The 56,695-nt window shown below is 57.9% G+C and carries 53 protein-coding genes, 2 tRNA genes and 2 other RNA genes (2 of these 57 cut by a window edge); 24 read left to right on the forward strand and 33 right to left on the reverse strand.

The features are described from left to right. The 4 genes from JS46_RS00285 to manX all read right to left on the reverse strand — a co-directional run. Positions 1–304, reverse strand: partial view of a DUF986 family protein gene (locus tag JS46_RS00285; protein ID WP_033746597.1) — the 5' portion only. 155 nt of this gene lie to the left of the window's left edge; the window shows 304 of its 459 coding nt (coding positions 1–304); the start codon lies at positions 302–304; the stop codon falls past the left edge of the window. A 69-nt stretch (positions 305–373) separates the two neighbouring features. Continuing rightward, positions 374–1,219: a PTS mannose transporter subunit IID gene (locus tag JS46_RS00290; protein ID WP_033746599.1), complete on the reverse strand. Its 846-nt coding sequence runs from the start codon at positions 1,217–1,219 to the stop codon at positions 374–376. A gap of 15 nt (positions 1,220–1,234) precedes the next feature. Beyond that, complete coding sequence (locus JS46_RS00295) at positions 1,235–2,035, reverse strand: PTS mannose/fructose/sorbose transporter subunit IIC (RefSeq protein WP_033747932.1); 801 nt, start codon at positions 2,033–2,035, stop codon at positions 1,235–1,237. A gap of 60 nt (positions 2,036–2,095) precedes the next feature. Next, positions 2,096–3,064 carry a PTS mannose transporter subunit IIAB gene (manX, locus tag JS46_RS00300; RefSeq protein WP_033746601.1) on the reverse strand — a complete coding sequence of 323 codons (969 nt, stop codon included), beginning with the start codon at positions 3,062–3,064 and terminating at the stop codon, positions 2,096–2,098. A 506-nt stretch (positions 3,065–3,570) separates the two neighbouring features. Here manX and JS46_RS00305 point away from each other — a divergent pair. Continuing rightward, the gene (locus tag JS46_RS00305) at positions 3,571–5,139 is read left to right on the forward strand and encodes a TerC family protein (RefSeq protein WP_033746603.1); all 1,569 of its coding nucleotides are present in this window, start codon (positions 3,571–3,573) and stop codon (positions 5,137–5,139) included. Positions 5,140–5,309: 170 nt separating this feature from the next. Here the strand turns inward: JS46_RS00305 and JS46_RS00310 are convergent, their stop codons facing one another. The 4 genes from JS46_RS00310 to pabB form a co-directional block, all read right to left on the reverse strand. Continuing rightward, positions 5,310–6,872, reverse strand: a complete 1,563-nt coding sequence (locus JS46_RS00310; protein WP_033746606.1) for an EAL domain-containing protein — start codon at positions 6,870–6,872, stop codon at positions 5,310–5,312. 223 nt (positions 6,873–7,095) lie between these two features. Further along, positions 7,096–8,460: an L-serine ammonia-lyase gene (locus JS46_RS00315; RefSeq protein WP_033746608.1), complete on the reverse strand. Its 1,365-nt coding sequence runs from the start codon at positions 8,458–8,460 to the stop codon at positions 7,096–7,098. A gap of 189 nt (positions 8,461–8,649) precedes the next feature. Continuing rightward, complete coding sequence (locus tag JS46_RS00320) at positions 8,650–9,216, reverse strand: CoA pyrophosphatase (RefSeq protein ID WP_033746610.1); 567 nt, start codon at positions 9,214–9,216, stop codon at positions 8,650–8,652. Beyond that, a complete protein-coding gene (pabB, locus tag JS46_RS00325; RefSeq protein ID WP_235212952.1) occupies positions 9,213–10,592 on the reverse strand; it encodes an aminodeoxychorismate synthase component 1 in 1,380 nt (459 codons plus the stop codon). The genes JS46_RS00320 and pabB overlap by 4 nt, the downstream gene beginning before the upstream one ends. Positions 10,593–10,683: 91 nt before the next feature. Between pabB and JS46_RS00330 the strand changes: the two genes are divergently transcribed. Beyond that, positions 10,684–10,869, forward strand: coding sequence for a YoaH family protein (locus JS46_RS00330; RefSeq protein WP_033746616.1), 186 nt, complete (start codon positions 10,684–10,686; stop codon positions 10,867–10,869). A 16-nt stretch (positions 10,870–10,885) separates the two neighbouring features. On the opposite strand, the gene JS46_RS00335 is transcribed toward JS46_RS00330, so the two are convergent. Further along, positions 10,886–11,230 carry a RidA family protein gene (locus JS46_RS00335; protein WP_033746617.1) on the reverse strand — a complete coding sequence of 115 codons (345 nt, stop codon included), beginning with the start codon at positions 11,228–11,230 and terminating at the stop codon, positions 10,886–10,888. A gap of 123 nt (positions 11,231–11,353) precedes the next feature. Here JS46_RS00335 and JS46_RS00340 point away from each other — a divergent pair, with 123 nt between their 5' ends. The 5 genes from JS46_RS00340 to rnd all read left to right on the forward strand — a co-directional run bounded on the left by JS46_RS00340 (position 11,354) and on the right by rnd (position 17,770). Then, positions 11,354–13,261, forward strand: coding sequence for an ATP-dependent DNA helicase (locus tag JS46_RS00340; protein ID WP_033746619.1), 1,908 nt, complete (start codon positions 11,354–11,356; stop codon positions 13,259–13,261). Between the two features lie 53 nt (positions 13,262–13,314). Further along, complete coding sequence (gene tsaB / locus JS46_RS00345; RefSeq protein WP_033746622.1) at positions 13,315–14,013, forward strand: tRNA (adenosine(37)-N6)-threonylcarbamoyltransferase complex dimerization subunit type 1 TsaB; 699 nt, start codon at positions 13,315–13,317, stop codon at positions 14,011–14,013. 63 nt (positions 14,014–14,076) lie between these two features. After that, positions 14,077–14,667 carry a Slp family lipoprotein gene (locus JS46_RS00350; RefSeq protein WP_033746625.1) on the forward strand — a complete coding sequence of 197 codons (591 nt, stop codon included), beginning with the start codon at positions 14,077–14,079 and terminating at the stop codon, positions 14,665–14,667. A gap of 205 nt (positions 14,668–14,872) precedes the next feature. Continuing rightward, positions 14,873–16,549, forward strand: coding sequence for a long-chain-fatty-acid--CoA ligase FadD (fadD, locus tag JS46_RS00355; RefSeq protein ID WP_127908382.1), 1,677 nt, complete (start codon positions 14,873–14,875; stop codon positions 16,547–16,549). Between the two features lie 99 nt (positions 16,550–16,648). Beyond that, positions 16,649–17,770, forward strand: a complete 1,122-nt coding sequence (gene rnd, locus JS46_RS00360; RefSeq protein WP_033746629.1) for a ribonuclease D — start codon at positions 16,649–16,651, stop codon at positions 17,768–17,770. Positions 17,771–17,822: 52 nt separating this feature from the next. Here the strand turns inward: rnd and minE are convergent, their stop codons facing one another. The 3 genes from minE to minC are packed head-to-tail and all read right to left on the reverse strand — an operon-like array spanning position 17,823 to position 19,646. After that, entirely contained in the window at positions 17,823–18,092 is a 270-nt protein-coding gene (gene minE, locus JS46_RS00365) for a cell division topological specificity factor MinE (RefSeq protein ID WP_033746630.1), read from the reverse strand. 3 nt (positions 18,093–18,095) lie between these two features. Further along, positions 18,096–18,908: a septum site-determining protein MinD gene (gene minD / locus JS46_RS00370; protein ID WP_033746633.1), complete on the reverse strand. Its 813-nt coding sequence runs from the start codon at positions 18,906–18,908 to the stop codon at positions 18,096–18,098. 33 nt (positions 18,909–18,941) lie between these two features. Beyond that, entirely contained in the window at positions 18,942–19,646 is a 705-nt protein-coding gene (minC, locus tag JS46_RS00375) for a septum site-determining protein MinC (RefSeq protein WP_033746636.1), read from the reverse strand. Positions 19,647–19,800: 154 nt separating this feature from the next. Here minC and JS46_RS00380 point away from each other — a divergent pair, with 154 nt between their 5' ends. The 3 genes from JS46_RS00380 to JS46_RS00390 all read left to right on the forward strand — a co-directional run bounded on the left by JS46_RS00380 (position 19,801) and on the right by JS46_RS00390 (position 21,556). Continuing rightward, positions 19,801–20,076 carry a YcgL domain-containing protein gene (locus tag JS46_RS00380; protein ID WP_033746638.1) on the forward strand — a complete coding sequence of 92 codons (276 nt, stop codon included), beginning with the start codon at positions 19,801–19,803 and terminating at the stop codon, positions 20,074–20,076. A gap of 307 nt (positions 20,077–20,383) precedes the next feature. Next, entirely contained in the window at positions 20,384–21,043 is a 660-nt protein-coding gene (locus tag JS46_RS00385) for a fumarylacetoacetate hydrolase family protein (RefSeq protein ID WP_033746640.1), read from the forward strand. Positions 21,044–21,109: 66 nt separating this feature from the next. Then, positions 21,110–21,556 carry a YcgN family cysteine cluster protein gene (locus JS46_RS00390; protein ID WP_033747936.1) on the forward strand — a complete coding sequence of 149 codons (447 nt, stop codon included), beginning with the start codon at positions 21,110–21,112 and terminating at the stop codon, positions 21,554–21,556. A gap of 32 nt (positions 21,557–21,588) precedes the next feature. Here JS46_RS00390 and dsbB read toward each other — a convergent pair whose 3' ends face one another. Continuing rightward, a complete protein-coding gene (gene dsbB, locus JS46_RS00395; protein WP_033747938.1) occupies positions 21,589–22,119 on the reverse strand; it encodes a disulfide bond formation protein DsbB in 531 nt (176 codons plus the stop codon). 117 nt (positions 22,120–22,236) lie between these two features. Then, positions 22,237–23,766: a sodium/proton antiporter NhaB gene (nhaB, locus tag JS46_RS00400; RefSeq protein WP_033746642.1), complete on the reverse strand. Its 1,530-nt coding sequence runs from the start codon at positions 23,764–23,766 to the stop codon at positions 22,237–22,239. Positions 23,767–23,967: 201 nt separating this feature from the next. On the opposite strand from nhaB, the gene fadR reads away from it, so the two are divergent. Next, positions 23,968–24,687, forward strand: a complete 720-nt coding sequence (gene fadR, locus JS46_RS00405) for a fatty acid metabolism transcriptional regulator FadR (RefSeq protein WP_033746644.1) — start codon at positions 23,968–23,970, stop codon at positions 24,685–24,687. Between the two features lie 209 nt (positions 24,688–24,896). Here the strand turns inward: fadR and JS46_RS00410 are convergent, their stop codons facing one another. After that, positions 24,897–26,432: a SpoVR family protein gene (locus JS46_RS00410; RefSeq protein ID WP_033746648.1), complete on the reverse strand. Its 1,536-nt coding sequence runs from the start codon at positions 26,430–26,432 to the stop codon at positions 24,897–24,899. Positions 26,433–26,938: 506 nt separating this feature from the next. On the opposite strand from JS46_RS00410, the gene JS46_RS00415 reads away from it, so the two are divergent. Both JS46_RS00415 and dadX read left to right on the forward strand, forming a co-directional pair. After that, on the forward strand, positions 26,939–28,240 hold the full coding sequence (locus JS46_RS00415; protein WP_033746651.1) for a D-amino acid dehydrogenase: 1,302 nt from the start codon (positions 26,939–26,941) through the stop codon (positions 28,238–28,240). A gap of 18 nt (positions 28,241–28,258) precedes the next feature. Next, positions 28,259–29,329 carry a catabolic alanine racemase DadX gene (dadX, locus tag JS46_RS00420; RefSeq protein WP_033746654.1) on the forward strand — a complete coding sequence of 357 codons (1,071 nt, stop codon included), beginning with the start codon at positions 28,259–28,261 and terminating at the stop codon, positions 29,327–29,329. Here the strand turns inward: dadX and JS46_RS00425 are convergent. The 6 genes from JS46_RS00425 to yeaG all read right to left on the reverse strand — a co-directional run bounded on the left by JS46_RS00425 (position 29,322) and on the right by yeaG (position 38,065). After that, a complete protein-coding gene (locus JS46_RS00425) occupies positions 29,322–30,515 on the reverse strand; it encodes a multidrug effflux MFS transporter (RefSeq protein ID WP_033746658.1) in 1,194 nt (397 codons plus the stop codon). The genes dadX and JS46_RS00425 overlap by 8 nt on opposite strands. Positions 30,516–30,628: 113 nt before the next feature. Next, positions 30,629–32,095 carry an undecaprenyl-phosphate galactose phosphotransferase WbaP gene (gene wbaP, locus JS46_RS00430; protein ID WP_033746661.1) on the reverse strand — a complete coding sequence of 489 codons (1,467 nt, stop codon included), beginning with the start codon at positions 32,093–32,095 and terminating at the stop codon, positions 30,629–30,631. Positions 32,096–32,475: 380 nt separating this feature from the next. Next, entirely contained in the window at positions 32,476–32,709 is a 234-nt protein-coding gene (locus JS46_RS00435; RefSeq protein WP_033746662.1) for a DUF1480 family protein, read from the reverse strand. Positions 32,710–32,784: 75 nt separating this feature from the next. Beyond that, entirely contained in the window at positions 32,785–34,512 is a 1,728-nt protein-coding gene (locus tag JS46_RS00440; protein WP_033746665.1) for a potassium/proton antiporter, read from the reverse strand. A 250-nt stretch (positions 34,513–34,762) separates the two neighbouring features. After that, entirely contained in the window at positions 34,763–36,040 is a 1,278-nt protein-coding gene (locus JS46_RS00445) for a YeaH/YhbH family protein (protein ID WP_033746667.1), read from the reverse strand. Positions 36,041–36,130: 90 nt separating this feature from the next. Then, positions 36,131–38,065: a protein kinase YeaG gene (gene yeaG, locus JS46_RS00450; RefSeq protein WP_033746670.1), complete on the reverse strand. Its 1,935-nt coding sequence runs from the start codon at positions 38,063–38,065 to the stop codon at positions 36,131–36,133. A 420-nt stretch (positions 38,066–38,485) separates the two neighbouring features. Between yeaG and JS46_RS00455 the strand changes: the two genes are divergently transcribed. Next, positions 38,486–39,235, forward strand: coding sequence for a MipA/OmpV family protein (locus tag JS46_RS00455; RefSeq protein WP_033746672.1), 750 nt, complete (start codon positions 38,486–38,488; stop codon positions 39,233–39,235). A gap of 72 nt (positions 39,236–39,307) precedes the next feature. Further along, positions 39,308–40,159, forward strand: a complete 852-nt coding sequence (locus JS46_RS00460) for an aldo/keto reductase (protein ID WP_033746674.1) — start codon at positions 39,308–39,310, stop codon at positions 40,157–40,159. Between the two features lie 146 nt (positions 40,160–40,305). On the opposite strand, the gene JS46_RS00465 is transcribed toward JS46_RS00460, so the two are convergent. Both JS46_RS00465 and gapA read right to left on the reverse strand, forming a co-directional pair. Further along, positions 40,306–41,181 (reverse strand): D-hexose-6-phosphate mutarotase, encoded by an 876-nt coding sequence (locus JS46_RS00465; RefSeq protein ID WP_033746676.1) that lies wholly within the window; start codon positions 41,179–41,181, stop codon positions 40,306–40,308. Positions 41,182–41,256: 75 nt separating this feature from the next. Then, positions 41,257–42,252, reverse strand: a complete 996-nt coding sequence (gene gapA / locus JS46_RS00470; RefSeq protein WP_033746678.1) for a glyceraldehyde-3-phosphate dehydrogenase — start codon at positions 42,250–42,252, stop codon at positions 41,257–41,259. A gap of 341 nt (positions 42,253–42,593) precedes the next feature. Here gapA and msrB point away from each other — a divergent pair, with 341 nt between their 5' ends. Both msrB and JS46_RS00480 read left to right on the forward strand, forming a co-directional pair. Next, on the forward strand, positions 42,594–43,004 hold the full coding sequence (msrB, locus tag JS46_RS00475) for a peptide-methionine (R)-S-oxide reductase MsrB (RefSeq protein WP_033746681.1): 411 nt from the start codon (positions 42,594–42,596) through the stop codon (positions 43,002–43,004). 3 nt (positions 43,005–43,007) lie between these two features. Further along, the gene (locus JS46_RS00480; RefSeq protein ID WP_033746684.1) at positions 43,008–43,289 is read left to right on the forward strand and encodes a YeaC family protein; all 282 of its coding nucleotides are present in this window, start codon (positions 43,008–43,010) and stop codon (positions 43,287–43,289) included. Positions 43,290–43,327: 38 nt separating this feature from the next. Here JS46_RS00480 and pncA read toward each other — a convergent pair whose 3' ends face one another. From pncA to sppA, 3 genes are all read right to left on the reverse strand, one after another. Further along, a complete protein-coding gene (gene pncA / locus JS46_RS00485) occupies positions 43,328–43,936 on the reverse strand; it encodes a bifunctional nicotinamidase/pyrazinamidase (protein WP_033746687.1) in 609 nt (202 codons plus the stop codon). 17 nt (positions 43,937–43,953) lie between these two features. Continuing rightward, the gene (gene ansA / locus JS46_RS00490; RefSeq protein ID WP_033746690.1) at positions 43,954–44,967 is read right to left on the reverse strand and encodes an asparaginase; all 1,014 of its coding nucleotides are present in this window, start codon (positions 44,965–44,967) and stop codon (positions 43,954–43,956) included. Between the two features lie 84 nt (positions 44,968–45,051). After that, a complete protein-coding gene (gene sppA, locus JS46_RS00495; RefSeq protein WP_033746693.1) occupies positions 45,052–46,911 on the reverse strand; it encodes a signal peptide peptidase SppA in 1,860 nt (619 codons plus the stop codon). A gap of 172 nt (positions 46,912–47,083) precedes the next feature. On the opposite strand from sppA, the gene JS46_RS00500 reads away from it, so the two are divergent. The 3 genes from JS46_RS00500 (at position 47,084) to JS46_RS00510 (ending at position 50,036) form a co-directional block, all read left to right on the forward strand. After that, positions 47,084–47,635 carry an NAD(P)H nitroreductase gene (locus tag JS46_RS00500; protein WP_033746695.1) on the forward strand — a complete coding sequence of 184 codons (552 nt, stop codon included), beginning with the start codon at positions 47,084–47,086 and terminating at the stop codon, positions 47,633–47,635. Positions 47,636–47,811: 176 nt separating this feature from the next. Beyond that, positions 47,812–49,731, forward strand: coding sequence for a DNA topoisomerase III (locus tag JS46_RS00505; protein WP_033746697.1), 1,920 nt, complete (start codon positions 47,812–47,814; stop codon positions 49,729–49,731). Next, complete coding sequence (locus tag JS46_RS00510; RefSeq protein ID WP_033746699.1) at positions 49,731–50,036, forward strand: YnjH family protein; 306 nt, start codon at positions 49,731–49,733, stop codon at positions 50,034–50,036. Before JS46_RS00505 ends, JS46_RS00510 begins: the two co-directional genes overlap by 1 nt. Before the next feature lie 29 nt (positions 50,037–50,065). On the opposite strand, the gene xthA is transcribed toward JS46_RS00510, so the two are convergent. The 7 genes from xthA to JS46_RS00535 all read right to left on the reverse strand — a co-directional run bounded on the left by xthA (position 50,066) and on the right by JS46_RS00535 (position 53,061). Continuing rightward, positions 50,066–50,872: an exodeoxyribonuclease III gene (gene xthA, locus JS46_RS00515; protein WP_033746701.1), complete on the reverse strand. Its 807-nt coding sequence runs from the start codon at positions 50,870–50,872 to the stop codon at positions 50,066–50,068. Positions 50,873–51,002: 130 nt separating this feature from the next. After that, positions 51,003–51,130, reverse strand: a non-coding RNA gene (locus tag JS46_RS23140) — RtT sRNA. A gap of 42 nt (positions 51,131–51,172) precedes the next feature. Continuing rightward, positions 51,173–51,300: non-coding RNA, RtT sRNA (locus JS46_RS23145), on the reverse strand. 42 nt (positions 51,301–51,342) lie between these two features. Beyond that, positions 51,343–51,427 (reverse strand) — tRNA-Tyr (locus JS46_RS00520). Positions 51,428–51,472: 45 nt separating this feature from the next. Further along, positions 51,473–51,557, reverse strand: a tRNA-Tyr gene (locus JS46_RS00525). A gap of 145 nt (positions 51,558–51,702) precedes the next feature. Beyond that, positions 51,703–52,551: a formyltetrahydrofolate deformylase gene (gene purU / locus JS46_RS00530; protein WP_033746703.1), complete on the reverse strand. Its 849-nt coding sequence runs from the start codon at positions 52,549–52,551 to the stop codon at positions 51,703–51,705. A gap of 54 nt (positions 52,552–52,605) precedes the next feature. Further along, positions 52,606–53,061 (reverse strand): YchJ family protein, encoded by a 456-nt coding sequence (locus JS46_RS00535; RefSeq protein ID WP_033746705.1) that lies wholly within the window; start codon positions 53,059–53,061, stop codon positions 52,606–52,608. A 93-nt stretch (positions 53,062–53,154) separates the two neighbouring features. Between JS46_RS00535 and rssA the strand changes: the two genes are divergently transcribed. From rssA to JS46_RS00555, 4 genes are all read left to right on the forward strand, one after another. Beyond that, entirely contained in the window at positions 53,155–54,060 is a 906-nt protein-coding gene (rssA, locus tag JS46_RS00540) for a patatin-like phospholipase RssA (RefSeq protein ID WP_033746707.1), read from the forward strand. 99 nt (positions 54,061–54,159) lie between these two features. Next, on the forward strand, positions 54,160–55,176 hold the full coding sequence (rssB, locus tag JS46_RS00545; RefSeq protein ID WP_033746709.1) for a two-component system response regulator RssB: 1,017 nt from the start codon (positions 54,160–54,162) through the stop codon (positions 55,174–55,176). Between the two features lie 193 nt (positions 55,177–55,369). Continuing rightward, positions 55,370–56,278 (forward strand): UTP--glucose-1-phosphate uridylyltransferase GalU, encoded by a 909-nt coding sequence (gene galU, locus JS46_RS00550; protein ID WP_033746712.1) that lies wholly within the window; start codon positions 55,370–55,372, stop codon positions 56,276–56,278. A gap of 22 nt (positions 56,279–56,300) precedes the next feature. Beyond that, positions 56,301–56,695 carry the 5' portion of a UDP-glucose/GDP-mannose dehydrogenase family protein gene (locus JS46_RS00555; protein ID WP_033746713.1) on the forward strand. 946 nt of this gene lie beyond the right edge of the window, so only the first 395 of its 1,341 coding nucleotides appear in the window; the start codon lies at positions 56,301–56,303; its stop codon lies beyond the right edge, outside the window.

Below are 56,695 nucleotides of genomic sequence, written 5' to 3' on the forward strand. Positions count from 1 at the left end.
CGTAAAACAGCCCGTCGCGCTTCATCAGCAGAACTGGGCGGCGCAGCCAGAAGAGCCAGAAGGCGAGAAAGAGGAGCACCATCAGCAGGGTGGTGGTGAGCTGCGGCCCCTGATGCGTCACATTATTCCAGAGTAAAATCGCCAGCAGCCCGATAAATATCAGGCTGTCAATCTTGTGCCTGCGCCGCAGCGCCACGCTTAAACGCGTCGGGCCTTTGCGGCGCGGCAGAATAAAGTCGTTGTAGAGAGAAAAAAGCAGCAGCGCGGCGATGCAGAGCGCGATGAGGCCGTCCGTTAGTGTCATCACATTCTCCTGAGGCGATACGGCGGAAAAGCGGGGAAGAGGCCGGGCGCGGCGCGCCCGGCGAGAGTACTACAGGCCAAGCAGGCCGATCCAGTAGCCGAAAATCCCGATAACGAAAAAGCCGACGATAATCCACAGCGCGTTGACCTTGCGGCGCAGCAGCCACATACAGGCGAAGGTCAGCAGCAGCGGCACGATGCCCGGCATCAGCTGATCGAGGATGGTCTGAACCGTAGTGACGGTAGTCTTCCCGGTCTGGTCGGTAATGCGCGACACCACCAGCGGAATATTAACGTGCGTCCACTTGTTCACCAGCGCGCCCATGACAAACAGGCCGAGAATCGACGCCCCCTCCGTTAGCTTCTGCAGGAAACCGCCGCCCATGTCGCTGACGATATCGATCCCTTTACGGTAACCGTACGCCACGCCGTAATAGCGGGTCAGCAGGCGCGCCAGATTGAACAGCACGAAGAAGAGCAGTGGACCCAGCAGGCTACCGCTCATGGCGATGCCTGCGCCGAGCGCGGCGAAGACCGGACGCACGGTGCCCCAGAAAATCGGGTCGCCCACGCCCGCCAGCGGGCCCATCAGGCCGACTTTAATGCCGTTGATGGCGGCGTCATCGATTGCTGCGCCGTTTGCGCGCTGCTCTTCCATCGCCATGGTCACGCCCAATACCGGCGCGGCTACGTAGGGATGGGTGTTGAAGAACTCCAGATGGCGTTTGATCGCCTGACGGCGCGCCTCGTTATTTTCCGGATAGAGGCGGCGGATCACCGGCACCATCGAGAAACAGAAGCCCAGCGCCTGCATACGCTCGAAGTTCCACGACCCCTGGAACAGGTTCGACCGCAAAAACACGCCGCGGATGTCGCCTGGGGTGAGTTTCTTTTGCGTTGTAGTTGTATCTACCATGTTGTCACCTGTTCCTTAGTCAAGTTCGTTATCGAGATCGTTATTTGCCGGACCCGCTGCAGGCGCGCCCGCCACGCGGTTATATTTCGGCGCCAGCTGGATATAGAGCACTGCCATGACCACGCCGATGACGCCCAGCGCCACCAGGTTAAAGCTGGTGAAGGCCGCGGTGACGAAGCCGAGGTAGAAGAAGGGCATCAGATAGCCTGCGCGCATCATATTGATGACCATCGCGTAACCGACCACCACGATCATGCCGCCGGCGATGTTCAGGCCGTTGGTGACCACTTCTGGGATAGAGCTGAGCAGGGAGTGAACCGCGCTGGTGCCGACGGAAATCGCTACGATCAGCGCCGGAATGGCGATACGCATCGCCTGCAACACCAGCGCCGAGACGTGGATCCACGAAATCGCCGTCAGGTTGCCTTTCTCCGCCGCCTTATCGGCCGCGTGCTGGAAGGCCACGGTGATGGTGCGCACGATAATCGTCAGCACCTGGCCCGCCGCCGCCAGCGGAATCGCCAGCGCAATGCCCGCGCCGACGCTCTGACCGCCGGCGATAACCAGAATGGTGGAGATAATTGAGGCGAGAGCCGCATCGGGCGCCACGGCGGCGCCGATGTTCATCCAGCCCAGCGCGATCATCTCCAGCGTGCCGCCGATGATGATGCCGGTTTTCATATCGCCGAGCACCGCCCCAATCAGGGTACAGGCCACCAGCGGACGGTGAAACTGAAACTCATCCAGAATCGAACCCATACCCGCAATACAGGCCACGATAAATATCAGGATGATTTGTAGCGAGGTTATTTCCATCATATCCCTTCTCCTCAGCAGGATAGCGTTAACTGGCCCGCAGGCGCAGCTGCCGGCGTTTTACGCATTGACCTTCGCAATCAGGTCCATCATTTTCAGTTTTTGATCGCTGGAGACTTTACGGACTTCCAGCTCGATATTGCGTTCATTGAGCTTACGGAACGCGGCGATATCTTTGTCATCGACCGAGACGGCGTTATTGACCTGGGTTTTACCCTGGCGAAACGCCATGCCGCCGATATTGACCGACTTAATGTCGACGCCCTGTTCCACGACGCGCAGCACGTCGGTGGGATTGGTGAACAGCAGCATCACGCGGTCGCGACCATATTTCGGGTTATTCCAGACGCGCACCATCTTGTCGACGTCCACCACGTGCGCGGTCACGCCGGGCGGCGCCACCTGCGTCAGCAAGGTTTTGCGCACGTGATCTTTTGCGACTTCGTCGCTGACCACGATAATGCGCGAGACGTTGGTCTCTTTGGTCCAGCGCGTCGCCACCTGACCGTGGATCAGGCGGTCGTCGATGCGCGCCAGCCCGATTTTCATATGTTCGCCCGGCGCCAGCGGCTGCGCTGGGGCAGGCGGCGCTTTGGCGGCAGGGGCGGCGGCTGGGGCAGGCGGCGCGGCAAGCTCGGTTTTCTGCGCCTTAACGCCTTCGCGACCTGTTTCCACCGCGATGCCAACCAGTTCGGTAAAGCTGGGATCGTCGTCGCGCGCCATCAGCGTTTCTACCAGCATCGGAATATTGACCCCGGCGATGACATCGTAATTTTCTTTATCCAGCACCACGCGGCTGGCCGCGTTGAACGGACTTCCGCCCCAGGTATCGACCAAAAACAGCGCCCCTTTCGAGGTATCCAGCTTTGCCAGCTGCGCCTGATATTTTTCAATAAGCGTTTCTGCATTTTCGCCGGGCACAAAGTCGATCCATCCGACGTTCTCCTGCTCGCCCAACAGCATCTCTGCGGTTTTCAGCAGTTGCTCGGCTGCCCAGCCGTGTGTACCAATCACTATCGCAATGGTCACTTGCTACCTCCGTTCGCTAAAGAAATTCGTCTGGAGTCGACGAATCGTTATGAGTTATCGCTACGGTTATCTGGCGACAAACGTAGTCAAAACATCTGTATTAAAGAATCATTCTCCGGGCGTCTTAAATGAATCGGTGAATCGCGATTTATTTTAGTGCGCGAAAAAATAATTTATGTGACGGTCGTCAGTAATCAGACGGCCGAACTCGCCTTAAACAGGGTTTATTGGCGAATCACCGCCGAATCATTTGTAAATGAAAGAAAATTTTTTGACGTACATTACTGGCCTGTTACATTAACGATCTGTTTATTACTCAGGAGTAACGGGTTTCAGCCCACCTTTATGGATCGTCACCGACGTCGCTTAACCACTTTGATGCGCGCATCCGCGCCTTCCCTCACGCCTGACGGCGTACCTGTAGTTCACCCGATTGTCTTTCTGTCACGTCACCACACGACGCTGGCACGATATCGTTCAGTCTGTCTCTCGTTCAGGAGTCAATGATGGAATTTCTCTTCGACCCCTCAATCTGGGCCGGTTTGCTCACGCTTGTCGTACTGGAAATCGTGCTTGGTATCGATAACCTGGTCTTTATCGCCATTCTTGCCGACAAGCTGCCGCCGAAGCAGCGCGATAAGGCGCGCCTGATCGGCCTGTCGCTGGCGCTGGTGATGCGTCTGGGCCTGCTGTCGCTGATCTCCTGGATGGTCACGCTGACGCGCCCGTTATTTAGCGTAGGCGAGTTTAGCTTTGCAGGGCGTGATTTGATTCTGCTGGTGGGCGGGGTGTTTCTCTTGTTCAAGGCGACGATGGAGCTGCATGAGCGGCTGGAGAACCGTCAGCTCGAGCATCAGGGAAACCGCAGCTACGCCAGCTTCTGGGCGGTGGTGACGCAGATTGTGGTGCTGGACGCGGTCTTCTCGCTGGATGCGGTGATCACGGCGGTCGGCATGGTGAACCATCTGCCGATCATGATGACGGCGGTAGTGATCGCCATGGGCGTTATGCTGCTGGCCTCGAAGCCGCTGACCAACTTCGTCAACGCGCATCCTACCGTGGTGGTGCTCTGCCTGAGCTTCCTGCTGATGATCGGCCTGTCGCTGGTGGCGGAAGGTTTCGGCTTCCATATCCCGAAAGGCTATCTCTACGCGGCGATCGGCTTCTCTATTCTGATCGAACTGTTTAACCAGATTGCGCGCCGCAACTTTATGCGCCATCAGGCGCATCGTCCAATGCGCGAGCGCACCGCCGAGGCGATTTTGCGTCTGATGGGCGGTCGTCAGCGTCCGGCCCAGCCTGCGGTGAACGAAGAGTCGCCTCTGACGCAGGCGATGCCGCAGGAGGCCTTTAAGGATGAAGAGCGCTATATGATTAACGGCGTGCTGACGCTGGCGTCGCGCTCTATCCGCAGCATTATGACGCCGCGCGGCGAAATCTCCTGGGTTGACGCCGAGCGTCCAATGGACGAAATCCGTATTCAGCTGCTCGACACGCCGCACAGCTTGTTCCCGGTGTGCCGCGGCGAGCTGGATGAGATTATCGGCGTGGTGCGCGCCAAAGAGCTGCTGGTGGCGATCGAACATGGCATGGATGTGGCGACCTTTGCCGCCGCGTCACCCGCTATCGTGGTGCCGGAAACGCTGGATCCGATTAATCTGCTGGGGGTGCTGCGCCGCGCCAAAGGCAGTTTCGTTATCGTTACCAACGAGTTCGGCGTAGTGCAGGGGCTGATTACGCCGCTGGACGTGCTGGAAGCGATCGCCGGCGAATTCCCGGACGAGGATGAAACGCCAGACATCATCGCCGACGGCGACGGCTGGATTGTGAAGGGCGGCACCGACCTGCATTCGCTCCAGCAGCTGTTTGACGTCAATGACCTGGTCGACCCCGATGAAGATCACGCCTCGCTGGCGGGTCTGCTGATTGGTCAGAAAGGCCAGCTGCCGCTGCCGGGCGAGGTGATCGATTTGCCGCCGCTGCACTTTACTATCCTTCAGGCGACCGACTATCGCGTCGATCTGGTGCGCGTCACCAAAGATAAGCCGCACGAGGATGAGGAAGAGGAGCAGTAATCAATCTAAATCTGTAGCGGGTTTATCGAACAGACGATGATGCTGTTCAATGCGTGGGTGAGAGGGGCCGAGCGAGCAAGAATGCGTAAAGCGACTTTGCGATCGGGCCCTCTCATCCACGCAGGCATCCGCTCTTACAGGCAAACTAAACGGCGCATATGCGCCGTTTTTTACGGGGTCAGCTGCGTCTGATGCTGCGTCAGCCAGGCGGGAAAATCCTCAATCGGCATCGGCCGCGCGTAGAAATAACCCTGCAGCAGATCCACGCCGCGCTCGCGCAGATAGGCGGCCTGCTCGGCGGTTTCGACTCCCTCGGCCACCAGACTAATGTTTAAACGCTGCGCCAGCGAAATCACCATATCGGTCACCGTGGCGTTAATGGCGTCGGTGCCGATCGCCGCGGTGAAAATCTTGTCGATCTTCAGCACGTCGGGCTGTAAATCCTTCAGATAGGAGAGCGAACTGTGTCCGGTGCCGAAGTCATCGATAGCCAGACGCACGCCGATGCTGTGCAGCTGCGAAATCACCTTCTGATCCACCACCGGCAATGCGTCGCGCTCCGTCAGCTCCACCACCAGCTTCGGCAGCGGATTCGCCGGCCACCACAGCTGTTGCAGATCCTCGACAATGGCGCGATCGCGAAAGTGGCTGGCAGCCACGTTAATGGCGATATGAAACGACGGACAGCGCGGCAGATTCGGTAGCTGCGCCACCGCTTTGTCGATCACAAAGCGCGTCAGCGGCGCGATAAGATTTTGTCGCTCGGCCAGCGGAATAAACACGTCAGGCGGGATCCAGCCCTGGCGCGCGTTATGCCAGCGCAGCAGCAGCTCGATGCCGTCGCACTCGCCGCTCTGGGCGTTAATCAGCGGCTGACAGTAGACCATAAATTCATTGGCGGTAATGCCGTAGCTGATCTGCCAGCTCAGGCTCATGCGATTCGCCGTCGCCAGCCAGACGATATAGCCGATCAGCAGGCTCAGCAGCTGCGCCAGCGGCAGCTGCGACGGCAGCGACGCCATCGCCAGGCGCGCCGGCGGTGGGCCATAGAGCGTAATGGAAAAAGGATAGCGCAGCGAACCCTGGTCGTAGCTGACCTCATCCTCTGACGGCATCGTCGGCTCAATCAGCGGATTGCCGTACTCCAGACTCTCGCCGCCGACGCTGAAAATAGCGCGCTCGACCCAGGGACGCTGCGGCTCCAGCAGATAGGTACTCATCAGCTCGATATTAATCGCCTGCAAAATGCCGGAGCGGTTATCGAGCGACTTAGGCGTCCACAGCAGCAGGATTGGTGAACCTTTCAGCAGGTAATTGTCGGTGGTCAGCATCATGCGCTGATTATTAATCGCCAGCTCGGGATAGGTCTGACTAAAAGGAATGGCGCGCGGTCCGTAAATGCTGGAGCAATAAATGGTGTCGTTTTCCACCAGCAGTATGGCGCGTACGGTTTGCAGCGCGGAAATTTTCTCAATCAGCGGGAAGCGCACATCCTGACAGGGCACGCCGACCAGCCCCAGTGTATTGTTCGCCGAAACGTCGAGCGGCGAAAACATACGGTCGAAGCGCTGAATGGCGTTGTCAGCGAAATTGAGTGACTGCTTTTCGATACGCGATTTCTCTTCAAAAAAGCGCAAAGCCAGCGTCAATATTAAAACCACAGCGGCGATCACCAACGCGATAAAGAGTCGCTTACGGCGAAACTGTCCAACATATTGCTGGGCCAAAAGCATCAGTAACCACCTTCCACACACTAAATTAAAGCAGGATAACGGGGAGATTATCGGCAAGGCGCAAATAAGGTTTAGCCATGCTTGATAAAAAAAGCGGTACTGAAATAACCGCGCGACCTGAGAAGGTCGCGCGAATCATTACTCTATCGTTAATCAGGGCGATGAGGTAGGGCCAGACGCGCAATTCATGATGACTGCGCGAAAAACAACCGACGCCGGGACATTAGTCGCACTGAACTTTTATCGCCAGGCCGCCGCGCGAGGTCTCGCGATATTTGGCGTTCATGTCTTTGCCGGTTTCATACATGGTTTCGATAACCTTATCGAGCGAAACGCGCGGCTCGCTGGTGCGGCGCAGCGCCATGCGGGCGGCGTTGATCGCCTTCACCGAGGCGATGGCGTTGCGCTCGATGCAGGGCACCTGCACCTGACCGGCCACCGGGTCGCAGGTCAGGCCGAGGTTATGCTCCATGCCGATCTCGGCTGCGACGCAGACCTGTTCCGGGCTGCCGCCCAGCAGTTCGGTCAGTCCGGCGGCCGCCATAGAACAGGCCACGCCCACTTCGCCCTGACAGCCCACCTCCGCGCCGGAAATCGAGGCGTTCATTTTATACAGAATACCGATGGCGCCCGACGCGAGGAAATAGCGGGTGAAAATATCGGGCGTCACGGTTTCGATAAAGTGATCGTAATAGGCGAGCACCGCCGGAACGATGCCGCAGGCGCCGTTGGTCGGCGCGGTCACGACGCGGCCGCCGGCGGCGTTCTCTTCGTTGACCGCCAGCGCGAACATATTAATCCAGTCGATAACGTTCATCGGATCGTTGGAGTGTTTGGACGATGAGGTCAGCAGACGGCGCAGCGAGGCGGCGCGGCGCGGCACGAGCAGTGGGCCCGGCAGCACGCCTTCGGTATTCAGCCCGCGATCGATACAGGCCTGCATGGTCTGCCAGACGTCGGTAAAGTAGTCGCGGATCTCGTCGCGCGAGTGCAGCGCCAGTTCATTCTTCATCACCAGACCAGAGAGCGACAGGCCGGTTTCGCGACAGTGCGCCAGCAGCTCTTTCGCCGAGTGGAAAGGCCAGGGCACGCTCACTTCATCCAGCGTCGACTGGCCGAAATGCTCTTCGTCGACGATAAAGCCGCCGCCGACCGAATAGTAGGTTTTGCTTAAAATCAGCAGATCGCCCGCAAAGGCGAGCAGGCGCATGCCGTTTTCATGCAGCGAAAGATTCTCGCTGCGGAACACCATGCCGCCTTCGCGCGGGAAGTCCACCTTATGTGCGCCGTTGGCCAGCAGCAGTCGCTCGCGCTGCTCGACATCTTTAATAAAGGCGGGAATGCTATCGATATCCACCGTGGCCGGGGAGGCGCCCGCCAGCCCCATAATAATGGCGATATCGGTATGGTGGCCCTTGCCGGTTAGCGAGAGCGAGCCGTACACGTCTACGGCGATGCGCGTCACCTCCTGAAGTTTTCCCTGTTCAATCAGCAGGTCGACAAACTCCTTGCCTGCTTTCATCGGGCCCACGGTATGGGAACTCGACGGGCCAATGCCCACTTTGAACATGTCAAAAACGCTAATCACAGGCGACACTCCTCACAAATAATTTTTATCTCTGCCGGGGCAGTTTATGGCGCTAATAGTAATCGTCGACCCGGGTAAACGAACGCCTTTTCGCATGAAATAAACTAATCGTTCAGGCGAGAAATAGTTATCCTGCACAGCAGGGCGCAACAGATTGTTTATAAAAGGTAAATGAGAGCGGAGCGGGGGTCAGAACGCAATTTGCTGGCTCAAAGAGCGGATGATGCCAGCCGTCATGCCCCATACCAGATACTCCTCATAGACCGAAAGCCAGACCGGATGACGCAGGCCGGCATGCTGCACCTCCAGCGACGCGTAGCGGTTAAGCCGCAGCGCCTCTTCCAGCGGCATCTCGAAGGCGCTTTCCACCTCGTCGGGATTGATGTGCAGCGCAATCTGCGGCGAAATGATGCCGACCACCGGCGTCACGCGAAAGCCAGTGCTGCTGGTAACGGGGGCGAGCTGGCCGATAACCTTCACTTCGCCAGGATCGATGCCCACCTCTTCCTGCGCCTCGCGCAGCGCGGTCGCCACCAGCGAGGCGTCGTCGTCGTCCTGCATGCCGCCGGGAAAGGCGACCTGACCGGCGTGCTTGCGTAGCTCGCGCGAACGACGCGTCAGCAGCAGGCCCGGCGCGTCGCGCGCGACGATCGGCACCAGCACCGCAGCCTGGCGACCAGCGGGACGCTGCTGCGGCTTTTCCGGCTGATGAAGCATAAAGCGGGTAATAAAGGCGTCGAGCGTAAGCGGCTTCATTCGTCGTCTCCAGACAGCGCAGGTAAAATGCGGCTGACTTTGTGTAGCGTTTCCTGATATTCGGCATCCAGCTCGCTATCGGCGACCACGCCGCCGCCCGCCGCGCAGAACAGCTGCTGCCGTTCGGCGATCAGCGTGCGGATGGCGATGCTGGTGTCCATGCGTCCGCACAGGCTGAGATAGCCGATGCTGCCGCACCAGGCGTTGCGGCGATGCGGCTCCAGCTCGTCGATAATCTCCATCGCGCGGATTTTAGGCGCGCCGGTTATAGAGCCGCCGGGAAAACAGGCGCGCAGCAGATCGCTGGCGTGCAGCGAGGCGGGCAGGCGCGCCCGAATGGTGCTGACCAGATGGTGCACCGCCGGAAAAGGTTCGACCTCGAACAGCGCCGGCACGCTGACGGATCCCGGCGCGGCGACGCGGCCGATATCGTTGCGCAACAGATCGACGATCATCAGATTTTCGGCGCGATCCTTTTCCGACTGCGCCAGCGCCAGCGCTTCCTGGCGGTCGAGTTCGGGATCGGCCGCGCGCGGCCGCGTGCCTTTAATCGGCCGGGTTTCAATCTCATCGCCCTTTAGCGATAAAAAACGCTCCGGCGACAGGCTGAGAATGGCGCTGTCGGGCAGGCGTAAAAATGCGCTGAAAGGGGCGCGGTTAGCGGCGTTGAGGCGGCAAAACGCCTGCCACTCATCGCCCTGATAGCGCGCCTGAAAGCGCTGCGCCAGATTGACCTGATAACAGTCGCCTGCCTGGATATAGGCCTGCACCGCGTGAAAACGTTCGGCGTAGTCGCGGTAGCTCAGGTTGGATTGCCAGCCGCTGGTGAGCGAGAAGGGCGCCGCCTCGCGCGGCGGCCACTGTAGCAGCCAGCGCAGCCGCGCCTGCGCGTCTCCCAGCGACACCAGCGTCAGGCGCTGCAGATGGTGGTCGGCGATTAGCGCCCAGTCGTAGATGCCGAGCGCCATATCGGGCGTAGTCAGATCGTCCGCTGCCTGCTGCGGCAGGCGTTCGAAGCGGCGGCCGAGATCGTAGCCGAACAGGCCGATCGCGCCGCCCTGAAACGGCAGATCGTCACGGCGATCGGGGAGCGCGCCCAGCGCCTCGCACTGCTGCTGCACCAGCTGCAGCGGATCCTCGGCGCTCTGGCTGACGGCATTGTCCGCGCTAATCGTCGTAAGGTCGTCGTGGGTCACCAGCGTGGCGCGCGGATCGGCGGTCAGCACGTCGAAGCGGTTATCCGCATGCTCGGCATGACCTGAGGTGAGCAGCATCGCCCAGGGAAGATGAGAAATCCTGGCGAAATGCGCGCTGAGCGCATCCTGCGTATAGTGTAGACTGAGCGTTGAGACCATTTTTCGGCAAAAATCAGACATCAATGAGGGCGTTAGCCTGACATATTTTTTTCCGGCTGGCACCTGTTTGTTCCGCACGGAACAGTGCCCGCCTCGCAACCAGGAGTGAATGATGTTTAAGGGTTTACCGGCACTCTCCCACGAGCAGCAGCAGCAGGCGGTGGAGCGTATTCAGGAGCTGATGGCTGGCGGCATGTCCAGCGGAGAGGCGATTACTCAGGTCGCGCAGGAGATCCGCCAGACCCATACGGGCGAGCGGACCCTGGCGCGCTTCGAAGATGACGAGGATGAAGAGTAGCGTCCGGCGCGGCAACCTATAGCGCCGCGACGATTTTGATTTCTACTTTATACTTCGGATTCATCAGCCCGGCCTGAACGGTGCAGCGCACCGGCGCGTTGCCGGGCGACACCCACGCGTCCCAGGCGCGGTTCATCGCCGCGAAATCGCTTTTTTCCACCAGAAAAATCGTGGCGTCGAGGATCTTGCTCTTGTCCGAACCGACACGCGTCAGCAGGGCGTCAATCACCGCCAGCGCGTTGGCGGTCTGCGCCTCGGCGTCGGCGTCGAGGTTTTCCGGCACGCTGGTGTAATAAACCGTTTGATCGTGGATAACGGCTTCGGACATGCGATGTTCGGGATCGATACGGGTAATGGTCATTGTTTCTCCTTACTTTTCCAGTTGATAGCCTGGCATAGTCCAGGGGCCGCTGTCATCAGTTGTGGAGCGGCCGGCGGAATACTGACATAATTACAGTGTTTTTGCCGAAACGGGTGAGGAAGTGTGGCGGACGATTTTGCAGTAGATGGCGCGCTGGCGCAGGCGATTGCCGGCTTTAAGCCGCGCGAGGCGCAGCGTGAAATGGCGCAGGCAGTAGAAGAGGCCGTGAAGGCCGGCGGCGAACTGGTGGTAGAGGCGGGAACGGGCACGGGGAAAACCTACGCCTATCTGGCGCCTGCGCTGCGCGCCGGAAAAAAAGTGATTGTTTCAACCGGTTCGAAGGCGCTGCAGGATCAGCTTTACGGCCGCGATTTGCCAACCATCGCGAAGGCGTTAAATTTCACCGGTAAAACCGCCTTGCTGAAAGGACGCTCTAACTACCTCTGTCTGGAGCGGCTGGAGCAGCAGTCGATGGCGGGCGGCGACCTTAACGCCCAGGCGCTGGGCGACCTGGTCACGCTGCGCGGCTGGTCGTCGCAAACCGTTGACGGCGATATCAGCAGCTGCGGCGGCGTCACCGAAGACAGCCCGATCTGGCCGCTGGTGACCAGCACCAACGACAACTGCCTCGGCAGCGACTGCCCGCTCTACAAAGATTGCTTTGTGGTCAAAGCGCGCAAACGCGCGATGGATGCCGACGTGGTGGTAGTAAACCACCACCTGTTTCTCGCCGATCTGGTGGTCAAAGAGAGCGGCTTCGCGGAGCTGATCCCGGAAGCGGACGTAATGATCTTCGATGAGGCGCACCAGATCCCCGATATTGCCAGCCAGTACTTCGGGCAGCAGCTCTCCAGCCGCCAGCTGCTCGACCTGGCGAAAGACATCAATATTGCCTACCGCACCGAAGTGCGCGACGTGCAGCAGCTGCAGAAATCGGCGGACCGCCTCGCGCAGTGCGCGCAGGATTTCCGCCTGACGCTGGGCGATCCAGGCTACCGCGGCAATCTGCGCGAACTCTTCGCCGATAACAACGTGCAGCGCATGTTTACGCTGCTCGACGACGCGCTCGAGCTTTGCTACGACGTCATAAAAATGTCGCTGGGACGCTCGGCGCTGCTGGACGCGGCCTTCGAACGCGCTGCGCTCTACCGCGGACGCCTCAAGCGGCTGCGCGCCATCAACGAGCCCGGCTACAGCTACTGGTACGAGTGCACCTCGCGCCATTTTACTCTCGCCTTAACGCCGCTCTCGGTCTCGGAACGCTTCCGGGAAGTGATGGACGCGCGCAAGGCGGCGTGGATATTCACCTCCGCGACGCTGGCGGTGAATGAAGAGATGCATCATTTCGCCGACCGTCTGGGCGTCAGCAGCGCAAAGACCCTGATCCTCAACAGTCCGTTCGACTTCAGCCGTCAGGCGCTGCTCTGCGTGCCGCGCAATCTGCCGGAGCCGAATCGCCCCGGCGGCGCGCGTCAGCTGGCGCGCATGATGAAGCCGCTGATCGACGCCAATAAAGGACGCTGCTTCTTTCTCTGTACCTCGCACCTGATGATGCGCGAACTGGCGGCGGAGTTTCGCGCCAGCATGACGCTGCCGGTGCTGGTGCAGGGCGAAACCAGCAAAGGCCAGCTGCTGCGACAGTTTATCGAAGCGGGCAACGCGCTGCTGGTGGCAACCAGCAGCTTCTGGGAGGGCGTCGACGTGCGCGGCGACGCCCTGTCGCTGGTGATTATCGACAAGCTGCCGTTTACCTCGCCGGAAGATCCGCTGCTGAAGGCGCGTATGGAGGATTGTCGTCTGCGTGGCGGCGATCCCTTTAGCGACGTGCAGCTGCCGGACGCGGTGATTACTCTGAAGCAGGGCGTAGGGCGTCTGATCCGCGACACGGACGATCGCGGCGTGCTGGTGATTTGCGATCAGCGGCTGGTGTCGCGTCCCTACGGCGCGCTGTTTCTCAACAGCCTGCCGCCGACGCCGCGCACTCGCGATCTGGCGCGCGCCATCGCCTTCACGCAGCAAGCGAAACAGTAATTTTCCTTTGGCTGTGCTAACATGCGCGCCGTTTTAGATGACCCGAGGTTGTTATGTCTTCCCGAATCCTGGCGCTGGACACTGCGACAGAAGCCTGTTCAGCCGCGCTGCTTAATCAGCAGCAGATCGATGCCCGTTTTGAAATCGCGCCGCGCGACCATACGCAGCGTATGCTGCCGCTGATCGAAGAGCTGCTGCAGGCGCAGCAGCTGGAGCTGACGGCGCTCGACGCGCTGGCGTTCGGCCGCGGACCCGGCAGTTTTACCGGCGTGCGTATCGGCATCGGCATCGCGCAGGGCCTCGCGTTCGGCGCCATGCTGCCGATGATCGGCATCTCCACGCTGGCGACCCTGGCGCAGGGCGCGTATCGCCAGCAGGGCGCGACGCGCGTGCTGGCGGCGATCGACGCGCGCATGGGCGAGGTTTACTGGGCCGAGTATCAGCGCGACGAACACGGCGTCTGGCAGGGTGAAGCGAGTGAAAGCGTGCTGTCGCCGGATGCGGCGCTGGCGCGCATGCAGGCGCTGGAAGGCGAGTGGTTTATCGCCGGCACCGGCTGGCAGGCCTGGCCGCAGCTGCAGCAGGGCCACGCCTTAACTCTCAGAGAGAGCGGCGTCGAACTGCCCGCCGCGGAAGATATGTTGCCGCTGGCGCAGCAGGCGTGGCAGCGCGGCGCAACCGTTCAGCCTGAGCACGCGGAACCGACCTATTTGCGTAACGAAGTGGCGTGGAAAAAATTGCCGGGTCGCTGAGAACCTGCGGCGCAACTTATTGCGACAGCGCCAGTCTAACAAACATCTTTTAGGAGAATGCCTATGTCAGTATGTCATAAAGGAATGTCCGGTGTTTTGTTAGCCTGCGCGCTGCTGCTCAGCGGGTGCGTGACGGTGCCTGACGCGATCAAAGGAAGTTCCGAGCTTCCCCAGCAGGATTTGGTTCGCGTAATGAACGATCCGTCGCTCTATGTCGGTCAGGAGTCCCGCTTCGGCGGCAAAGTGGTTAAGGTCACCAACCTTAACGGCAAAACCCGACTGGAGATCGCCACGCAGCCGCTGGACGACAGCGCGCGTCCGCGTTTAGGCGCCGCTTCCGTCGGGCGTATTTATGCCGATATCAATAACTTCGTCGATCCCACCGACGTGAATAATCAGTACGTTACCGTGCTGGGCAATATCAAGGGAACGGAGAAGGGCACCATCGGCGCGGCCAGCTACAACTTTGTCGTGGTTGATGTGCGCGGCTATCAGCGCTGGCATCTGACGCAGCAGATCAACACGCCGCCGCAGCCGATCGATCCCTGGATCTGGTACGGCCCGTCGCGTCGTCATCCCGGCTACTGGGGACCTAATCCCTACTGGGGCATGAACAGCGGGCCCGCGCAGGTGGAAACGATTCTGACGGAATAAGCGTTTAAGACAAGATTTCAGGCCCGGCCGCGCCTGTCGCGACCGGGCTTTTTATTGCCGCTGAAAAGCGGGATGAAAATTAGTGATGCGCTTCGCAACCTCAGCAGGCCGAATCCGGCAAACTGGTACAATGAGTTAAAATATTGTTAATTGGCTGGGTGTTGAGGGTGCAATGGAACAACAACATATAAATCGAGGTGAACCCTTGAATAAGGTCTGGCTGAAACGCTATCCGGCAGATGTGCCCGCCGAAATTAACGCGGATCGTTATACCTCTTTGATCGATTTAGTTGAACAGGCTACACAGCGCTACGCCGATCAAACCGCCTTTATCAATATGGGACAGCCGCTGAGCTATCGGCAGCTGGAACAAAAGAGCCGCGCGTTCGCCGCTTACCTGCAGTCCGGGCTGGGCCTGAAAAAAGGCGATCGCGTCGCGCTGATGATGCCGAATCTGCTGCAGTATCCGGTGGCGCTGTTTGGCGTGCTGCGCGCCGGCATGGTGGTTGTCAACGTTAATCCGCTCTATACGCCGCGCGAGCTCAAGCACCAGCTCAACGACAGCGGCGCCAGCGCCATCGTTATCGTCTCGAACTTCGCGCATACGTTGGAGAAGGTGGTGGCGGAGACGGCGGTGAAGCACGTTATCCTGACGCGCCTCGGCGACCAGCTCAGGCCGGTAAAGGCTACGCTGGTGAACTTCGTCGTGAAATATATTAAAAAGATGGTGCCGAAATACCATCTGCCGGGCGCGGTGAGCTTTCGTCATGCGCTGCAGCAGGGCGAAGCGCTCGCCTATCAGCGTCCCAGCGTCGCCAACGACGATCTGGCCTTTTTGCAGTACACCGGCGGCACCACCGGCATCGCCAAAGGAGCAATGCTGACCCACCGCAACATGCAGGCCAACCTTGAACAGACCAAGGCGACCTACGGCAAACTGCTGCGCGACGGCAAAGAGAATGTGGTGACCGCGCTGCCGCTCTACCATATTTTCGCGCTGACGGTGAACTGCCTGCTGTTTCTCGAATTGGGCGGGCAAAATCTGCTGATCACCAATCCGCGCGATATACCCGGCTTTGTAAAATCGCTGTCGAAGTTTCCCTTCACGGCCATTACCGGCGTCAATACGCTGTTTAACGCGCTGCTCAACGACGCGCAGTTTAATAAACTCGACTTTTCCACGCTGCGCCTTTCGGCGGGCGGCGGCATGGCGGTGCAGAAAGCGGTGGCGGAGCGCTGGGAAAAGCTCACCGGCCACTATCTGCTGGAAGGATATGGCCTGACGGAGTGTTCGCCGCTGGTGTCGGTTAACCCATACGATATTACTGAACATACCGGCAGTATCGGTCTGCCGGTGCCTTCGACCGACGTGCGCGTGGTGGACGATCAGGGCAACGATGTCGAACCTGGCGCGCCGGGCGAGCTCTGGATCCGCGGCCCGCAGGTAATGGCAGGCTACTGGCAGCGGCCGGACGCCACGGAAGAGGTGCTGAAAAATGGCTGGCTCCTCAGCGGCGATATTGTTACCGTTGACCCGCAAGGCTTTATTCGTATCGTGGACCGCAAAAAAGATATGATCCTCGTCTCGGGTTTTAACGTCTATCCCAATGAGATTGAAGATGTCTTGATGCAGCATCCCAAAGTGCGGGAAGCGGCAGCGATCGGCGTGCCGAGCGATCTCTCGGGTGAAGCGGTTAAAGTCTGCATCGTGAAGAAAGAGGCATCGCTGACCAAAGAAGAGCTGCTCGATCACTGTCGGCGTCAGCTGACAGGTTATAAGGTCCCGAAAATTATCGAGTTCCGCGACGAGTTGCCGAAAAGCAACGTAGGGAAAATCCTGCGGCGCGAACTGCGTGATGAGGCCCGACCCAGCGCAAGCTGACGTCAGGCAAGTTTTCTGGTTGAACGCCGGCGCAGCCCGGCGTTTTTATTGATGATGAGATGGAGCGCCGCGCGCAGTCTGTCGCGGTGAAAACGAGATTTGAATTATTCCCTGATCGACCAAAATGAGCAGCTGGCCGTTGTCTGCCAGAAGGCCCGCCAGCATGCGGCCGTCGCGCTCGACACCGAATTCGTCCGCACCCGTACCTATTATCCACAGCTGGGACTGATTCAGCTGTTCGACGGCGAACAGCTGGTGCTGATCGATCCGCTGACCATCAGCGACTGGACGCCGTTTATTGCGCTGCTGAGCGACACGCAGGTGAAAAAGTTTCTGCACGCGGGCGGCGAAGATCTTGAAGTCTTTCTGCACCGTTTCGGCGTGCTGCCGCAGCCGATGATCGATACGCAGATTCTGGCGGCCTTCAGCGGCCAGCCGCTCTCGTGGGGCTTTGCCGCCATGGTGGCGCATTTCACCCAGGTCACGCTGGATAAGAGCGAATCACGCACCGACTGGCTGGCGCGCCCGCTGACGCAGCGTCAGTGCGACTACGCTGCGGCGGACGTGCACTATCTGCTGCCGATTGCGCAGCAGCTGATGACCCTGACCGAGGCTGCGGGCAATATGGCCGCGGCGCTCAGCGAATGCGACCAGCTCTGCCAGCGACGTCTCGACGTCCTGCAGCCGCAGGAGGCCTGGCGCGACATCACCAACGCGTGGCAGCTGCGTCCGCGCCAGCTGGCGGCACTGCAGCTGCTGGCGGCTTGGCGTCTGAACGTGGCGCGCGAAAAAGATATGGCGGTCAACTTCGTGGTGCGCGAAGAGAACCTGTGGAAAGTGGCGCGCTTTATGCCGGGCTCACTGGGCGAGCTGGATCACCTTGGCCTGTCAGGCCATGAAATCCGCTTCCACGGCAAAACCCTGGTGGCGCTGGTGGCCGACGCGCAGGCGCTGCCGGAAGAGGCGCTGCCGCCGCCGCTGGGCAATCTGGTGGATCATCCGCACTACAAGAACGTATTCAAGGCGATCAAGGCGCTGGTGCAGGATGTGAGCGAGGAGACCGGCTTCAGCCAGGAGCTGCTGGCGTCGCGCCGTCAGATCAATCAGGTATTGAGCCAGTACTGGGGACTCAAGCCGCAAACGCGCGTGCCGGAGCTGCTGGCAGGCTGGCGCGGCGATCTGTTTAAAACCCGTATCGAGGCGATTCTGGCGCAGTACTGACAGAAAACATTCCCCTGCTAAGCAGCAGGGGAATATCAGGAAACCGACACTGTCATTTGGCCGCTTCTTCCGTTTCAGGCAGCGTCACGTTCAGTTCCAGAATGGAGATATCATCGCCTTTCTGGTCAAGCTGGACGGTGACCATATCTGGATCGATCTTCACATATTTGCAAATCACTTCCAGAATGTCGCGCTTAAGCTGCGGAAGATAGTGGGGCTCACTGTCGCCCCTTCTGCGTTCTGCCACGATAATCTGCAGCCTTTCCTTGGCTATGTTGGCAGTGTTCTTCTTCCGGGATAAAAAGAAATCGAGTAATGCCATGGTTTATCCCCCGAACAGGCGTTTCAGGAAACCCTTCTTCTCTTCTTCAATAAAGCGGAAGGGACGTTCTTCGCCGAGTAACCGATCTACGGTATCAGCATAGGCTTTGCCGGCATCGGAATTCGTGTCGAGGATCACTGGTTCGCCCTGGTTAGAGGCGCGCAGCACCGACTGGTCTTCCGGGATGACGCCCACCAGAGGGATGCGCAGGATCTCAAGCACGTCTTCCATGCTCAGCATGTCGCCACGATTAACGCGGCCAGGGTTATAACGGGTCAGCAGCAGGTGCTCTTTAACCGGCTCCTGACTGTTTTCGGCGCGGCGAGATTTAGAGGCGATAATACCGAGAATGCGGTCGGAGTCGCGCACCGACGAAACTTCCGGGTTGGTGGTGATAATCGCTTCATCGGCAAAGTAGAGCGCCATCAGCGCGCCGGTCTCAATGCCTGCCGGGGAGTCGCAGACAATAAAGTCGAAATCCATCGCCGCCAGATCGTTGAGCACTTTTTCCACGCCTTCGCGGGTCAGCGCGTCTTTATCGCGCGTCTGGGAAGCGGGCAGGATATGCAGCATCTCGGTGCGCTTGTCTTTGATCAGCGCCTGGTTCAGCGTGGCATCGCCCTGGATAACGTTAACGAAGTCGTAAACCACGCGGCGTTCGCAGCCCATGATCAGATCCAGGTTACGCAGGCCAATATCGAAATCGATGACGACCGTTTTTTTGCCTTTTTGCGCTAAACCGGTGGCGATGGCCGCGCTTGACGTGGTCTTGCCAACGCCCCCTTTACCGGATGTAACTACAATAATGCGTGCCATAAATATTGATTTCCTTAACAGAAGAAAAGGGGCCTAATTAAGTGTCTGGATAGTCAGCGCGCCCTCTTCGAGGCTGAGGCGCGCGGCTTTACCAAAAAATTCCGCCGGGATTTGATCCATGATCCAGTACTCGCCGGCGATGGAGACCAACTCTGCTGCCAGGTTGGTGCAGAAAATCTGACTGTTGCGATCGCCGCCGGCGCCCGCCAGCGCGCGTCCTCGCATCATGCCGTAAATATGAATGTTGCCGTCGGCGACCAGTTCGGCGCCGGCGCTTACGCTGTTGGTGACGATCAGATCGGCGTTACGCGCGTAAATCTGCTGCCCGGAACGCACCGGCGTGGTGATAATGCGCGTTTTGCTCGCCACCGGCTCTGCGGGAGCGGCAGGTTGTGGCGCTGGCGCTGGCGTTTCGTTGCGGCGCACGCTCTCTTTGCCTTCCGCCAGAACCGGCAGACCGGCGCGGGCGATCATGCGTTTCAGCGCCTCGTCTTTGCAGCCGCTGACGCCAACGATGCGCAATCCGGTCGCGGCGATCGCCTGCTGCAGCTGTTTCCAGTTGACGTTGCCGTTAAGCGCCGCCACGTTGAGTACCACCGGCGCGTTTTTTAAGAAATCCGGCGCCTGATCGATTTTGTCCTGAAGCGCCTTGCGAATCACTTCAGGTTCGGGATGGTGCAGATGAACAACAGACAGGGTAAAACTGCTACCTTTGAATTCGATTGGCGTTTGTGACATCTGTCCCACTCAGTCCTGTTTTCTCATCCGGCGAACAAACGTCGATAAAATCATCATTTCAGTCCATCCGGTGAATATTCGAAGTTCTGCAAGCATGTTATAGTTACTGTTATTTCCAGGCAAGCCACCATCCAGGTTTATTCGAGTAAAAAATATGTTTTGTGTGATCTACCGAAGCCCGACCCGTGACCAGACTTATCTTTATGTTGAAAAAAAGGACGATTTCTCCCGCGTACCTGACGAGCTGCTGCGCGGCTTCGGCAAGCCGCAGCTGGCCATGGTGCTGAAGCTGGACGGACGCGACCGTCTGGCCAACGCCGACATCAATAAAGTTAAACAGGCACTTATCGATCAGGGCTATTATTTGCAAATCCCGCCGCCGGTTGAAAGTTTGCTGAAAGTTCACCTTGAGTCGGCAAAAAAAGATTAATTCAGATTCATCTGTAAATATAATCAGTGCTTCCTGCTTCTTCAGCATAATTATATATAACGATTTCCAGCAAAATAATGGCGCGATTACCGCGCCTTTTACTGTTCATTATTCTTTATTGCCCGCTTGCTGGCGATAAATTCACCGCCTCGGCAGCATATATTCACGCTTTTTTGACAATTTACGCACACTAATCTTTGCTAAAGCATCTTATTATGGCCGTTACGGCGGGCTAAAGATCCGCTGAACCGCAAACATCAACGTGCCGGCGTCGCTGGCAACACATAAACCAGAGCAGGGGATTAGCATGTATCAGCATCGTAACTGGCAGGGCGCCTTGTTGGATTTTCCGGTTAACAAAGTGGTCTGCGTCGGCAGCAACTATGCGAAACACATTAAGGAAATGGGCAGCGCCACGCCAGCTGAGCCGGTGGTGTTTATCAAACCGGAAACCGCCATCTGCGATCTGCGTCAGCCGCTCTCTCTTCCCTCCGCCTTTGGTGAAGTGCATCACGAGGTCGAACTGGCCGTATTAATCGGCGCCACGCTTAAGCAGGCGGGCGAGGAGCACGTGGCGAAAGCGATTGCCGGTTACGGCGTGGCGCTGGATTTGACGCTGCGCGATCTGCAGGCGGGATTCAAAAAAGCGGGCCAGCCGTGGGAAAAATCGAAGGGCTTCGATAATTCCTGTCCGCTCTCCGGCTTTATTCCCTCAGCGGAGTTTCCAGGGGATCCGCAGGATACCGAGCTTAAGCTGGTGGTGAACGGCGAAGTGCGTCAGCTTGGCAGAACGTCCGATATGATCCATAAAATTCTGCCGCTTATCGCCCATATGAGCCAATATTTTACCCTGCGCGCGGGTGATGTGGTGCTGACCGGCACGCCGGAAGGGGTTGGCCCGCTGCGCTCGGGCGATACGCTGGAAGTGTCGCTGGCCGGGCACGGCATCAGCACGCGCGTGCTGTAAAGCTTGCAACGCCGCGCCTGACCCGATATAAGGTGCGGTTTTATGATTAACCCGGACGCAGCCATCATGAGTGAACTTCCTTTCTGGCAGACGAAACGCCTCGATCAAATGAACGACGACGAGTGGGAGTCCTTGTGCGATGGTTGCGGCCAGTGCTGCCTGAATAAGCTTCAGGACGCCGATACCGACGAGATTTACTTTACCAACGTCGCCTGCAATCAGCTCAATATCAAAACCTGCCAGTGCCGCAACTATGAGCGCCGCTTCGAATATGAAGAGGACTGCATCAAGCTGACGCGTGAGAACCTGACGCAGTTTAACTGGCTGCCGCGCACCTGCGCCTATCGTCTACTGGGCGAAGGAAAAGGATTGCCGGCGTGGCATCCGCTGGTGAGTGGATCAAAGTCGGCGATGCACGCGCAGCGTATTTCGGTGCGCTATATCGCAGTGCGGGAAAGCGAAGTGCGCGACTGGGAAGACCATATTATCGATCGTCCAGACCGCAACGGATAAGCGATAAAAAGGCTGCCAGAGCAGCCTTTTTTTTAGCGGGAGAAAATATCGCGGCGTTTCGGTTTCAACGGCTGCGCTATTAATACCAGAATCGCCACAATCAGATAGGCGGCGAACACCACGATCATCCACTGCGGCATGCTCAGCGTCAGGAAGGTCCAGCTGCGCTCGGCGCAGTCCCCGCTGGCGACGAACACCGACGGCAGCCACTTGTCCAGCGGCAGCCAGCTCGGAAAACGCGCGGCGAAATCGCAGGTGGTAAAGGGATTGGGATGAAGCTGGATCATCGTATGTTCATACGAGAGACGCGCTCCCTCCCAGGCGCTGTAGATCCAGATAGCCAGCCCGGCCCAGCGCAGCGGCGATTTTGGCGCGATGGCGCCGACGATGCCCGCGCCCATGACGCCAAACAGCGCGCAGCGTTCATAAATGCACATGACGCACGGCTTCAGGCCCATCACATGCTGGAACCATAACGCCACCAGCTCCAGCGCCAGCGCTGTTAACGCCAGCAGCAGCCAGGCGGTGCGACCGCGAGAACATTGATTCAGATATCGCAACATCTTGCTTTCCCTGTAAACGGTAGTGCCACGCAGTGTAAACCAAAAGCGCGGCGGTGCCAGCCAGGCGCTGGCGAAAATCCTAGTCAATTTGGGCTTTACCTGATCCAGTTCAGGCATTTACATCAGCGGCGTCGCTATCCAGCCCCACAGCTGCAAAAGGTCCGTGACCGGCTCCAGCAGCCAGTGAAGAGAGACAAAGCCGACCAGCGACATCACGATGGTGAAGGGCAGCGCCATCCACACCATACGTCCATACGAGAGGCGGATCAGCGGCGCCAGCGCGGACGTCAGCAGGAACAGAAACGCCGCCTGACCATTAGGCGTCGCCACCGACGGCAGATTGGTGCCGGTATTGGTCGCCACCGCCAGCAGTTCATATTGCTGCAGATCGATCGCGCCGTGCGCAAACGCCTGTTTCGCCTCGTTGATAAACACCGATCCAACAAAAACGTTGTCAGATATCGATGAGAGCAGGCCGTTAAAGATGTAATACCAGCTTAGCTGGGCGTGCGGCTCAGCCTGCAGCACAAAGGCGATCAGTGGGCTGAACAGCTGCTGCTCGACAATCACCGCCACCACGGCGAAAAACACCGTCAGCAGCGCGGTGAAGGGCAGCGCTTCGGTAAAGGCCTGACCGATGGTGTGATCGTCCGTCACGCCGCACAGCGCCGTGGCGAGCACGATCACCGACAGGCCAATCAGGCCGACCTCCGCCAGATGCAGCGCCAGCGCAATGATAAGCCAGAGGCCAATAGCCGCCTGAATCCACAGTTTCAGCCGATCCTGGCGCGTGCGCTGCGCCTTCTCCTCGCGATCGCTCTGCAGCAGAATGACGCGTACCGCGTCCGGTAGCGTGGCGCCGTAGCCGAACAGGCGAAAGCGCTCGACCAGCAGGCTGGTGAGAATGCCGCACAGCAGCACCGGCACCGTAACCGGCGCCATACGCAGAAAGAAGCTGGCGAAATCCCAGCCGGCCGCATGAGCGATAATCAGGTTCTGCGGTTCGCCTACCATGGTCATCACGCCGCCCAGCGCGGTACCGACGCCAGCCTGCATCATCAGGCTGCGCAGAAAGGCGCGAAACTGCTCGAGCGTAGCGCGCGGATCGGGATCCGCTGCGGCGTAGTCGGGGTCGGAAGAGACGCGATGGTAGATCTGATAGAAGCCGACGGCGACGCTGATGACGACGGCGACCACCGTCAGGGCGTCAAGAAAGGCGGAAAGAAACGCGGCCGCCAGGCAGAAGGTGAGGCTGAGCAGCACCTTCGACCGCAGCGACAGCAGCAGCCGCGTGAAGACGAACAGCAGCAGCTGTTTCATGAAAAAGATGCCGGCGACCATAAAGATCAGCAGCAGCAGCACTTCAAGGTTATCCGCCAGCTGCTGCTTAACCTGTTCGGCGCTGGCCATGCCGATGGCGATCGCTTCCAGCGTCAGCAGACCGCCGGGCAGCAGCGGGTGGCATTTCAGCGCCATGCCGAGCGTAAAGATAAACTCGGCAATCAGCAGCCAGCCGGCAAGAAACGGGCTGACGAAAAAGAACAGCAGCGGATTGACGACCAGAAACGCCAGCAGCAGCTTTTTGTACCAGTCAGGCGACTGGCCGAGAAAGTTGCGATGCAGCGCCTGGCCCCAGGTGATTTCCATGGCATAAAGTCCCGTATAAAAAACGATGGGCAAAGGGTAATCAGCGAATCAGCGGGGCGCAATCTTCCCTTGCCGGATTGCGTGCGGCCGCTGATTTTTGCGCCAGCCCGCGCTTTTAATCCCTGCTCAGTCTATACACGCCCAGGACGTCTGGTATGATGAGTGCCATTTCGACAAAGAAAGCAACGAGAACATATCGCTATGGTCATTAAGGCGCAGAGCCCTGCGGGATTTGCTGAAGAGTATATTATTGAAAGCATCTGGAACAGCCGCTTTCCTCCTGGGTCAATCCTTCCCGCTGAACGTGAGCTTTCTGAACTTATCGGCGTAACCCGTACCACGCTGCGTGAAGTGCTGCAGCGTCTGGCGCGCGACGGATGGCTGACGATCCAGCACGGCAAACCGACACGCGTAAACGACTTCTGGGAAACCTCCGGTCTGAATATTCTGGAGACGCTGGCGCGTCTGGATCACGATAGCGTCCCTGTGCTGATCGACAACCTGCTGTCGGTGCGCACCAATATCGCCTCGATCTTTATCAGCCGCGCGCTGCGTCACCATCCCGACAAGGCGCGCGCGGTGCTGGAGAGCGTCGCCGGCATTGAGGATCAGGCCGATGCCTATACCGAACTCGACTACCGCGTGTTCCGCGGTCTGGCGTTCGCTTCCGGCAATCCTATTTACGGTTTGATTCTCAACGGCCTGAAAGGGCTTTATACCCGCGTGGGCCGCTACTATTTTTCTAATCCAGAGGCCCGCGAGCTGGCGCGCAATTTCTACTCGCGGCTCGAAGCGCTGTGCGTTAAAGAGCCGTCGCAGGATCAGATTGTCGATGCGGTGCGCGAGTATGGCCGTCGCAGCGGCGAGATCTGGCACAGCATGCAGAAAAGCATGCCGGAAGATCTCGGCAGCAAGCGCTAACAGCATCCGTTTTTTTCAGGCAGCACGCTGTTTAAGGAGCGGGTAGCCTCAACAGAAGAGCAAAGCGTCCCGCGGCAGGGATGCCGCGGGCCGAGCGCGCAGGGATGCCTTGAGCGACTTTGCGATCTGTTGAGGCTACCCGCGACAGCGCCTGACTTACCGCTATAAAAAAACCGGACAGCGTCCGGTTTTTTCTTTTTACCTGTCTCTCACAGCGCATTGCCGCGCGTCGGACAGCGGTCCAGCAGCTCGACGCTGCCATCTTCGTTCTGCTGTTCGAGGATCACATCAAACCCCCACAGGCGATGCACATGCTTCATGACCTCGCGGCGACTCTTGTCAAGCGGCGTACGGCTTTGCGGCACGTAGCGCAGCGTCAGCGAGCGATCGCCGCGCAGGTCGACGTTATACACCTGAATATTTGGTTCCAGATTGCTCAGGTTGTACTGTGCGGAAAGCTGCTGACGAATGGCGCGGTAGCCCGCTTCATCATGGATGGCGGCGATCTCGAGATAGTTGTTGCGGTCGTCGTCCAGCACGGTAAACAGGCGGAAGTCACGCATCACCTTGGGCGACAGGAACTGGCTGATAAAGCTCTCGTCCTTGAATTCGCGCATGGCGAAGTGCAGGGTCTCCAGCCAGTCAGAGCCGGCAATATCCGGGAACCAGTAACGATCTTCCTCCGTCGGCGACTGACAGATGCGCTTGATATCCTGAAACATCGCGAAGCCGAGCGCGTAAGGATTAATGCCGTTATACCAGGGGCTGTTATAAGGCGGCTGGAACACCACGTTGGTATGGCTGTGCAGGAACTCGATCATAAAGCGATCCGAGACTTTGCCCTCATCATAGAGATGATTGAGGATGGTGTAGTGCCAGAAGGTCGCCCAGCCTTCATTCATCACCTGCGTCTGCTTCTGCGGATAGAAATACTGGCTCACCTTGCGCACGATGCGCAGGATCTCGCGCTGCCACGGTTCCAGCAGCGGCGCGTTCTTCTCCATAAAGTAGAGCAGGTTCTCCTGCGGCTCAGAGGGATAGCGCGCCGCCTCAACCTGCACCGCCTCTTTCTCGCGGCGCGGCAGGGTGCGCCACAGCGTATTCACCTGGCTTTGCAGATACTCTTCGCGGCTCTTCTGCCGCGCTTTCTCTTCCTGTAAGGAGATCTTCTGCGGACGCTTATAGCGATCGACGCCGTAGTTCATCAGCGCGTGGCAGGAGTCGAGCAGTCGTTCTACCTCTTCGACGCCGTAACGCTCTTCGCAGTCGGAAATATATTTCTTCGCAAACAGCAGATAGTCGACGATAGAGCTGGCATCGGTCCAGCTGCGGAACAGGTAGTTATTTTTGAAAAAGGAGTTGTGGCCGTAGCAGGCGTGCGCCATCACCAGCGCCTGCATGGTCATGGTATTCTCTTCCATCAGATAGGCGATACAGGGATTGGAGTTGATCACAATCTCATACGCCAGTCCCTGCTGTCCGTGCTTATAACGCTGCTCGGTTTCGATGAATTTTTTGCCGAACGACCAGTGAGCGTAGTTGATCGGCATACCGACGCTGGAGTAGGCGTCCATCATCTGCTCGGAGGTGATAACTTCAATCTGATGGGGATAGGTGTCGAGTCGGTAGAGTTTGGCTACGCGGTCAATTTCCGCAAGGTAGACATCGAGCAAATCGAATGTCCAGTCCGGTCCATCGCTGAGTCGTTTGCTGTCCTTAATCGGATCGTCAAAGATTGTCGTCATAGCGCACCTCTGTTTTGCAAACAGGCCTGCCCGCTGCGAGCAGCCGGTTTCGGTAATTTCAAGGCTCATCCCTAAGAAAGAGAACCCCAAAAACAGGCGAACACTTCAATGATAGCCCACTGTCACCTATCTGATCGCGGAACTCAACTGAATTATTCGGCACAAAATCATCCTAAAAAGAGCGCAAAAGCATTTGATGAACGCTTGTCAGTCTAAATGGCGAAAAGTCGGGATAAAATGCTGTTTATAAGTGGATTGTATGGCGTCGGCTTATTCTCCTGAAATAAGTGGATATTGCCGCATACGCTATTATTAACTGCTAAGAAGCGGTAAAAAGGCGCATAAGTTACTGATTTTGTCTCTGACCAACGATTTTAGTGTTCGAAAAAGTGAAAAACATGTGAAATAAGTTAATGAGGTAAGGGCTGTTACCGGCAGGTGTGAATACGCTGGTATTGCCCTGTAGTCTAGTGAATTATGCTTTTGAATTTGCCGGTGGGGGCGATATGCACGTAGTGATTCTCGGTAGTGGTGTGGTTGGCGTGGCGAGCGCCTGGTATCTGGCGCGCGCGGGCCATCAGGTGACGGTGCTGGATCGCCAGCCCGATGCTGCGCTGGAGACCAGCGCAGGCAACGCGGGGCAGATATCGCCCGGTTACGCGGCGCCCTGGGCCGCGCCGGGCGTGCCGCTGAAGGCGGTTAAATGGATGTTCCAGCGTCATGCGCCGCTGGCTATCCGCCTGGACGGCAGCAGCTTTCAGCTGGAATGGATGTGGAACATGCTGCGCAACTGCGACATGCAGCACTATCAGCAGAATAAAAGCCGCATGGTGCGCATCGCCGAATACAGCCGCGACTGCCTGAAGGCGCTGCGCGAAGAGACCGGCATCGCCTATGAAGGCCGACAGGGCGGCACGCTGCAGCTGTTCCGCACTCAGCAGCAGTTCGACAGCGCGAGTAAAGATATCGAGGTGCTGCGCGAGGCGGGCGTGCCTTATGAACTGCTGCACGCTCACGAGCTGGCGCGCGTCGAGCCGGCGCTGGCGCCCACGCAGCACAAGCTGACCGGCGGACTGCGCCTGCCCAACGATGAAACCGGCGACTGCCAGCTCTTTACGCAAAAGTTGGCGAAAATGGCGCAGGAGGCGGGCGTCGAGTTTCGCTTCAATACGCCGGTCGATCAGCTGCTGCGCGAAGGCAATCGCATTTATGGTGTGAAGTGCGGCGATGAAGTGATCAAAGGCGACAGCTACGTAGTGGCTTTCGGCTCCTACTCTACCGCGCTGCTGAAGCATATCCTCGATATTCCGGTCTACCCGCTGAAGGGCTACTCCCTGACTATCCCGGTGAAAAATCCGGAGGCCGCGCCGGTCTCTACGATTCTCGACGAAACCTACAAGGTGGCGGTTACCCGCTTCGACAACCGTATCCGCGTCGGCGGCATGGCGGAAATTGTTGGTTTTAACAACAAACTCTTGCCTGCGCGGCGGGAAACGCTGGAGATGGTGGTGCGGGATCTTTATCCTGAGGGCGGTCATATCGAACAGGCCAGCTTCTGGAGCGGTCTGCGCCCTATGACGCCAGACGGAACGCCGATTGTCGGACCGACGCCGCTCAGCAATCTCTATCTGAATACCGGACACGGCACGCTCGGCTGGACGATGGCCTGCGGCTCCGGTCAGCTGCTGGCCGACCTTATCAGCGGCAAAACCTCGGCGATCGCCGCCGACGATCTGTCGGTTTTCCGCTACTTGCCGGGTTTTACCCCGTCATCGTCACCATTACGCAACGCGAACGCCACGCGTTAACAGTCAGGGAGAGGGAGTATGTCACGTCCAGTTTTCGCCACCATCGATCAGCAGGCGCTGCGGCATAATCTGGCGATAGTGCGCCAGGCGGCGCCCGATGCGCGCGTCTGGTCGGTGGTCAAAGCCAATGCTTACGGCCACGGGCTGGCCCGCGTCTGGGAGAGCCTGGCGCAGACCGACGGCTTCGCCCTGCTGAATATGGAAGAGGCGATCCTGCTGCGCGACAGCGGCTGGCGTAAACCGATCCTGCTGCTGGAGGGCTTTTTCCATGCCGACGATCTGCAGCTGATCGATCGCTATCGCCTGACCACCAGCGTGCACAGCAACTGGCAGATCAAAGCGCTGGCGGAAGCGCGACTCTCCGCGCCGGTGGATATCTATCTGAAGGTCAACAGCGGCATGAACCGTCTCGGCTTCCGGCCTGAGCAGGCGCACGGCGCCTGGCAAAATCTGCGCGCGCTGGAAAACGTCGGCGACATTACGCTGATGGCGCACTTTGCCGATGCGGAAAACCCGGAAGGGCTGATCGCGCCGTTGCAGCGCATTGAACGCGCCGCCGAAGGGCTCGCGATTCCCCGTTCGCTCTCCAATTCCGCCTGCACGCTCTGGCATCCTGAAGCGCACTACGACTGGGTGCGCCCCGGTATCATTCTCTACGGCGCGTCGCCCAGCGGCGACTGGCAGGATATCGCCAGCACCGGCCTGAAGCCGGTGATGACGCTTAACAGCGAAATCATCGGCATCCAGCAGCTAAGCCGCGGCGACGGCGTCGGCTACGGCTATCGCTACCATGCGCAGCAGGAGCAGCGTATCGGCGTGGTGGCGTGCGGCTATGCCGACGGCTATCCGCGTCACGCGCCCAACGGCACGCCGGTCTGCGTGGATGGCGTAATGACTCAGGTGGTCGGCGCGATCTCGATGGATATGATCACCGTTGACCTGACGCCATGTCCGCAGGCAGGCATTGGTTCAACGGTCGAGCTGTGGGGCGAGCAGGTGAAAATCGATCAGGTGGCGAAAGCGGCCGGCACGGTCGGCTATGAGCTGATGTGCGCGCTGGCGCCGCGCGTGCCGGTCAGGGTTATTTAAGCGCGGTCAGCGAACCGCGCATCTTCTTACTGCAGCGCCAGGCGATGAGCGCCAGTGCTGCGCCCGCCAGCATCATCAGCGCCAGCGCGCTCTTTTCCGCCACGGGCAGCATGACAATCAGCAGGCTGCCCGCCGCGCCGCCCGCCATCTGAATAAACCCCTGCAGCGCTGCCGCTACGCCAGCCTGCTGCTGGTAGGGCTCCAGCGCATAGCTGGTGGCAGGGCCGACGGTAAAAGCCAGGCCCGCGACCGAAACGGCGACCGGCAGCATATAGAGCGCCCAGTGGCTCTGCGCGCCCTGCGGCAGCAAATGCATACCGGCGAACAGCAGCAGCGCGCCCGCCAGCATGGTGACGAAGCCCATCGCCAGACAGAACGGCCGTCCCGCCTTACGGATCGCTTTATTGACGAAGGCGCTCACCAGCATGATCCAGAAACCGTTGGCGCCAAAGGCGAACGAAAACTGCAGCGGCGTCAGGCCGCCTTCCGTCATCAGCACGTGCGGCGCCAGCGAAACATAGGTCAGCACCATGCCGAGCGCGCCCGCGTTGGCGAAAGCGAAGGCGAGAAAGCGCGGCTGACGCAGAATAGCGCCATACTGCGCCAGCGGCAGTCCCTTTACCCGCAGCGTATTGGCGGGGCGCGTTTCGGGCAGCCCGACGAGCACGATAACCGCGATAAGCAGGCCGTAGGCGCACAGGAACCAGAAGGGCGCGCGCCAGTCGAAGGCGCTGGCGAGCAGGCCGCCCAGCAAGGGCGCCAGCGCCGGCACGATATTCAGCGCGCCGTTCAGAAAACCGTAGGCACGCGCCGCGTCGTCGCCGCTCAGGCGGTCGCGCACGCCGCTAAAGGCGACAACGGCGCTACAGCAGACCGCGCAGCCCTGAATCAGGCGCGCCGACAGAAACATCGGCCAGCTGGTGGCGGTCGCCGCTACCGCGCTGCCCGCCACATAAAGCGCCAGGCCCAGCAGCGCGATCGGCTTGCGGCCGTAGTTATCCACCAGCGGGCCGGTCACCAGCTGCCCTAAGCCCATCACCAGCAGAAAGATCGGAATCGTCGTCTGGATCAGGCTGACCGGCGTATTCAGGCCGGCGGCGATATCAGGCAGGGTTGGCAGATAGAGATCGATGCCCAGCGGCGCCAGCAGCACCAGGCTTAACAGCATCAGGGTAAATTTTTGCATAAAAACCAGAAGGTGAACATCTTGTTAAAACAAGCGGGAAGGGTAATGAGTTGAGGACGAAAAGAAAAGCGGAAAATAGGATGCCCGCCGTAAAGCGGGCATCCTGAGCGCGCTTAGTAGGCGCCGTCGCGGCGCAGCACTACGCCGGCGGTTTTAAACAGAATGGCGATATCGGTCCACAGCGCCCAGTTCTTCACATACCAGGAGTCGAAGTAGACGCGCGTATCGTAGTCGATATCGTTGCGGCCGCTGACCTGCCACAGGCCGGTCATGCCCGGTTTCGCCATCAGATAGTAGTCGACATCGCCCGCATAGCGCTCCAGCTCCGCCTCGATAACCGGGCGCGGACCCACCAGGCTCATCTCGCCGCGGATAACGTTCCACAGCTGCGGCAGCTCATCAAGACTGGTTTTGCGCAGGAAGCCGCCGATGCTGGTGATGCGCGGATCCTTTTTCAGCTTAAAGTCTTTGTCCCATTCGGCACGCGCCTCTGCGCTGGTGGCCAGCAGTTGCTCCAGCACCTCTTTCGAGTTGGTCACCATTGAGCGGAACTTCAGGCATTTAAACTTCTCGCCGTTCTGGCCGATACGCTCATGACCGTAGATGGCGTTGCCGCCGTCGCGTTTCACCATATAGCAGAGCAGACCGAAAACCGGTGCAAGGAACAGCAGCAGCAGCGAGGCGACCACGATATCGAAGCCGCGCTTCAGGAAGCGCGAAGAGCGCTTGGCGAGGCTGTTGCTGACGCGCAGGATCATCACTTCATGGCTGAAGATAAATGACATATCGGTGCCGTAGAGCGGTACGCCGCGCAGCGTCGGGATGACGGAGATCGAGCGGCAGTTCATTTTCGACAGGAATTTCAGCCAGGTGTCGCGCACCACCTGCTGTTCAAATTCGGTGGCGACGATAAACTGCACGTTGTCGCGGTCAATGGTCTGCCAGTTAATGTCCTGCTGTTTGATAACTGGCACGCCGTTAACAGACGGCGGATTATTTTCGTCGTCGGTGCTGATAAATGCCTGCACGTTATAGCCGAGGATCTCTTCGCTCTGCAGTGCCGCGTAAGCTTCCATAGCGTTTTTGCCCGACCCGATAATAATGGTCTCTTTTTGCCACTGCCCGGCGCGGTTAATGGCGCGTTTGACGGCGGCGCGCATCAGCGGCAGCAGCAGCAGCGCGTAGCTCCAGCTAAACAGCCAGACCATGCGCGAAAAGTCCCACTTGGAAAAGGCGATCAGCGCCAGATCCAGCAGCGAAAACACGAACAGCGTTTTCACCACTTCTTTGAGTTCAAACCAAAAGGGTTTGCGGTAGGTGTAGTGACGCATGCGCATCCAGAAATAAGCGGTGCACAATACGGAAAGCGCAAATTGCGCAATAAAACGATATTCAATTTGATGAGGCGGAATAAATCCATCCAGGTCGCCCCAGATTCCCTGAATAGTGGCGGCGGATAAAAACAGCGCCAGATTAAGGGCAACCAAATCGGAAAAGCTTAACGCCAGCTTTGCGATGATATTTTTTCGCGTTCCGCTCCATGAGCGGCTCGCATCATTCATTACCAGTGTACTTGCCATAACACCTGCTCTCTTTTTTCTTAAGTAAAAGATGGCCTGACCAGAATCAAGTACGCGCTCAGGAGTGGACAACCGAAAAACCAAAACAATTGTTTTCAGTTCATTACAGTCGTTAGAGCCATACAGGCTGCAGTGAAGAGATAAAATAATTACGTGATTGTTGTCACGAAAATCTGCAGCAGCGATTAAGAGTATGCAGGAGATATTTGACAGAGTTAATACGGAACAAATCCTAAAAACCTTTTTTTGCCTAAAGTTTTTTATATCTAACCTGTTGAATTTATTGCTTAAAGCGAGGAAAGGGCGGGAAATAACCAAATATTTCAGACAACTTTTTCGGAATTACCGCCAGGCGTATTGGCTGGCGGCAAAATGTGCGGTCAGGCAGGTTTTTTTAACACCCACTGGTCTTGCTGTTTATCGTAATGCCCAATTTGTAAATCCACCGGTTCGCCATCAATCCAGGCCGGCACGCTGGTGTCATGGTCCCAGCCGTCGAGTTGATAACTCAGGTCGGGATTGGTTTGACAGGGAATAGTGACGGTCTGCAGATTATCGCTGTCGAGCTCGGCATCAATAATCTCATAACGACCAATTTTAACGACGTGTCCCATAACTCTCTCCCGTTTGCTGGACCAAATAATGAGCATAGCCGTTTCTGCTGGAATATCGAGCCGCAGCGCCTCGGATTATTCTCGCTCTTCCGCGACGCGCACCCCAATTTTAACGATGCGGTTATCTTCTTTTTCCGCCACCGTCCAGGTAATGTGATTCCACTCAACGTGATCGCCGACCACCGGCGTGCCGCCAAGCATGCTCATTACCAGCTGACCAAGCGACTGCAGGTCGTTGGTCTCTTCGCCCAGCTCCAGCCCGTAAATCTGCGCCACGTCGCGCAGGCGTGCCTCGGCGTCGAGTATGAAGTCGCCGAAAAAGCGCTGATCCAGCGAGACGGGTGGCGACTGGCTGAACATTTTGCCCAGCGCGGGCAGATCGCGTTCGCGACCGATAACGCAGATCACGTCGCCTTCCTTCAGCCGGGTATTCGCGTTCGGGTGCATCAGCGCATTGTCGCGAAACAGCGCGGCGATGCGGGTTTCGCGCGGCATCTGCAGATCGCGCAGCGCCGCGCCGACGCACCATTTGTCGGCGCTGAGCTGATAGACGAACTGCTCCCAGGGATTTTCCGGGTGAATATCCAGACCGACGCGGCTGATAGGCGACGCCGTGGGCGGCACCACGACGCGCGCTTTCTTTGCCGCAAAGCCGAGCGACGTGCCCTGCAGCATCAGCGACACCAGCACCACGAAGAAGGCGATATTAAAGTAGAGCGAGGCATTCTCCAGACCCGCCATCATCGGAAAGACCGCAAGAATAATCGGCACCGCGCCGCGCAGGCCGACCCAGCTGATAAAGATGCGCTCACGGCCGGTAAAGCCGCGGAAAGGCAGCAGCCCCACCAGAATCGACAGCGGACGCGCCACCAGAATCAGCCACAGCGACAGGATCATCGCCGGCACCGCGATATGCCACAGATCGGACGGCGTCACCAGCAGGCCAAGCACGATAAACATGCCGATCTGGCTGAGCCAGGCCATGCCGTCAAAAGTCTGCAGAATGCCGTGACGGTTGCGGATCGGCCTGTTGCCGAGCAGAAAACCGCAGAGATAGACCGCGAGAATGCCGCTGCCTTCCAGCATCGTGGTGAGCGCGAACACCAGTATGCCGCCGCTCAGGGCCAGCAGCGGGTAGAGGCCGGTGGCCAGGCTAATGCGGTTGATCAGCTGCTGCAGCGCCCAGCCGCCGCCCAGCCCCAGCACGATACCCAGACCGAACTGCTGCACCAGATGCACCAGGAACATCCAGTCGAGCCCGGTTTCGCCTTTCTGGATCATCTCAATCAGAGTAATAGTTAAAAACACCGCCATAGGGTCGTTGCTGCCTGACTCAATCTCCAGCGTAGAGCTGACGCGCTCGTTCAGGCCTTTGTCGCCCAGCAGCGAGAAGACCGCCGCGGCATCGGTGGAGCCGATGATGGCGCCGATCAGAAAGCCCTGCATTAAATCGAGCCGGAACAGCCACGCGGCCGCCAGACCGGTCAGCCCGGCGGTGATCATCACGCCGACCGTCGCCAGCGAGAGCGCCGGTCCCAGCGCCACCTTGAACGAGCTGGCCTTGGTGCGCATGCCCCCGTCCAGCAGGATCACCGCCAGCGCCAGGTTGGAGATCAGATAGGCGGCGGGGTAGTTGTCGAAGGCGATGCCGCCAATGCCGTCGACGCCGGTCAGCATGCCTAACGCCAGAAATATCACAAGGATAGGGATGCCGAGCCGCGAAGAGAAAGAACTGAGTAAGATGCTTGACGCAACCAGCACAGAACCGATGATAAAAAGGCTGTAGACAATGTTGTGGTTCAATGGGCTCTCCTGCGGTTACGACAATGATAAGAAGGCTGGTGCGGGGAATGGCCGTCCATCTGAAAAAGAAGATGCGTAATCAGTAAGTTGTCAGCGCGTAATCTCTAATTATACGAATTGATTTTTCTGTCTGAGCTAAGGCTTAATGTGCAAAAAAAAGGCCTTGTTCGTCAAGAGGATTAATGGCGGGTATTTTAGCAGGTATTCGCGGGATTAAATAAAAAAGCCGGTCAGCGACCGGCTCAGAGCATCAGGCTTCCGCTGCCTGTTTGTGAAACAGCTCGCGAAATACCGGGTAAATATCCTCCGGCTCGCGGATATGCTGGATGGCGAAATTATTGAACATCGCCTGCAGATGTTCATATTCGCGCCACAGCGTCTGGTGCGCACGCCGGGTTATCTCAATATAGCTGTAGTAGCGCACCACCGGCAGAATGTTCTTCGCCAGAATCTCGTGGCAGAGCGGCGAATCGTCCGCCCAGTTATCGCCGTCCGACGCCTGGGCCGCATAGATGTTCCACTGCGACGGATCGTAGCGCTCTTTGACCACCTCATCCATCAGCTTCAGGGCGCTGGAGACGATGGTGCCGCCGGTTTCCTGCGAATAGAAGAACTCTTGCTCATCGACCTCTTTCGCCTGCGTATGGTGGCGGATATAGACCACGTCCACGTTTTTATAGGTCCGGCTCAGGAACAGGTAAAGCAGAATATAGAAACGCTTCGCCATATCCTTCGTCGCCTGATCCATTGAGCCGGAGACATCCATCAGGCAGAACATTACCGCCTGGCTGGAGGGCTCTGGCCGTTTTTCAAAGTTCTTATAGCGCAGGTCAAAGGTGTCGATAAAGGGCACGCGCTCGATACGCGCGCGTAGTTCAGCAATCTCTTTGCGCAGGCGCTCCTCTTCCAGCAGCTGCGCCGGCTCCGCTTTCTCAATCGCCGTCAGCGCCTCCTCCAGCTCATGCATCATGCGGCGCTTGCCTGCGGTCATCGCGGTGCGTCTTGCCAGCGAATTTTGCAGCGACCGTACCACGCTAATATTGGCGGGCACGCCATTAGAGGTAAAACCGGCGCGATGGGTTTTATATTCATTCAGCTGGCGATGCTGGTTTTTACGCAGATTCGGCAGCGCCAGATCTTCGAACAGCAGGTCGAGATACTCATCTTTAGAGATCTGGAAAACGAACTCATCCTGACCTTCGCCATCCTGACTGGCGTTGCCCTGGCCGCTGCCTCCGCCACCTCCGCCGCCCTGAGGCCGCTCGATACGGTCGTTCTGCACAAAGTGGTCGTTGCCGGGATGGACGCGATGACGGCTGCCGCCGCGGCCCTGATGGAAAATCGGTTCGTTAATATCGTCGACTGGAATGGAAACGGACTCGCCACTTTCAACGTCGGTTACCGAACGCTTATTGATGGCCTCCGAGATAGACTGTTTGATTTGCGACTTATAACGGCGCAAAAAGCGCTGTCTGTTGACTGCGCTTTTATTCTTGCCGTTGAGTCGCCGATCGATGAAGTAGGCCATAAAACTCCCCCAAACGTTGTAAGCAGGTCGGGCAGGGGCCCGACCTTATGAGTATTAATGCCAGCGCATCAACGTGCTTACGCGTTGTGATTAGGACGATTTACGCACGCGCAGATACCATTCGCACAGCAGACGCACCTGCTTGCGGGTATAGCCTTTCTCCATCATGCGCTCGACGAAATCGTCATGTTTCTTCTGTTCATCCGTGGAGGTTTTGGTATTGAACGAGATAACCGGCAGCAGTTCCTCGGTGTTCGAGAACATTTTTTTCTCGATCACGGTGCGCAGCTTCTCGTAACTGGTCCAGTTGGGATTGCGGCCGTTATTCTGCGCGCGGGCGCGCAGCACAAAGTTTACAATCTCGTTGCGGAAATCTTTCGGGTTGCTGATCCCGGCCGGTTTCTCAATTTTTTCCAGTTCCGCATTCAGCGACTCGCGGTCGAACAGCTGTCCGGTATCGGGATCGCGGTACTCCTGATCCTGAATCCAGAAATCGGCGTAGGTCACATAGCGGTCAAAGATGTTTTGGCCATATTCAGAGTAGGACTCCAGATAGGCGGTCTGAATCTCCTTGCCGATAAACTCAGCGTATTTGGGGATCAGATAGCCTTTCAGGTGCTCCAGATACTTCTCTGCCTGATCCTGCGGGAACTGCTCGCGCTCAATCTGCTGCTCCAGCACATAGAAAAGGTGCACCGGGTTCGCCGCCACTTCGTTGTGATCGAAGTTAAACACGCGCGACAGGATTTTAAACGCGAAGCGGGTAGAGAGGCCGTTCATGCCTTCGTCAACGCCGGAGTAGTCGTGATACTCCTGCCAGGATTTCGCTTTCGGGTCGGTATCCTTCAGGCTTTCGCCGTCATAAACGCGCATTTTCGAATAGATGCTGGAGTTCTCCGGCTCTTTCAGGCGCGACAGGATAGAGAACCGGGCCAGGGTTTCCAGCGTGCCGGGCGCGCAGGGCGCGGTTGCCAGTTCGCTGTGGTTAAGCAGTTTCTCGTAGATTTTGATCTCTTCGGAAACGCGCAGGCAGTAAGGCACCTTGACGATGTAGACGCGGTCAAGAAACGCCTCGTTGTTTTTGTTGTTGCGGAAGGTCACCCATTCCGATTCGTTGGAGTGCGCCAGGATAATGCCGTTGAACGGCAGCGCCGAGATCCCCTCCGTACCGTTGTAGTTCCCTTCCTGCGTCGCGGTCAGCAGGGGATGCAGCACCTTAATCGGCGCTTTAAACATCTCGACGAATTCCATGATCCCCTGGTTAGCACGGCACAGCGCGCCGGAATAACCGTAGGCGTCGGGATCGTTTTGCGCATGATTCTCCAGCTTGCGGATATCGACTTTACCCACCAGCGCGGAGATGTCCTGGTTATTCTCGTCGCCAGGCTCGGTTTTAGCGATCGCCAGCTGTTCGAGAATCGACGGCCAGACTTTCACTACTTTGAAGCGGGTGATATCGCCGCCGAATTCATGCAGCCGTTTCGCCGCCCAGGGCGACATAATGGTGCCGAGGTAGCGACGCGGCACGTTGTACTCTTTTTCAAGAATGTTGGCGTCTTCCTGCGGATTGAACAGGCAGAGCGGATGATCGTTGACCGGGCTGCGTTCGCCGTCGGCGCTCAACACATAGATAGGCACGCGCTGCATCAGCGCTTTCAGACGCTCTGCCAGCGAGGATTTACCGCCGCCGACCGGCCCCAGCAGGTACAGGATCTGTTTTCTCTCCTCCAGACCCTGCGCGGCATGTTTCAGATAGGAAACGATCTGCTCTATGGCCTCTTCCATGCCATAGAACTCTTCGAAGGCCGGGTAGCGGCCAATCACACGGTTGGAGAATATTCTGGAAAGGCGTGGCTCCTGGGCAGTATCGACCATTACTGGCTCACCTATAGCCATTAACAGTCGCTCTGCGGCGTTGGCGTATGCACTGCGATCCTGCTTACAGATGGCAAGAAATTCCTGCAGTGTGAACTCTTCGTCCTTGGCAGCTTCATAACGCTGACGATAGTGATCGAATATATTCATAGCGATGCCCGTCCTTTCGTTTTTAGCACAGGTAAAGGAGCGTAATTAAAGGCTCATGCAGCTCCCGGAAGATATTCTCATTTGAGTACAGCAACCCTTATGCCAACCTGATGTATTGTTATCGGGGTACACACTTCTTATGGTCACTCTGCTCGTACTAAGACTCACGGCTTACTTTTAACTGTAGAAGGCATTTAGGAAATTTCCTCCGCATAATTTTACTATTTGGCGATATATCAATAACAAAGTCAGATTGTTGCAAAGCCAGCTTTGCGTCAACCAAAGGGAAAAGAGAGTAGAATCCGGCAGATGTGCCGCTTTCAGCCGCTCTGTTAAAGAGCACCTCAGATAATGGTTAAACCGGCGAGCAAAAATCGTTAAACTTCGTAGTGATTTTTATATTTATGGAAGAAATAAATTGTGAACCAATTCAAACTTAAAGCGCCTGGCGCAATTATTTGTGCTCTTTTTTTCGCTAATACCGCTGCTGCTGAATCCTTGTCGCTTGGCGCATCAGTGATTTACGCGCAGTCTCCCTATCGTGGCGGGCAGGATCGTTATTTGCCGGTTCCCGTCATCAATTATGAGGGCGATAATTTCTGGTTCCATTCTCTGCAGGGCGGTTATTACCTGTGGAAAGATCCGCAAAATCAGCTCTCTCTGACGCTGCTCGGTTCGCCGCAGCAGTACGATCCGGATGACAACGATCTCGGCGACATGAAAGGCCTTGATAAGCGCCGTATGACCCTCATGGGCGGCGCCACCTATAACCATATGGCGGAGTGGGGCATCCTGCGCACGGCGCTGCTGGGCGATGTGCTTAACAACAGCAACGGCATCATCTGGGATATGACCTACCTCTATCGCTTCGATTTCGGCGATTTCAGCCTGACGCCAGGCGTCGGCGCAATGTGGACCAGCGCCAATCAGAACCGCTACTACTATGGCGTCTCCAGCCATGAATCGGCGCGCACCGGCATCGACCGCTATCAGCCTGACGACAGCTGGTCTCCCTACGTCGAGCTGAGCGCCAGCTATCAGATCACGCCGCAGTGGAACGCCAGCCTGGTGGGACGCTATACCCGCTTCGACAGCGAGATTAAAGACAGCCCGATGATCGACAAGAGCGGACAGACCACGCTCTGGACCGGCATCAGCTACAGCTTCTAATCGGCGCTGTCGCGGGGCAAATTGTTAACCAGGCACCAAAAGGGTGCCCTGATTTGATGCAGGAGCAAACGGATGGACAAAGCGATCGCTTTTGATGACCACACGCGACTACCCGCGATAGGTCAGGGCACCTGGTATATGGGCGAAGACGCCGCGCGACGCCGTGAAGAGGTCGCCGCGCTACAGGCGGGACTCGATGCGGGCCTGACGCTGATTGACACCGCCGAGATGTATGCGGACGGCGGCGCGGAAGAGGTGGTCGGCGAGGCGCTGCGCGGACGACGCGACAGCGCGTTTCTCGTTTCGAAAGTTTATCCCTGGAACGCGGGCGAAATGGATGCTATCGACGCCTGCGAGCGCAGCCTGCGGCGGCTCGATACCGATCGACTGGATCTCTATCTGCTGCACTGGCGCGGCAACGTGCCGCTTGAAGAGACTATTCGCGCAATGGAAACCCTTCAGCAGCAGGGCAAAATCCTGCGCTGGGGCGTCTCTAATTTTGACGTCGACGATCTGCAGGAGCTGCTGGAAGAACCTGGCGGCGCACGCTGCGCCACCAATCAGGTGCTGTATCATCTCGCGTCGCGCGGCATCGAGTTCGATCTGCTGCCCGCCTGCCAGCAGCGTCAGATGCCGGTCATGGCCTATTGCCCGCTGGTGCAGGCCGGAAGGCTGCGACAGGCGCTCTTTTCCGACACCACGCTGGTGGAGATTGCACAACAGAAGGGCATTAGCGTCGCGCAGCTGCTGCTGGCGTGGGTTATCCGCAAAGAGGGCGTGATGGCAATCCCTAAGGCGAGCTCGCAGGCGCACGTGAAAGAGAATGCCGCGGCGCTCCAGATCCGGCTGAGCGACGATGAGCTGGCGCGAATCAACCAGGCGTTTCCGCCGCCGCAGCACAAGATGGCGCTGGATGTCGTCTAAAAGTAAAGCTATGCCAGCGTTCTGCTGGTGCGGCGTGGTCGCGAGTGACACGGCGCGTGCGCCAGTCGCTCGCACGTCTGGCGCAGGACGCATTGCTCTGCGTTTCGTGTCACTCACTTCTCAATCAGGCAGCCGCCTGACTTCTTTTAAGCTTTCTGCCGCAGACGGAAGGTGGTCGCCAGCCGCGCCGGTTTTTCGCCTGCGCTGCGCATCGGTTTAGAGATGCGCGCCGTCTCCACGCAAACCATGGTTTTATAGCCGTCGTTGGCCATGTCCGCCATGCTGCATGACAGCTCAACGCCTGGGTTCCAGGTCACCACGTCGCTGTGATGATGGTGATAGACCTCAATCACGCGCTGTCCCTGTTTATCCTGAATCAGCGCGCAATCTTCCGGCTGGGTGAAGACGCGGTCAATACGGCCCGGATAGGTCTGTTTGCCGCTGGAGGTTTGCTCGCTGTTGTTGTCGACCTTGTCGATAAAGTGCGAACCCAGACCGCTTACCTCTACGCCGGCGATATCGGCCACCTGGAAATAGCTGTGCAGCGCGCCGGTCGCGGTAAAGTCCCCGTGCGCTTCCAGCTCGATTTCGCAGTGCTTGCCGAGGCGGAAACGGGCGAACAGGGTAAAGTCATGCGGCCATAATTTTTTCGTCTGCGCCGTACTCTCCAGCACGAAGGTCAGCATTACGCTCTCTTCGTTCTCATCGTGCGCCGACAGCGTCCACGGCTGATTACGGGCGAAACCGTGCGCCGGTTCGCCTTCCGGCCCAAACCACGGCCAGCAGATGGGCACGCCGCCGCGAATGGCTTTGCCAGCAGCAAAAAGCGACTTTTCGCTCAGCCAGATAACCGGCTTTTCTCCGCTCGGCTGCCAGGCGATCAGATGCGCGCCCTGAAGCGTAATCGCAGCACGCACCTGAGGATGGCTTACTACAATCACCGGCAGATCGCCCAGCTGACGCTGCGAGAGGTAAGGGGAGATCTGCTTCACCACGGGCAGCGAGAAAATTTTATCTTGCATAACCGAATCCTTCCTGTTGCTACGAAAAAAAAGGGCGACCGAAGTCGCCCTTGTTGTCTGTCGTGACCGGTCTGCTTATTTAGCAACCAGCGCGATCAGGTCGAGAACTTTGTTTGAGTAGCCGGTTTCGTTGTCGTACCAGGAAACCAGTTTCACGAAGTTGTCGTTCAGCGCGATGCCAGCTTTAGCGTCGAACACGGAAGTCAGCACTTCGCCGTTGAAGTCGGTAGAAACCACGTCGTCTTCAACGTAGCCCAGCACGTCTTTCATCTCGCCTTCTGCAGCGGCTTTGATCGCTGCACAAATTTCTTTGTAAGAAGCCGCTTTTTCCAGACGGACGGTCAGGTCAACAACAGAAACGTTCGGAGTCGGTACGCGGAACGCCATACCGGTCAGTTTACCGTTTAGCTCCGGCAGGACTTTGCCCACGGCTTTCGCTGCGCCAGTAGAAGACGGGATGATGTTCTGAGATGCGCCGCGGCCGCCGCGCCAGTCTTTGTGAGACGGGCCGTCAACGGTTTTCTGCGTGGCGGTGGTCGCGTGAACGGTGGTCATCAGACCTTCGACGATGCCGAATTTGTCGTTGATGACTTTCGCCAGCGGTGCCAGGCAGTTGGTGGTGCAGGAAGCGTTAGAAACGATGTCCTGGCCAGCATATTTGTCGAAGTTAGCGCCGCGAACGAACATCGGGGTGTCGTCTTTAGACGGACCGGTCAGCACGACTTTCTTCGCGCCGGCAGTGATGTGTTTACGTGCGGTTTCGTCAGTCAGGAAGATGCCGGTAGCTTCAGCAACAACGTCAACGCCTGCTTCGTCCCACTTCAGGTTAGCCGGGTCTCTCTCAGAGGTAACGCGGATTTTTTTGCCGTTAACGATCAGCGCGCCGTCCTGTACTTCAACGGTACCGTCGAAGCGGCCGTGCGTTGAGTCGTACTTCAGCATGTAAGCCATGTAGTCCGCGTCTAACAGGTCGTTGATCGCAACGATTTCGATGTCAGAACGCTGCTGAGCAGCACGGAAAACGATACGGCCGATACGACCAAAACCGTTGATACCTACTTTGATAGTCATATATTCCACCAGCTATTTGTTAGTGAATAAAAGGTTGGCTGTAAAATTACAAAAACCTTACCAGGCGTCAAGCGGAATCGTGTCAATAGTTGCGACAGGTCAATCCGTTCGACAGGAATAATTTGATGCGCAACCGCTTGCGCAACAAGCGTGTTGAGATGATGCCGAAACCCGATTGCTGAATATAAAGGGATAGCGCTAGCAAAAGGTGATCGAGGTCACAAATCTACGCTGCGAAAGGGAAGTATGGTCGCTAAGCACGAAAAAAGCCCCGGTAATGTTATTCGTTTGTTAGAATAGTAGACGATTTTTTCAGAATGACACTCTCCGGAACCACTCAAATGGCTAAAGAAACCGCACCTGAAGCAAAAATTGCGCAATTGTCTGAAATGCAGCGCTATGTGACCCAGCAGCGCGGCACGGAACCGCCTTTCAGCGGCGCGCTTCTGCACAATAAACAGGAAGGCATCTATCACTGCCTGGTCTGCAACGCGCCGCTGTTTCTCTCGGAAACCAAGTATGACTCTGGCTGCGGCTGGCCGAGTTTCTATCAGCCGGTAGGCGACGACGCGATTCGCTATCTGGAGGATGACTCTCACGGCATGCATCGGATCGAAATTCGCTGTAATAACTGCGATGCGCACCTGGGACACGTCTTCCCGGACGGGCCGCAGCCGACCGGCGAACGCTACTGCGTTAACTCGGCGTCGCTGAGCTTTACCGACGAGCAGGGCGACGAACAGCAGGGGTGATGAATGAAACAACAGCTTGAGGCGATGGTCGACGCCATGACGCCTGAGGTCTACGAACGACTGGCAACGGCGGTGGAAACCGGTAAATGGCCGGACGGCGTGGCGCTGTCGCAGGAGCAGCGTGACAACTGCCTGCAGCTGGTGATGCTCTATCAGGCGCGCCATAACGAGGCGCCGCAGCATATGACCATCGGCAAGGGCGGCGAAATGGTGACAAAATCGAAGCGAGAGCTGAAAGAAGAGTTCGGTATCGACGCAGAGATTACGCGCATCAATCTGCACTGAATATAAGGCCGACCTTGCGTCGGCCTTACGCTATAGCGCTAAATCAGCACCGCACCCTGCGCCTTCATCTGGGCGAACGCGATATCGCTGTCTTCCGGGCTGAGATTCACCCCGCGACAGCCTTCCTTCACCACCGTCACCTGATAACCCAGCTCCAGCGCGTCCAGCACGCTGTACTTCACGCAGTAGTCCGTGGCGATTCCCAGCATCACAAGATGGGTTATCCCGCGCGCCTGCAGCCAGCTGTCCAGCTCGGTTTTGCGCCGATGGCCGTTGTCGAAAAAGGCGCTGTAGCTGTCGACGTCGACATCCTGTCCCTTATGGAATACCGCGTCGATCAGGCTGCGATCGAGGCCGGGATGAAGCTCGGCGCCGGCGGAACCCTGAATGCCGTGATCCGGCCACCAGATTTGCGCCAGCCCGTTGAGTTCGCCCAGCGTGTAGACCGGTTCGCCGGATACCGAGGCGAAGCTGCCGTGGTTAGCCGGATGCCAGTCCTGCAGCGCCAGCACGCACTCGCCGCGGGCGCGGAATTCGCGCGCATAGCGGTTGGCGACCGGCACGGTCATATCGCCTTCATGCACGGCCATGGGGCCGCCGGGACAAAAATCGTTTTGAATATCTATGATGATGAGGGCCTGCTTCATAACAGGTGGCTCCGTAATTAGTCTTCGGTCAGTTCACCGCGCAAATTTTGCTGCATCCTGGCGCGGATCTCATCGCAGGAGAGCGACTGACTCAGTAAAAAGTGGAGCTTGGTCAGCGCGGCTTCCACCGTTAAATCAAATCCGCTTATGACGCCCGCATGCTCAAGAGCATTGCCGGTGGCGTAGCCGCCCATGTTCACCTTGCCGGAAATACACTGGGTCAGGTTAACCACTACAATGCCGCGCTCGCTGGCCTGCTGCAGCTCGGCGAGAAACTCGGCGTTCTGCGGCGCGTTGCCGACGCCGTAGGAGCGCAGGATCAGCGCTTTTACCGGCTGGCGTAAAAAGTTGCGCACCACATCCGCCGAGATGCCTGGATAGATGGTGACGACGCCGATAGGCTGCGGCGTAATGGTATGCACCTTCAGCGGTCCATGGCCTTGCGGCGCGGGCGGCGTATTCAGCCGGCGAATATGGATGCCGGCCTCCAGCAGGGCGGAAAGGTTCGGCGATGCAAAAGCGTTAAAGCCGTCCGCATGCGCTTTCGTGGTGCGGTTGCCGCGATAGAGCTGGTTGTTGAAAAACAGCGAGACTTCATTCACGGGATAGTTCGCCGCCACGTAGAGCGCATTCAGCAGGTTTTGCTGGCCGTCGGAGCGTAGCTCCGCCAGCGGGATCTGCGAACCGGTCACGATAACGGGCTTCGCCAGGTTCTCCAGCATAAACGACAGCGCCGAAGCGGTGAAGGCCATGGTATCGGTTCCATGCAGGATAACAAATCCATCGTAGCGATCATAATTTTGTCGAATATCTTCCGCGATAGCCTGCCAGTCTTCGGGCGTCATATCGGAAGAGTCGATCAGCGGATCGTATTCATGAATAGTGAAATCCGGCATCTCAGGGCGGTGGAACTCCGGCATATTCGCCAGCTGTTGCTGCAGGTGACCTGAAACCGGAATATAGCCCTGCGCGGAGCGCTGCATGCCGATAGTGCCGCCGGTATAGGCGACATAAATGTTTTTCTTTTGCATCAGAAACTCAGACTTGCCGTAAAACGCGCAGTATAAGGGGAAAGCGGGGGAAAAGCAGCCCGATCGAGGACCGGGCTGCGAGCTTCATCGCACTTCGCCGCAGTTCAGACAGAACGCATAGCGATTTTGCGGATCGTTGAGGTTATTCAGCAGACCGGGCTGCTGTTTCATGGCGCTCATTACGTCCAGCATCGGCGCGGGCAGCCAGGCTTTCAGCGTGGTCGGCAGCACCGCCTGCGCCGAGGCGTTGACCTGGCTGAGCAGCATATCGAACATGCCCGGCTGATCCTGATACCAGGTGAGCTGCGGCTTCGCGACCTTAGCCAGTTCGCCCGCTTTCTTCACCGCATCGTCAAAGTCGCCCAGCGCGTCTACCAGGCCGTTGGCTTTAGCGTCGCTGCCGGTCCAGACGTGGCCCTGCGCGATAGCGTCGATTTGCTCCGGCGTTTTATGGCGCGAAGCGGCGACCAGACCGACGAAGTTGCGGTAGCCGTTTTCAATCGTCAGCTGCATCAGCTGCTGCACTTCAGTCGGCAATGCTTTGGTGGAGGCCACGTCCGCCAGTGGCGAGGTGGCGACGCCGTCCGTATGCACGCCGATGCTGTCCAGACTGTTCTCCAGCGTATTGATGACGCCGAAAATGCCGATGGAGCCGGTCAGGGTGCTCGGGCTGGCGACGATGTAGTCCGCTGGCGTTGAGATCCAGTAGCCGCCTGAGGCCGCCATGCCGCCCATAGAAACCACGACGGGCTTACCGGCCGCATGTGCGGCGGCCAGCTCTTCACGGATCGCTTCGGACGCCGTAACGCTGCCGCCAGGGCTGTTGACGCGCAGGATAATCGCCTTGATTTTGGGATCGAGGCGCGCATCGCGGATCTGCGCGGCGGTGGTGTCGCCGCCGACATTGCCGGGGGTCTCCTCGCCGTCCATAATCGCGCCGCTCGCCATGACCACCGCGATATTGCCATCCTGCTGGGTCGGCTGTTTCACGTTGTAGTCATAGATGCTGACGCTGTGGTAGTCGTTGCTGGCTTTATCCCAGCCGAAGGTTTTCACCAACTGCTGATCGGCCGCCGCGCGGCTGTCCAGCACATCCACCAGCTTATTGTTAAGCGCATATTTGGCGGTATCGCCGTTTACCGCCTCAAGTCCGGCGATCACCGCCGCCGCCCCTGGGAACAGCTGATCCGGCGTAATCTGACGGTTGCCCGCTACGGTATTCAGGTAGTTCTGCCACAACTGACCGACCCAGCGGCTGTCAGCGTCGCGCGCCGCCTGTGACATATCGTCGCGCAGGAAAGGTTCGACCGCCGATTTATAAGTGCCGACGCGGAAGACGTGGGAGTTAACCTTCAGCTTATCCAGCAGCGTTTTATAGTAGAGGCCGTTGGTGGCGAAACCGTGCAGATCGACCGTGCCCTGCGGCGAGAGATAGATTTTGCTGGCGTAGCTGGCGAGATAGTACTGCGCCTGACTATAGCTATCGCCCAAGGCAAAAATCGGCTTGCCGCTGTCGCGGAATTCGCGCAGCGCTTTGCCGACGTATTGCAGAGAGGGCTGATCGCCGCCGGCGAAATCGCGCAGATCCAGCACCATGCCGGTGATGTTTTTGTCGCTTTTGGCCTGACGGATGGCGTCCACCACGTCGAACAGCGAGTTCTCCTGCAGGCGATCGCTGCTTGCGCCCAGCAGCTGACGACCCAGTTTGCTCAACTTGTTGCTGACCGAAGGCTTATCTACCAGCACGCCGGTAAGATCGACTTTTAACGCGCCTTGCTGCACCGGCGTCGAGCTGCTGCCGGAACCGCTGACCTGCAGCCAGATGCCGACGCCGACCAGGATTAAAAAGATCAGGAACAGATTGAGAATAAACTCCCTGATAAAATTCAGCACTCGCCATGTCCATCGGAACAGACCGGCAATAATTCGCCACAATGTGCGCATCAGACTCTCCATTTTCGCTAGCGGAAAGCGGTCGCCGTGCGGCTCCGCCTTCCATGACGCCCTCATCCTAAAGAGCGGCGTGGAAAATGTCAGCAGGAAATCGCGGCGGACTGTTACAAAAGATCAGGCTGTGCCAGGATTAGCCAACGCGTTATGACATCAGGAGAAAATCATGGATGCACTTGAATTACTGATTAATCGTCGCTCGGCCTCGCGGCTGACCGAACCGGCGCCCGCCGGCGAGAGCCTGCAGAACATTATCCGCGCCGGCATGCGCGCGCCGGATCATAAGTCGCTGCAGCCGTGGCGCTTCGTTATCGTCGAGAATGAAGGGCGCGATCGGCTGAGCGCGCTGCTGGAAGAGGCGGCGCGCGAGGCGCAGCTGGAGGAGAAGGCGATCGATAAAGCGGCGCGTTCGCCGTTCCGCGCGCCGATGATCATTACCGTGGTCGCCCACTGCGAAGATCATCCCAAGGTGCCGCGCTGGGAGCAGGTGGTGTCGGCGGGCTGCGCGGTAATGGCGATGCAGATGGCGGCAGCAGCGCAGGGCTTCAACGGTATCTGGCGCAGCGGCCCCTGGACCGACAACGCGCGCGTGCGCAGCGCCTTCAACTGCCGCGAACAGGACGCTATCGTCGGTTTCCTCTATCTTGGCACGCCGCAGCTAAAATCGAGCACCACCGTGGTTCATCCCGACACCGCGCCTTTCGTCAGCTATTTCTAGCCGACGCCATCTCTCTTTCCGTGCAGCGTAGCGGGTTGCGCGGATCCTGCGCGACCGATCCATAAGTGACCCGCCAGAGCTTACCTCCGTATCAGGAAACGTCTAAGATAGCGCTGCGCCTCTGTCGCGTTAGCCGAATGGCCCTCATACCCTGAAGTAAAGGATCTTGCTGACTCATGCGTTTGTTTATTGCGGAAAAACCGAGCCTTGGCCGCGCGATTGCCGATGTGTTGCCCCAGCCCCATCGTCGCGGAGAGGGTTTTATCGCCTGCGGCGACGATCAGGTCGTCACCTGGTGCGTCGGGCACCTGCTGGAGCAGGCGCAGCCGGACAGCTACGACAGCCGCTACGCGCGCTGGTCGCTGGCCGACCTGCCGATCATCCCGCAAAAATGGCAGCTGCAGCCGCGTCCCTCGGTGGCGAAGCAGCTTAAAGTCATTGAGAAGCTGCTGAAGCAGGCCAGCGAAGTCGTGCATGCGGGCGACCCCGATCGCGAAGGTCAGCTGCTGGTGGACGAAGTGCTCGACTATCTGCAGCTGCCGGCGGAAAAACGCAGCCGGGTTCAGCGCTGCCTGATCAACGACCTGAACCCGCAGGCGGTGCAGCGGGCGGTCAGCCGCCTGCGCGAAAACCGCGAATTTATTCCGCTCTGCGTCTCGGCGCTGGCGCGCGCGCGCGCCGACTGGCTTTATGGCATCAATATGACGCGCGCCTGGACGCTGCTGGGGCGCAACGCGGGCTATGACGGCGTGCTGTCGGTGGGTCGCGTGCAGACGCCGGTGCTGGGTCTGGTGGTGCGCCGCGACGAAGAGATCGAAAACTTCGTCCCCAAAGATTATTTCGAAGTCAAAGCCCATATTGTCACGCCGGACCAGCAGCGCTTCATCGCCAGCTGGGTGCCCAGCGATGCTTGCGAACCCTGGCAGGATGAAGAAGGGCGACTGCTGCATCGCGCGCTGGCGGATCATGTGGTCGCCCGCATCGCGGGCCAGCCTGCATTGGTCACCAGCTACAACGATAAGCGCGAAGGCGAGGGCGCGCCGCTGCCTTTCTCGCTCTCGAGTCTGCAGATCGAGGCGGCGAAGCGCTACGGACTGAGCGCGCAAACGGTGCTGGACACCTGCCAGAAGCTCTACGAAACCCATAAGCTGATCACCTATCCGCGTTCCGACTGCCGCTATCTGCCGGAAGAGCACTTTGCCGGCCGCCATGCGGTGCTGAAGGCGATTCAGACGCACGCGGGCGCCATGTCGCCGCCGAACGACTTTAGCGCCGATCGCCGCAACCGCTGTTGGGATGACAAAAAAGTAGACGCGCACCACGCCATTATCCCTACCGCGCGCGCCAGCGCGGTGCGGCTGACGGAGAACGAGCAGAACGTTTACGCGCTGATTGCCCGACAGTATCTGATGCAGTTCTGTCCTGACGCCATTTTCCGCAAATGCGTTATCGAGCTGGATATCGCGGGCGGCAAATTTGTCGCCAAAGCGCGTTTTCTTGCCGAAGCGGGCTGGCGCGCGCTGCTGGGTAGCAAAGAGCGCGACGAGGAAAACGACGGTACGCCGCTGCCGGTGGTCGCGAAGGATGATCAACTGCTGTGCGAGCGGGGCGAGGTGCTGTCGAAGCAGACGCAGCCGCCGCGTCCGTTTACCGATGCGACGCTGCTCTCCGCCATGACCGGTATCGCCCGTTTTGTGCAGGATAAAGAATTAAAGAAAGTGCTGCGCGCGACCGATGGTTTAGGAACGGAGGCCACGCGCGCCGGGATTATCGAGCTGCTGTTCCGCCGCGCGTTCCTGGTGAAAAACGGGCGCTATATCAACGCGACGCCTGCAGGGCGAGCGCTGATCCACTCGCTGCCGGAACTGGCGGCGCGTCCCGATATGACGGCGCAGTGGGAGTCGACCCTGACGCGCATCAGCGAAAAGGCGTGCCGCTACGAGGAGTTTATGCAGCCGCTGGTCGGCACGCTGACCGAGCTGATCCATCAGGCGCGCCAGCAGCCCAGCGCGATGGCCTTTCGCGGACTGCCCGCTTCAGGGCAGAAGAAACGTCCTAAACGAACGGCGAAACGAAAAGTGAAGGAGAGCGAATAATGCGTTATAGCGCAGGTTTATGCTTTATCGCGGCGCTGGTGAGCGGCAGCGCCGCTGCCAGTCCCTCGCACGGGCATCAGCAGGAGTACAGCGCGGGCGGCAATGCGGATGTGGTGGTGGATATGCCGCCTGAAGTCTGGACGCAAAATCAGAGCGGCGCGCCCAGTTGTCAGCAGTGCTGTATTTTCGAGAATCGTAACTACAGCGAGGGCGCGGTGGTGAAATCGGAAGGGGTGCTGCTGCAGTGCGCCCGGGACGAAAAGGTGCTTGGCACCAATCCGCTGATCTGGAAAATCGTGAAGTAAACGGCGTGGCATTCGGCCACGCCGTCGTATTACAACTCGAAGGTCGACCAGACCGGCGCGTGGTCGGACGGTTTTTCCATGCTGCGGATGTCGTAGTCGATTCCCGTCTCCACGCAGCGGGCGGCCAGCGGCTGGCTGGCCAGCAGCAGATCGATGCGCAGCCCGCGATTGTCGTCGAACCCCTTTGAGCGGTAGTCGAACCAGGAGAAACGATCGCTCACCTCAGGATTTTTTTCGCGGAAGGTGTCCACCAGTCCCCACTTCAGCAGGCGCTCCATCCATTCGCGCTCTTCCGGCAGGAAAGAGCATTTTCCGGTGCGCAGCCAGCGTTTGCGGCTCTCTTCGCCGATGCCGATGTCGAGATCGGTGCTGCTGATATTCATGTCGCCCATAATCAGCACGGGCTTATCCGCCAGCAGGCTCTGTTCAAGATAGGTTTGCAGATCGCGATAGAACTTCTCTTTCGCCGGAAATTTAGTCGGATGGTCGCGGCTCTCGCCCTGCGGGAAATAGCCGTTGATCACCGTGATATCACCGATCGGACTCGGGATCTCCGCCATAATCAGACGGCGCTGCGCCTCTTCATCGTCGCCGGGAAAGCCGCGACGTACTGAAACGGGCTGCACTTTGGTCATCAGCGCCACGCCGTAGTGGCCTTTCTGGCCGTGATAGAAGACGTTGTAGCCGAGCTTTGCCACCTCTTCGAGCGGAAACATATCGTCATGGACTTTGGTTTCCTGCAGGCCGATAACGTCAGGCTGATGCTGTTCGACGAGCGCTTCAAGCTGGTGGGGACGGGCGCGCAACCCGTTGATGTTGAATGAAACAAATTTCATGGCGTGGACCAGTGTGCTGAGAATGTTGCGCCGGATGGTAGCGATTTTTTAGCAAAAAGTCATGGGGATGCGTGCGGTACCTGTCGGGAGAATCAGGAGAGTGCATTTAATATGGGAGAAGATGCAAGGATGGTGGTGGGAGAAGGATTATTCGGCGCGTTGCGCCTCACCCTGCGGGCCGCGCGGTGCGCGTTGTCTCGCTGCGCTCGACCCGAACCTTCGGTCGAAGCTTCTCATCCTTCTCCTCGAAGTGTCGGGAGAATCAGGAGAGTGCGTTTGATACGGGAGAGTATTCAAGGATGGTGGTGGGAGAAGGATTATTCGGCGCGTTGCGCCTCACCCTGCGGGCCGCGCGGTGCGCGTTGTCTCGCTGCGCTCGACCCGAACCTTCGGTCGAAGCTTCTCATCCTTCTCCCCGAGGTGTCGGGAAAATCAGGAGAGTGCATTTAATATGGGAGAAGATGCAAGGATGGTGGTGGGAGAAGGATTCGAACCTTCGAAGTCTGTGACGGCAGATTTACAGTCTGCTCCCTTTGGCCGCTCGGGAATCCCACCTGGGAAATGCTGATAATGACCGGTAAGGCGAAGAAACGATTCAGATGGTGGTGGGAGAAGGATTCGAACCTTCGAAGTCTGTGACGGCAGATTTACAGTCTGCTCCCTTTGGCCGCTCGGGAATCCCACCACTGGCCTGAATCAATGTGCCTTAAAGCGGGGCGCATCATACCAAATGCGGTCAGCGTGTAAAGCGCCCAACTGAAAAATGTGAACCGTTTGCCCACTTTTTGCCCGTGGCGCTGAATTCACAAACAATTCAGCGCCCGATGCGCTTAAAGAATAATCGTGCGGTTGCCGTAAACAAATACGCGCTGCCCCAACACTTTATAGAGCGCGCGGCTTAACACGTTCTTCTCCACGTCGCGCCCGGCACGCATCATCTCTTCGGCCGTATAGCTGTGATCGACGTTAATCACGTCCTGCATGATGATTGGACCTTCGTCCAGATTATCGTTCACGTAGTGCGCCGTTGCGCCGATGATCTTCACGCCGCGCTCGTAGGCCTGATGATAAGGACGTGCGCCGATAAATGCCGGCAGGAACGAGTGGTGGATATTGATGATCTGGTTCGGATAGCGCTGCACAAAGGCGGGCGTCAGCACGCGCATATATTTCGCCAGCACCACGTAATCGGGCTGGTAGCGGTCGATCTCGTTCGCCATCAGGTTGTCGTGCTCTTCCCGCGACAGCCCTTCATGACTGACCAGCACGAAAGGAATATCGAAACGCTCAACCAGCGAACGCAGCGTGTCATGGTTGCCGATAACCGCGGCAATCTCCATATCCAGTCCGCCGAACGCGCTCTTCATCAGCAGATCGCCCAGGCAGTGCGCCTCTTTAGTGACCAGCACCACCACGCGACGGCGGCCAGCGCTGTTCAGCTCGCGCGTCGATCCGGTCGGCAGCGCGCTGTCTAAATCCGCCAGCAGCGTATTATCGTTGAAAATGCCCTCAAGTTCAGTGCGCATAAAAAAGCGGCCGGTGCGATGATCAACGAATTCATTGTTTTGCACGATATTCAGCTCGTGCTTGTAGCAAATATTGGTGATTTTAGCGATCAGACCTTTCGCGTCAGGGCAAATGGTACGTAAAACTTTTCGTTGCATAGTTTGCGCTTGCATCTCGATCAGAGTCCTGTCAAAGCGATTGGGTAAAACCGTTGGGCCGTATGCTGTTCAGCCGCAACATTTCTTGTATTTTTTATCGGAGCCACAAGGACAGCGATCGTTGCGCCCTACGGCGGGCGCCGTTCCATCGACATAGTACCAGCGATGATCCTCGCGAAGAAAGCGAGAACGCTCGTGGATTGCGCTTATCTGCGAATTTTCGCGGTAACGCGCAAAAAAAGTGACGAAAGCTTCATTATCATGGCTTCCATGATTACAACAGGTTACATTCAGGCTTAGCCACTCGGTACCGGCGAAACTTTCGGATAATCGCTGCGCCATATCGGGCAGACGCTTGTCGGGATGCCAGCTGGCGACCAGCCAGTCGCTGTTTTGCCTGGCGTAGGCGGTATAGCGCGAGCGCATTAACTGTTCAGCCGATTCAGGCAGCCGTTCGCCCGTCAGAAAGGGCGCGCAACATAAGCTATACTGCTTCCCGCTGCAGCAAGGACAGGGTTCGGACACAATAACTCCTGTGAGCGATAAATTAAGATGACGCCATATGGTAGCCGACCTGGCGCAGTGAAGCTATGCACAGTCGCTGGCGACAGAGGGTAAATGAGAAAGGTTAAAATCGGACTGGCGTTAGGTTCAGGCGCAGCCAAAGGATGGGCGCATATCGGTGTCATCAACGCTCTGACGCGAGCGGGCGTCGAAATCGACGTGGTAGCAGGCTGTTCCGTCGGCGCGCTGGTCGGCGCGGCTTATGTCAACGACCGCCTGCCGCAGATGGAGAAGTGGGTCAGCGCCTTTCGCTACTGGGATGTTATTCGTCTGATGGATCTCTCCTGGCAGCGCGGCGGCTTGCTGCGCGGCGAGCGCGTCTTCAACCATGTGCGTCAGCTGATTACTCAACATCGCCTTGAGATCTGCGGCAAGCCGTTCGGCGTGGTAGCGACCAACCTCAGCACCGGCCGGGAATTATGGCTGACTGAGGGCGATCTGCATCAGGCTGTGCGCGCATCCTGTAGTATGCCAGGCTTATTGCCGCCGGTCGGCTACAATGGTTACTGGCTGGTAGACGGCGCGGTGGTGAATCCCGTACCCGTTTCGCTTACGCGCGCCCTTGGTGCGGATATCGTTATCGCTGTCGATCTTCAGCATGACGCGCATCTGATGCAGCAGGATCTCCTGTCTGTTACGCCGCAGAACAGCGACGAAGCGGTTTCGGCCGCGGCCCTGAGTTGGGCTAAAAAAATACGTCAGCGGCTGGTGGGATTGACCCATCGCCGCACCACACAAACGCCGGGTGCGATGGAGATTATGTCAACATCCATCCAGGTGCTGGAAAATCGCCTGAAGCGTAACCGTATGGCAGGCGATCCTCCCGATGTGCTGATTCAGCCGTTTTGTCCGCAGATTTCGACGCTGGACTTTCATCGCGCAGAAGAGGCCATCGAGGCAGGCAGGGCCGCCGTTGAGAAAAAAATGGATGAACTATTACCGCTGGTGCGAAACAGATAATCAGGTTGTTCATTCACAGGTGTTACTTCGGCTAATTCTGAAAGGCGCAACTGCGTTTTATGAACCACTATTGATTGATCTGGTTCGCAGGGGGAAAGAATGGAGAAACCACTAATCGGCAAAAAGATACTCATTGTCGAAGATGAGGTCGTTTTCCGTTCTCTGGTAAACAACTTCTTGCTGGCGCTCGGCGCCAGTACGTTTGAAGCCGGCGACGGTATTGATGGCATTGGCTATCTGCAGCAGCACGATGTAGATCTGGTAATCTGCGATCTGGAAATGCCGCGTATGAACGGCATTCAGTTTGTCGAGCATATCCGCACGCGCGGCAACAGCGTGCCGATTCTGATTATCTCGGCGACGGAAAATATGGCGGATATCGCCCATGTTCTGCGCCTCGGCGTGCAGGATGTGCTGCTTAAGCCGCTGAAAAATTTCGAGCGCTTCCGCGAAGCGGTCTATGAATGTCTCTATCCTTCAATGTTCACCTCTAAGGTGGAAGAGGACGAGCAGCTGTTTCAGGACTGGGACGCGCTGGTGCGCGATCCGGCCGCCGCCGCGAAGCTGCTTAAACAGCTTCAGCCGCCGGTACAGCAGACGGTGGCCAATTGCCGCGTCAACTACCGACAGCTCACCATGGCCGAACAGCCGGGACTCGTGCTGGATATCGCGGCGCTCTCCGACAACGATCTCGCGTTTTACTGTCTTGACGTCACGCGCGCCGGCGATAACGGCGTGCTGGCCGCGCTGCTGCTGCGCGCGTTGTTCAACGGTCTGCTGCAGGAGCAGCTTTCCGGCCAAAAACAGCGGCTGCCGGAGTTAAACGGTTTGCTGCGCCAGGTGAATCTGCTGTTGCGTCAGGCCAATCTGAGCGGGCAGTTTCCGCTGCTGGTCGGCTATTACCACCGCACCTTTCAAAACCTGATTCTGGTTTCTGCTGGATTAAACGCCACGCTTCATGTTCACGCCCACCAAATTCAACTCAGTAACGGCGTTCCCCTTGGCACTATGGGAAGCACCCATCTTAACCAAATCAGCCAGCGCGCTGACAGCTGGCAATGCCACGTCTGGGGCGCTGGAGGCAGGATCCGCCTGATGTTATCGGCTGATGAATAGGCGAAAAAATTTAATTTCGCCGGGGTCTGAAGACAGGTCCAGAGGTTAGCTTTACACTTGGGTAATAGTCTTAAATTCTGCGGATTGACTCCTTCCAGGATAAATCCGTTCGATGGTAACTGATATACTCATTCCCGAATTTCAACCGACATATCAAGTATTAACTTGAACGGCCTATAAGAGAGGTATCTTGATGTCTGCCTATAAGTCCAAAGTAAAAAAAGCGGTAATCCCTGTAGCAGGTTTGGGCACCCGTATGCTCCCTGCGACAAAAGCGATTCCGAAAGAGATGTTACCGCTGGTCGATAAGCCGTTAATTCAGTATGTCGTTAACGAGTGCATCGCAGCAGGAATTAACGAAATTGTGCTGGTTACGCACTCTTCTAAAAACTCCATTGAAAACCACTTCGATACCAGTTTTGAGCTGGAAGCGATGCTGGAAAAACGCGTTAAGCGTCAGCTGCTGGACGAAATCCAGTCCATCTGTCCGCCGCACGTGACCATCATGCAGGTGCGTCAGGGCATCGCGAAAGGCCTGGGCCACGCCGTTATGTGTGCGCATCCGCTGATTGGCGACGAGCCGGTTGCGGTAATCCTGCCGGACGTGATTATCGACGAGTACGAATCTAACCCGACCAAAGATAACCTGGCGGAAATGCTGAGCCGTTTCGACGAGTCAGGCCGCAGCCAGATTATGGTTGAGCCGGTCGCGGACGTCACCGCTTACGGCGTAGTTGACTGCCAGGGCGCAGAGCTGCAGCCGGGCGACAGCGCGCCGATGGTTGGCGTGGTTGAGAAGCCGAAAGCCACCGAAGCGCCGTCTAACCTCGCGGTCGTTGGCCGTTACGTTCTCTCTGCGGACATCTGGCCTCTGCTGGCGAAAACCCCTCCGGGCGCAGGCGGCGAAGTACAGCTGACCGACTCTATCGCCATGCTGATGGAGAAAGAGACAGTTGAAGCTTACCACCTGAAAGGCGTAAGCCATGACTGCGGTAACAAACTCGGTTATATGCAGGCATTCGTTGAGTACGGTGTTCGCCATCCAGTGCTGGGCAAAGATTTTTCTCAGTGGCTCGATAGCGCAGTTGGCAATAAAAAGTAATTCATAAACACAGGATAACTCAATGAAAGTCACTGTATTTGGTATCGGCTATGTCGGTCTGGTTCAGGCTGCGGTGTTGGCCGAAGTCGGACATGACGTTCTCTGCATTGATGTCGACGCGAAAAAAGTCGAAAACCTGAAAAAAGGCATCATCCCCATTTTTGAACCCGGCCTTACGCCGCTGGTTATGTCGAACTATGAGGCGGGTCGCCTTAAGTTCAGCACAGATGCGGAAGAGGGCGTCAATCACGGCGTAATGCAGTTTATCGCCGTGGGCACGCCGCCAGATGAGGACGGTTCGGCTGACCTTAAATATGTGACCGCCGTTGCTCGTACCATTGCGCAGCACATGAAGGATCACAAGGTTGTGCTTGATAAATCCACCGTTCCCGTTGGAACAGCGGATAAAGTACGTCG

The organism is Pantoea sp. NGS-ED-1003 (assembly GCF_000738765.1).
GTDB lineage: Bacteria > Pseudomonadota > Gammaproteobacteria > Enterobacterales > Enterobacteriaceae > Pantoea > Pantoea septica.

What these genes read in the sequence shown, in the direction of transcription:
- JS46_RS00290 (WP_033746599.1), bottom strand. Translation starts at nt 1,219, where the DNA reads ATGGTAGATACAACTACAACGCAAAAGAAACTCACCCCAGGCGACATC.
- JS46_RS00295 (WP_033747932.1), bottom strand. Translation starts at nt 2,035, where the DNA reads ATGGAAATAACCTCGCTACAAATCATCCTGATATTTATCGTGGCCTGT.
- JS46_RS00305 (WP_033746603.1), top strand. Translation starts at nt 3,571, where the DNA reads ATGGAATTTCTCTTCGACCCCTCAATCTGGGCCGGTTTGCTCACGCTT.
- JS46_RS00310 (WP_033746606.1), bottom strand. Translation starts at nt 6,872, where the DNA reads ATGCTTTTGGCCCAGCAATATGTTGGACAGTTTCGCCGTAAGCGACTC.
- JS46_RS00320 (WP_033746610.1), bottom strand. Translation starts at nt 9,216, where the DNA reads ATGAAGCCGCTTACGCTCGACGCCTTTATTACCCGCTTTATGCTTCAT.
- pabB (WP_235212952.1), bottom strand. Translation starts at nt 10,592, where the DNA reads ATGTCTGATTTTTGCCGAAAAATGGTCTCAACGCTCAGTCTACACTAT.
- JS46_RS00330 (WP_033746616.1), top strand. Translation starts at nt 10,684, where the DNA reads ATGTTTAAGGGTTTACCGGCACTCTCCCACGAGCAGCAGCAGCAGGCG.
- JS46_RS00335 (WP_033746617.1), bottom strand. Translation starts at nt 11,230, where the DNA reads ATGACCATTACCCGTATCGATCCCGAACATCGCATGTCCGAAGCCGTT.
- tsaB (WP_033746622.1), top strand. Translation starts at nt 13,315, where the DNA reads ATGTCTTCCCGAATCCTGGCGCTGGACACTGCGACAGAAGCCTGTTCA.
- JS46_RS00350 (WP_033746625.1), top strand. Translation starts at nt 14,077, where the DNA reads ATGTCAGTATGTCATAAAGGAATGTCCGGTGTTTTGTTAGCCTGCGCG.
- minE (WP_033746630.1), bottom strand. Translation starts at nt 18,092, where the DNA reads ATGGCATTACTCGATTTCTTTTTATCCCGGAAGAAGAACACTGCCAAC.
- minD (WP_033746633.1), bottom strand. Translation starts at nt 18,908, where the DNA reads ATGGCACGCATTATTGTAGTTACATCCGGTAAAGGGGGCGTTGGCAAG.
- minC (WP_033746636.1), bottom strand. Translation starts at nt 19,646, where the DNA reads ATGTCACAAACGCCAATCGAATTCAAAGGTAGCAGTTTTACCCTGTCT.
- JS46_RS00380 (WP_033746638.1), top strand. Translation starts at nt 19,801, where the DNA reads ATGTTTTGTGTGATCTACCGAAGCCCGACCCGTGACCAGACTTATCTT.
- JS46_RS00385 (WP_033746640.1), top strand. Translation starts at nt 20,384, where the DNA reads ATGTATCAGCATCGTAACTGGCAGGGCGCCTTGTTGGATTTTCCGGTT.
- JS46_RS00390 (WP_033747936.1), top strand. Translation starts at nt 21,110, where the DNA reads ATGAGTGAACTTCCTTTCTGGCAGACGAAACGCCTCGATCAAATGAAC.
- dsbB (WP_033747938.1), bottom strand. Translation starts at nt 22,119, where the DNA reads ATGTTGCGATATCTGAATCAATGTTCTCGCGGTCGCACCGCCTGGCTG.
- nhaB (WP_033746642.1), bottom strand. Translation starts at nt 23,766, where the DNA reads ATGGAAATCACCTGGGGCCAGGCGCTGCATCGCAACTTTCTCGGCCAG.
- fadR (WP_033746644.1), top strand. Translation starts at nt 23,968, where the DNA reads ATGGTCATTAAGGCGCAGAGCCCTGCGGGATTTGCTGAAGAGTATATT.
- JS46_RS00410 (WP_033746648.1), bottom strand. Translation starts at nt 26,432, where the DNA reads ATGACGACAATCTTTGACGATCCGATTAAGGACAGCAAACGACTCAGC.
- JS46_RS00415 (WP_033746651.1), top strand. Translation starts at nt 26,939, where the DNA reads ATGCACGTAGTGATTCTCGGTAGTGGTGTGGTTGGCGTGGCGAGCGCC.
- dadX (WP_033746654.1), top strand. Translation starts at nt 28,259, where the DNA reads ATGTCACGTCCAGTTTTCGCCACCATCGATCAGCAGGCGCTGCGGCAT.
- JS46_RS00425 (WP_033746658.1), bottom strand. Translation starts at nt 30,515, where the DNA reads ATGCAAAAATTTACCCTGATGCTGTTAAGCCTGGTGCTGCTGGCGCCG.
- wbaP (WP_033746661.1), bottom strand. Translation starts at nt 32,095, where the DNA reads ATGGCAAGTACACTGGTAATGAATGATGCGAGCCGCTCATGGAGCGGA.
- JS46_RS00435 (WP_033746662.1), bottom strand. Translation starts at nt 32,709, where the DNA reads ATGGGACACGTCGTTAAAATTGGTCGTTATGAGATTATTGATGCCGAG.
- JS46_RS00445 (WP_033746667.1), bottom strand. Translation starts at nt 36,040, where the DNA reads ATGGCCTACTTCATCGATCGGCGACTCAACGGCAAGAATAAAAGCGCA.
- yeaG (WP_033746670.1), bottom strand. Translation starts at nt 38,065, where the DNA reads ATGAATATATTCGATCACTATCGTCAGCGTTATGAAGCTGCCAAGGAC.
- JS46_RS00460 (WP_033746674.1), top strand. Translation starts at nt 39,308, where the DNA reads ATGGACAAAGCGATCGCTTTTGATGACCACACGCGACTACCCGCGATA.
- JS46_RS00465 (WP_033746676.1), bottom strand. Translation starts at nt 41,181, where the DNA reads ATGCAAGATAAAATTTTCTCGCTGCCCGTGGTGAAGCAGATCTCCCCT.
- gapA (WP_033746678.1), bottom strand. Translation starts at nt 42,252, where the DNA reads ATGACTATCAAAGTAGGTATCAACGGTTTTGGTCGTATCGGCCGTATC.
- msrB (WP_033746681.1), top strand. Translation starts at nt 42,594, where the DNA reads ATGGCTAAAGAAACCGCACCTGAAGCAAAAATTGCGCAATTGTCTGAA.
- JS46_RS00480 (WP_033746684.1), top strand. Translation starts at nt 43,008, where the DNA reads ATGAAACAACAGCTTGAGGCGATGGTCGACGCCATGACGCCTGAGGTC.
- pncA (WP_033746687.1), bottom strand. Translation starts at nt 43,936, where the DNA reads ATGAAGCAGGCCCTCATCATCATAGATATTCAAAACGATTTTTGTCCC.
- ansA (WP_033746690.1), bottom strand. Translation starts at nt 44,967, where the DNA reads ATGCAAAAGAAAAACATTTATGTCGCCTATACCGGCGGCACTATCGGC.
- sppA (WP_033746693.1), bottom strand. Translation starts at nt 46,911, where the DNA reads ATGCGCACATTGTGGCGAATTATTGCCGGTCTGTTCCGATGGACATGG.
- JS46_RS00500 (WP_033746695.1), top strand. Translation starts at nt 47,084, where the DNA reads ATGGATGCACTTGAATTACTGATTAATCGTCGCTCGGCCTCGCGGCTG.
- JS46_RS00505 (WP_033746697.1), top strand. Translation starts at nt 47,812, where the DNA reads ATGCGTTTGTTTATTGCGGAAAAACCGAGCCTTGGCCGCGCGATTGCC.
- JS46_RS00510 (WP_033746699.1), top strand. Translation starts at nt 49,731, where the DNA reads ATGCGTTATAGCGCAGGTTTATGCTTTATCGCGGCGCTGGTGAGCGGC.
- xthA (WP_033746701.1), bottom strand. Translation starts at nt 50,872, where the DNA reads ATGAAATTTGTTTCATTCAACATCAACGGGTTGCGCGCCCGTCCCCAC.
- purU (WP_033746703.1), bottom strand. Translation starts at nt 52,551, where the DNA reads ATGCAAGCGCAAACTATGCAACGAAAAGTTTTACGTACCATTTGCCCT.
- rssA (WP_033746707.1), top strand. Translation starts at nt 53,155, where the DNA reads ATGAGAAAGGTTAAAATCGGACTGGCGTTAGGTTCAGGCGCAGCCAAA.
- rssB (WP_033746709.1), top strand. Translation starts at nt 54,160, where the DNA reads ATGGAGAAACCACTAATCGGCAAAAAGATACTCATTGTCGAAGATGAG.
- galU (WP_033746712.1), top strand. Translation starts at nt 55,370, where the DNA reads ATGTCTGCCTATAAGTCCAAAGTAAAAAAAGCGGTAATCCCTGTAGCA.